General features: G+C 38.8%; 47 protein-coding genes, 1 pseudogene and 1 riboswitch (1 of these 49 only partly in view). Of the genes and pseudogenes, 14 read left to right on the forward strand and 34 right to left on the reverse strand.

What is annotated here, in order from left to right; genetic code table 11:
• On the reverse strand, positions 1-359 hold the 5' portion of the coding sequence (locus DH10bf12_RS17745) for a histidine phosphatase family protein (protein WP_471736538.1). The gene continues 226 nt to the left of window position 1, outside the view; 359 of the gene's 585 nt are visible here — the first part of the coding sequence; it begins with the start codon at positions 357-359; its stop codon lies beyond the left edge, outside the window.
• A gap of 766 nt (positions 360-1,125) precedes the next feature.
• Between DH10bf12_RS17745 and DH10bf12_RS17750 the strand changes: the two genes are divergently transcribed.
• Positions 1,126-1,632, forward strand: coding sequence for a YehS family protein (locus DH10bf12_RS17750; protein ID WP_471736539.1), 507 nt, complete (start codon positions 1,126-1,128; stop codon positions 1,630-1,632).
• A 427-nt stretch (positions 1,633-2,059) separates the two neighbouring features.
• Positions 2,060-2,153: riboswitch (cyclic di-GMP riboswitch) on the reverse strand.
• A 106-nt stretch (positions 2,154-2,259) separates the two neighbouring features.
• Here the strand turns inward: DH10bf12_RS17750 and DH10bf12_RS17755 are convergent.
• From DH10bf12_RS17755 to DH10bf12_RS17775, 5 genes are all read right to left on the reverse strand, one after another.
• On the reverse strand, positions 2,260-3,408 hold the full coding sequence (locus DH10bf12_RS17755; RefSeq protein ID WP_471736540.1) for a Gfo/Idh/MocA family protein: 1,149 nt from the start codon (positions 3,406-3,408) through the stop codon (positions 2,260-2,262).
• Positions 3,409-3,537: 129 nt separating this feature from the next.
• Entirely contained in the window at positions 3,538-4,350 is an 813-nt protein-coding gene (locus DH10bf12_RS17760; protein WP_471736541.1) for a glycosyltransferase family 2 protein, read from the reverse strand.
• Between the two features lie 71 nt (positions 4,351-4,421).
• Positions 4,422-5,606, reverse strand: coding sequence for an aminotransferase-like domain-containing protein (locus DH10bf12_RS17765; protein ID WP_471736542.1), 1,185 nt, complete (start codon positions 5,604-5,606; stop codon positions 4,422-4,424).
• A gap of 88 nt (positions 5,607-5,694) precedes the next feature.
• Positions 5,695-7,071: a YjiH family protein gene (locus DH10bf12_RS17770; protein WP_471736543.1), complete on the reverse strand. Its 1,377-nt coding sequence runs from the start codon at positions 7,069-7,071 to the stop codon at positions 5,695-5,697.
• Positions 7,072-7,246: 175 nt separating this feature from the next.
• Positions 7,247-8,446: an MFS transporter gene (locus DH10bf12_RS17775; RefSeq protein ID WP_471736544.1), complete on the reverse strand. Its 1,200-nt coding sequence runs from the start codon at positions 8,444-8,446 to the stop codon at positions 7,247-7,249.
• Between the two features lie 201 nt (positions 8,447-8,647).
• On the opposite strand from DH10bf12_RS17775, the gene DH10bf12_RS17780 reads away from it, so the two are divergent.
• The gene (locus DH10bf12_RS17780) at positions 8,648-9,826 is read left to right on the forward strand and encodes a GTP-binding protein (protein ID WP_471736545.1); all 1,179 of its coding nucleotides are present in this window, start codon (positions 8,648-8,650) and stop codon (positions 9,824-9,826) included.
• A 151-nt stretch (positions 9,827-9,977) separates the two neighbouring features.
• Here DH10bf12_RS17780 and DH10bf12_RS17785 read toward each other — a convergent pair whose 3' ends face one another.
• From DH10bf12_RS17785 to DH10bf12_RS17795, 3 genes are all read right to left on the reverse strand, one after another.
• The gene (locus tag DH10bf12_RS17785) at positions 9,978-10,772 is read right to left on the reverse strand and encodes an ABC transporter ATP-binding protein (protein ID WP_471736546.1); all 795 of its coding nucleotides are present in this window, start codon (positions 10,770-10,772) and stop codon (positions 9,978-9,980) included.
• Between the two features lie 6 nt (positions 10,773-10,778).
• Positions 10,779-11,693 carry an ABC transporter permease gene (locus DH10bf12_RS17790; protein WP_471736547.1) on the reverse strand — a complete coding sequence of 305 codons (915 nt, stop codon included), beginning with the start codon at positions 11,691-11,693 and terminating at the stop codon, positions 10,779-10,781.
• A 61-nt stretch (positions 11,694-11,754) separates the two neighbouring features.
• Complete coding sequence (locus DH10bf12_RS17795) at positions 11,755-12,738, reverse strand: ABC transporter substrate-binding protein (RefSeq protein ID WP_471736548.1); 984 nt, start codon at positions 12,736-12,738, stop codon at positions 11,755-11,757.
• 344 nt (positions 12,739-13,082) lie between these two features.
• Here DH10bf12_RS17795 and DH10bf12_RS17800 point away from each other — a divergent pair, with 344 nt between their 5' ends.
• Together DH10bf12_RS17800 and DH10bf12_RS17805 are read left to right on the forward strand one after the other, a co-directional pair.
• Complete coding sequence (locus DH10bf12_RS17800) at positions 13,083-13,499, forward strand: S-layer homology domain-containing protein (RefSeq protein WP_471736549.1); 417 nt, start codon at positions 13,083-13,085, stop codon at positions 13,497-13,499.
• 12 nt (positions 13,500-13,511) lie between these two features.
• Positions 13,512-13,832: pseudogene (locus DH10bf12_RS17805) on the forward strand (CAP domain-containing protein); the annotation flags it as partial.
• Positions 13,833-13,983: 151 nt separating this feature from the next.
• Here DH10bf12_RS17805 and DH10bf12_RS17810 read toward each other — a convergent pair.
• Together DH10bf12_RS17810 and DH10bf12_RS17815 are read right to left on the reverse strand one after the other, a co-directional pair.
• A protein-coding gene (locus tag DH10bf12_RS17810) for an IS3 family transposase (protein ID WP_471736550.1) occupies positions 13,984-15,542 on the reverse strand; the annotation gives its coding sequence in 2 pieces (ribosomal slippage) (positions 13,984-14,900 and positions 14,900-15,542; 1,560 coding nt in all).
• Between the two features lie 58 nt (positions 15,543-15,600).
• A protein-coding gene (locus tag DH10bf12_RS17815) for an IS3 family transposase (RefSeq protein ID WP_471736551.1) occupies positions 15,601-16,763 on the reverse strand; the annotation gives its coding sequence in 2 pieces (ribosomal slippage) (positions 15,601-16,487 and positions 16,487-16,763; 1,164 coding nt in all).
• 471 nt (positions 16,764-17,234) lie between these two features.
• Here DH10bf12_RS17815 and DH10bf12_RS17820 point away from each other — a divergent pair.
• The 3 genes from DH10bf12_RS17820 (at position 17,235) to DH10bf12_RS17830 (ending at position 21,789) form a co-directional block, all read left to right on the forward strand.
• Positions 17,235-19,391 carry a 5'-nucleotidase C-terminal domain-containing protein gene (locus tag DH10bf12_RS17820; RefSeq protein WP_471736552.1) on the forward strand — a complete coding sequence of 719 codons (2,157 nt, stop codon included), beginning with the start codon at positions 17,235-17,237 and terminating at the stop codon, positions 19,389-19,391.
• 278 nt (positions 19,392-19,669) lie between these two features.
• Positions 19,670-20,200, forward strand: a complete 531-nt coding sequence (locus tag DH10bf12_RS17825) for a CueP family metal-binding protein (protein ID WP_471736553.1) — start codon at positions 19,670-19,672, stop codon at positions 20,198-20,200.
• Positions 20,201-20,457: 257 nt separating this feature from the next.
• Positions 20,458-21,789, forward strand: a complete 1,332-nt coding sequence (locus tag DH10bf12_RS17830) for an alkaline phosphatase (protein ID WP_471736554.1) — start codon at positions 20,458-20,460, stop codon at positions 21,787-21,789.
• A gap of 132 nt (positions 21,790-21,921) precedes the next feature.
• On the opposite strand, the gene DH10bf12_RS17835 is transcribed toward DH10bf12_RS17830, so the two are convergent.
• Both DH10bf12_RS17835 and galU read right to left on the reverse strand, forming a co-directional pair.
• Complete coding sequence (locus tag DH10bf12_RS17835) at positions 21,922-24,015, reverse strand: LTA synthase family protein (protein ID WP_471736555.1); 2,094 nt, start codon at positions 24,013-24,015, stop codon at positions 21,922-21,924.
• Between the two features lie 499 nt (positions 24,016-24,514).
• The gene (gene galU, locus DH10bf12_RS17840; protein WP_471736556.1) at positions 24,515-25,384 is read right to left on the reverse strand and encodes a UTP--glucose-1-phosphate uridylyltransferase GalU; all 870 of its coding nucleotides are present in this window, start codon (positions 25,382-25,384) and stop codon (positions 24,515-24,517) included.
• Between the two features lie 302 nt (positions 25,385-25,686).
• On the opposite strand from galU, the gene DH10bf12_RS17845 reads away from it, so the two are divergent.
• Complete coding sequence (locus DH10bf12_RS17845; protein WP_471736557.1) at positions 25,687-26,127, forward strand: hypothetical protein; 441 nt, start codon at positions 25,687-25,689, stop codon at positions 26,125-26,127.
• Between the two features lie 46 nt (positions 26,128-26,173).
• On the opposite strand, the gene DH10bf12_RS17850 is transcribed toward DH10bf12_RS17845, so the two are convergent.
• From DH10bf12_RS17850 to DH10bf12_RS17885, 8 genes are all read right to left on the reverse strand, one after another.
• Positions 26,174-27,454 carry an AAA family ATPase gene (locus tag DH10bf12_RS17850; RefSeq protein ID WP_471736558.1) on the reverse strand — a complete coding sequence of 427 codons (1,281 nt, stop codon included), beginning with the start codon at positions 27,452-27,454 and terminating at the stop codon, positions 26,174-26,176.
• A gap of 32 nt (positions 27,455-27,486) precedes the next feature.
• Positions 27,487-28,428, reverse strand: a complete 942-nt coding sequence (locus tag DH10bf12_RS17855) for an AAA family ATPase (RefSeq protein ID WP_471736559.1) — start codon at positions 28,426-28,428, stop codon at positions 27,487-27,489.
• A 168-nt stretch (positions 28,429-28,596) separates the two neighbouring features.
• Positions 28,597-29,160: an SH3 domain-containing protein gene (locus tag DH10bf12_RS17860; RefSeq protein ID WP_471736560.1), complete on the reverse strand. Its 564-nt coding sequence runs from the start codon at positions 29,158-29,160 to the stop codon at positions 28,597-28,599.
• 128 nt (positions 29,161-29,288) lie between these two features.
• Entirely contained in the window at positions 29,289-30,245 is a 957-nt protein-coding gene (locus DH10bf12_RS17865) for a hypothetical protein (protein WP_471736561.1), read from the reverse strand.
• A gap of 14 nt (positions 30,246-30,259) precedes the next feature.
• Entirely contained in the window at positions 30,260-32,473 is a 2,214-nt protein-coding gene (locus tag DH10bf12_RS17870) for a toll/interleukin-1 receptor domain-containing protein (protein ID WP_471736562.1), read from the reverse strand.
• Positions 32,443-34,275 carry an NAD-binding protein gene (locus DH10bf12_RS17875; protein WP_471736563.1) on the reverse strand — a complete coding sequence of 611 codons (1,833 nt, stop codon included), beginning with the start codon at positions 34,273-34,275 and terminating at the stop codon, positions 32,443-32,445. The genes DH10bf12_RS17870 and DH10bf12_RS17875 overlap by 31 nt, the downstream gene beginning before the upstream one ends.
• 14 nt (positions 34,276-34,289) lie before the next feature.
• Positions 34,290-34,577 (reverse strand): RyR domain-containing protein, encoded by a 288-nt coding sequence (locus DH10bf12_RS17880; RefSeq protein ID WP_471736564.1) that lies wholly within the window; start codon positions 34,575-34,577, stop codon positions 34,290-34,292.
• A 15-nt stretch (positions 34,578-34,592) separates the two neighbouring features.
• The gene (locus tag DH10bf12_RS17885) at positions 34,593-35,324 is read right to left on the reverse strand and encodes a CBS domain-containing protein (protein WP_471736565.1); all 732 of its coding nucleotides are present in this window, start codon (positions 35,322-35,324) and stop codon (positions 34,593-34,595) included.
• Between the two features lie 406 nt (positions 35,325-35,730).
• On the opposite strand from DH10bf12_RS17885, the gene DH10bf12_RS17890 reads away from it, so the two are divergent.
• From DH10bf12_RS17890 to DH10bf12_RS17900, 3 genes are all read left to right on the forward strand, one after another.
• A complete protein-coding gene (locus DH10bf12_RS17890) occupies positions 35,731-36,750 on the forward strand; it encodes a C40 family peptidase (RefSeq protein WP_471736566.1) in 1,020 nt (339 codons plus the stop codon).
• A 210-nt stretch (positions 36,751-36,960) separates the two neighbouring features.
• Complete coding sequence (locus DH10bf12_RS17895) at positions 36,961-37,974, forward strand: processed acidic surface protein (RefSeq protein ID WP_471736567.1); 1,014 nt, start codon at positions 36,961-36,963, stop codon at positions 37,972-37,974.
• A 1-nt stretch (position 37,975) separates the two neighbouring features.
• The gene (locus tag DH10bf12_RS17900) at positions 37,976-38,647 is read left to right on the forward strand and encodes a class D sortase (RefSeq protein ID WP_471736568.1); all 672 of its coding nucleotides are present in this window, start codon (positions 37,976-37,978) and stop codon (positions 38,645-38,647) included.
• A 141-nt stretch (positions 38,648-38,788) separates the two neighbouring features.
• On the opposite strand, the gene DH10bf12_RS17905 is transcribed toward DH10bf12_RS17900, so the two are convergent.
• The 5 genes from DH10bf12_RS17905 to DH10bf12_RS17925 form a co-directional block, all read right to left on the reverse strand.
• The gene (locus DH10bf12_RS17905; RefSeq protein ID WP_471736569.1) at positions 38,789-39,544 is read right to left on the reverse strand and encodes a response regulator transcription factor; all 756 of its coding nucleotides are present in this window, start codon (positions 39,542-39,544) and stop codon (positions 38,789-38,791) included.
• The gene (locus tag DH10bf12_RS17910; protein WP_471736570.1) at positions 39,541-41,259 is read right to left on the reverse strand and encodes a sensor histidine kinase; all 1,719 of its coding nucleotides are present in this window, start codon (positions 41,257-41,259) and stop codon (positions 39,541-39,543) included. The genes DH10bf12_RS17905 and DH10bf12_RS17910 overlap by 4 nt, the downstream gene beginning before the upstream one ends.
• Positions 41,260-41,321: 62 nt before the next feature.
• Entirely contained in the window at positions 41,322-42,938 is a 1,617-nt protein-coding gene (locus DH10bf12_RS17915; protein WP_471738268.1) for an ABC transporter permease, read from the reverse strand.
• Between the two features lie 25 nt (positions 42,939-42,963).
• The gene (locus DH10bf12_RS17920; protein WP_471736571.1) at positions 42,964-44,118 is read right to left on the reverse strand and encodes an ABC transporter ATP-binding protein; all 1,155 of its coding nucleotides are present in this window, start codon (positions 44,116-44,118) and stop codon (positions 42,964-42,966) included.
• Positions 44,119-44,143: 25 nt separating this feature from the next.
• Positions 44,144-45,166, reverse strand: a complete 1,023-nt coding sequence (locus tag DH10bf12_RS17925; RefSeq protein ID WP_471736572.1) for an extracellular solute-binding protein — start codon at positions 45,164-45,166, stop codon at positions 44,144-44,146.
• A 178-nt stretch (positions 45,167-45,344) separates the two neighbouring features.
• On the opposite strand from DH10bf12_RS17925, the gene DH10bf12_RS17930 reads away from it, so the two are divergent.
• On the forward strand, positions 45,345-46,151 hold the full coding sequence (locus DH10bf12_RS17930) for a histidinol-phosphatase (RefSeq protein ID WP_471736573.1): 807 nt from the start codon (positions 45,345-45,347) through the stop codon (positions 46,149-46,151).
• A 106-nt stretch (positions 46,152-46,257) separates the two neighbouring features.
• Here DH10bf12_RS17930 and DH10bf12_RS17935 read toward each other — a convergent pair whose 3' ends face one another.
• Positions 46,258-47,235 carry a hypothetical protein gene (locus DH10bf12_RS17935; protein WP_471736574.1) on the reverse strand — a complete coding sequence of 326 codons (978 nt, stop codon included), beginning with the start codon at positions 47,233-47,235 and terminating at the stop codon, positions 46,258-46,260.
• A gap of 401 nt (positions 47,236-47,636) precedes the next feature.
• On the opposite strand from DH10bf12_RS17935, the gene DH10bf12_RS17940 reads away from it, so the two are divergent.
• Positions 47,637-47,924 (forward strand): acyltransferase family protein, encoded by a 288-nt coding sequence (locus DH10bf12_RS17940; protein ID WP_471736575.1) that lies wholly within the window; start codon positions 47,637-47,639, stop codon positions 47,922-47,924.
• A 23-nt stretch (positions 47,925-47,947) separates the two neighbouring features.
• A complete protein-coding gene (locus tag DH10bf12_RS17945; RefSeq protein WP_471736576.1) occupies positions 47,948-48,655 on the forward strand; it encodes an acyltransferase family protein in 708 nt (235 codons plus the stop codon).
• A gap of 585 nt (positions 48,656-49,240) precedes the next feature.
• On the opposite strand, the gene DH10bf12_RS17950 is transcribed toward DH10bf12_RS17945, so the two are convergent.
• The 7 genes from DH10bf12_RS17950 to DH10bf12_RS17980 all read right to left on the reverse strand — a co-directional run bounded on the left by DH10bf12_RS17950 (position 49,241) and on the right by DH10bf12_RS17980 (position 57,574).
• On the reverse strand, positions 49,241-50,128 hold the full coding sequence (locus DH10bf12_RS17950) for a hypothetical protein (protein ID WP_471736577.1): 888 nt from the start codon (positions 50,126-50,128) through the stop codon (positions 49,241-49,243).
• A 15-nt stretch (positions 50,129-50,143) separates the two neighbouring features.
• Positions 50,144-51,271, reverse strand: a complete 1,128-nt coding sequence (locus tag DH10bf12_RS17955) for an MBOAT family O-acyltransferase (RefSeq protein ID WP_471736578.1) — start codon at positions 51,269-51,271, stop codon at positions 50,144-50,146.
• A gap of 8 nt (positions 51,272-51,279) precedes the next feature.
• Entirely contained in the window at positions 51,280-51,759 is a 480-nt protein-coding gene (locus tag DH10bf12_RS17960) for a GNAT family N-acetyltransferase (protein ID WP_471736579.1), read from the reverse strand.
• Between the two features lie 14 nt (positions 51,760-51,773).
• A complete protein-coding gene (locus DH10bf12_RS17965) occupies positions 51,774-52,016 on the reverse strand; it encodes an acyl carrier protein (RefSeq protein WP_471736580.1) in 243 nt (80 codons plus the stop codon).
• Positions 52,017-52,035: 19 nt separating this feature from the next.
• Positions 52,036-53,556, reverse strand: coding sequence for an amino acid adenylation domain-containing protein (locus DH10bf12_RS17970; RefSeq protein ID WP_471738269.1), 1,521 nt, complete (start codon positions 53,554-53,556; stop codon positions 52,036-52,038).
• A gap of 8 nt (positions 53,557-53,564) precedes the next feature.
• On the reverse strand, positions 53,565-56,540 hold the full coding sequence (locus DH10bf12_RS17975) for an FG-GAP repeat domain-containing protein (RefSeq protein ID WP_471736581.1): 2,976 nt from the start codon (positions 56,538-56,540) through the stop codon (positions 53,565-53,567).
• A gap of 614 nt (positions 56,541-57,154) precedes the next feature.
• Positions 57,155-57,574 carry a VanZ family protein gene (locus DH10bf12_RS17980; RefSeq protein ID WP_471736582.1) on the reverse strand — a complete coding sequence of 140 codons (420 nt, stop codon included), beginning with the start codon at positions 57,572-57,574 and terminating at the stop codon, positions 57,155-57,157.
• Positions 57,575-57,671: the final 97 nt, after the last annotated feature.

Genomic DNA, 57,671 nt, shown 5'->3' on the forward strand with positions numbered 1-57,671 from the left:
CCACGCTCAATTACCTCATTATTCGTCTCACCTTGAGGAAATTTAAAATCAGGATCTTCAAATACCTTTTTAATCGCAGTAAGCGGATCCTCAAAATGATGATCGCGCGCTGCCAGATCCCGTTCCCTTAATCGTTCATCTATCTTTATCTCCTGTCCAAGCTCCTTTGAAAGCCCTTCCAACGTCTGTCTTGCACGTACATATGGACTGGAATAAATCACATCTATTCCCTCATCCAATAAAACCTCTGTCACCTTTTCAACTGACTTCCAACCCTGCTTAGACAACCCACGAGTCTCCTCAAACTCAAGCGAAAATACCGAATGCGCGTGCCGTACCATATACACCTCAGTGATCATGTAATCTCTCCCTATGTCTGTATTATCTTTAGTTTACTATACTTGGAAGAAGGTTACGACTTTTTGGGACAATACAGCGGGGGCGGAGGTTGACGTGTCAATACAGAATTATTACCCATTTTCATACGCTTACCTCCAGTCCTCCTGCATCAATTCTGATTATGCTTCCTCACAACATAAAACAGCCAGCCTTCTTCTCAAATACTCAGCAAGTGCTATAACGTGGTCTTTACCACACCCGGATGCCGGCCGATTTCAATAGATCCTGTGATAGTTGTCCGGTTCATGATTTCAGTTACAGTGACGCCGAACAGGTTGGCTGCTCGCTTCAGGTCATATTCTTTAGCGAGATTGAAGTTAGAGCCAGTGCCAGAGACGGGCAGTCATTCTTGGAGATTATTGATGTTTCATTTTTTTGCAACCGCTTGTGCTGATTTTAGTTCAGATTCTGTGAACGGTTTTGCCGTGGAAGATAGGTCTTCTTCATTTAACAGCAGAATTTACTATCAAGAATGAATTAATCAGTAAGGTTTCAGTTGCTTTGTTCAATGCTCTATACAATGTCTAAAAATTCAGTTTCACTATAGCACAAATAAGTAAAAATCTTGAATCCGAAATATTCCAATAAAATGTATAATATACTTATAAAATTTTATACTAAATTTTAAATCTACTTAAATGTCATTGTCAGGTATGGTACTCAAATGTACTTCCTGATACAATCAACTAACTATACAAGATGAATCAACTGAAAAGGAGCTTTTTAATGACTAACAATGATATTTTAATCAGATTAAGATATGCCCTGGACCTTAAAAACACTGAAATGGTCGAGATTTTCAAACTCGGTGACCTTGATTTAACTAAAGATGACGTCTTAAAAATTCTTTCAAAGGATCCTTACGAAGATGACGAAAGCGATGAATATTTAGAGACTGAATCTTTTATTAAATGTACAAATTCTATGCTCGAATCTTTTTTAAATGGATTTATTTCTTTCAAAAGAGGGGCCAGACCTGACCAAAAACCTGATAGATCAATTAAGAATCATGCCAGTGTAAACAATGTGTTACTAAAAAAAGTGAAAATTGCTCTGTCCTTAACAAGTGAAGAAATGCTTCATATATTTGAACTGGCAGGACTAAATGTATCAAAAGGCGAGTTGGGAGCCTTACTTAGAAAAGAAGGGCATAAAAACTATCAACCTTGTGGCGATAAATACGCCAGAAATTTTATTAAGGGTCTGACAATCAAGTACCGGGAAATCGATTGAATAGCTTATAAATAGGAACATGTAATCCATTTCTTTATCTATGATTTTAAATAAAAAACACTTGGAAGTGGGTATATTTACCTCTACATTCCAAGTGTTTTCTACTTTTCAGCATATGTCCAACGAGAATACGATCGTTGAACGCCCCTAATTTCCCCATAGTATAAAAATCAATTAGAAAGATGAAGTATATATGGGCTCTAAAACCAATGAATATAGTAACAAATTGACTTAACCCAGTGTCCCAACGACTTTTTGGCAGTTACCTTGCTCGTACAGACTTGCTTGGCTGCTTTTTGTTACAAACAATACATCTTCCATCATACAAGCTGTAACGATGCTTTCCCTTTAGCCGGCAATCTACCCAATAACGCAACTTCATCTACATTCACCCTTTCAGACGTACCTCTCGTCTATCAGAATAAATCCTGGCAGTTCAGCCATCCTGGCAGTTCATATTTAGCTGCTGTAGACCTGTAACTTTGCGTACACAGCTTTCGCTATGCTTGCCTTTTTTGAGAAGTTTTGTATAAATGATTATAACCTGAGGGGACTATTAGAACAATAAATATTATAAATTTAACATATAAATTTTTTACAATTTATGCAGTGGATTTCATTAAACATTCATAGTTGAATACTTACCCATTTTTGATCATATGAGCTCTTTAAAATCGCATCAACAATTTTCATATTATAATGCCCATCCTCAAATGTGGCAAAATAACCCGCTTCACCTGTGTGCTCGACCCCTTTATAAAAAGAAATCATCAAATTCTTCAGGCAGTCCGGCCATCCTTCCTGATGTCCCCCGGGAAAATGGGCATAGGCACCCGCTTTTTCTGATAATAGTGAGGGGTCTTTCATCAGCATTTGATTCGCTTCATCGCGCTTACCGATCCATAATCGGTTTGGCTTTTCCTGATCCCATTCAAATGAACCTTCTGATAAGGAGATGGTAAAATGCAAATTGTTCTTTTTTCCTGCAGTGACCTGTGAAACGTTAAACATCCCTTTCGTTCCACCTTCAAATTGAACAAGTACATTCCCGGCATCTTCAGACTGAATCCTGATCTGCTCATATTGACCGGCTGATTCATTTGAAAACGTGGAGCTGACTCCATTAGCAGGTTTTTTTCTTACTGAATGAAGCGTTGTGAGGTCAGCCATCACCCGCTCAATCCGTTTACCGAGAATATGCTGCATCGTATCACACCAGTGTGAACCAATGTCCGCAATTGCTCTAGACTCACCATTTAAATCTGGATCCATCCGCCAGCTGTAATCAGTATCGTACAGACACCAGTCCTGTAGATAACCGCCTGAAATTAAATGCGGATGCCCAAGTTCTCCAGCTGCAATGCGAACACGTGCCTCCTCAACCATTGGATAATGTCTATAATTAAAACAAACTCCGTGAACAAGTCCTGATTTTTTTGCAATTTGAAGTAACTCTGCTGACTGCTCACTATTAAGAGCCAGCGGTTTTTCAGACAATACATGCTTGCCTGACAAAAGAATCTTTTTATTTAATTCGTAATGCATCACATTCGGTGTACAGTTATGTACGACTTCTATTTCAGGATTAGCCAAAAGTTGATCAACATCATCATATGCAAATGCAAGCCTGTACTCAGCCGCAATCTGCTCAGCCTTTTCCATTGACCTCGACACAATCCCAGCTGCCTCAACCCCTGGCAGCCTTTTCAGCGTTTCCAGATGAGCCATTGCAGAAAAACCTGTGCCGATGACAGCAGCACGAATCAATTTTTTCATTATACAGATCTCCTTTTTATGAATATTCCGATTATTAATTTTAGCATAATTTAGGAAAATCAGCGCATCTCAGGTGTCTGGTCGTATAAATAAAAAAATGCATGTTGAATGTAAATTCAACAAGCATTTTTATTGCCCAACCTTTGATATAGCCGGCATCTTACCATTCCACACAATCTGTGAAGGGGCCTGCCTTAGAATAATATCAGGCTCTTTTAATAGAAGCTTAAAATTTTTCACCGGTAAGAATCCAAGTGAATGCTTAAAACTCAAGCGATCAAGGTAGGTTCTCATACCTTCGAGATTCGCTGACTGATTTTGCCCGCCGGGTGTAAAATCATAAATGACGCCTGCGATTGGTACCCTTTTAACCGAACCGGCCTCAGCTACTCTCAGGAAGAAGTCCCAGTCCCAATAGTTCTTTACCTCCGGATCGAAAAGACCGATCTGTTGATGTAAAATTTTTTTATAAATACAGCCCGACGGTACAAAGGTCGAGAACTTCTTCATTTCAGCCAAGTCATATTGATAAGCAAATAACATTCTTTCAACCGGGACCCTTGATCCATGTAAGAGTTGATATTCAACAATCTCCACATCAGAATAAGCAAGATCATACCCCTGAACTTCCCTGAGCATTGTTTCAATATGTGTAGGCACAATCCAGTCATCATCATCAATCAGCATAATATATTCAGAGACAGCGAGCGAAACTCCGTGATTTCTTGCATGGACATGGAGTACATTTTGCGGCAGATGTTCAATCCGGATGGGCAGAGTGGGAAACTCGTCCAGCAATTCATCTACACATTCTCCCGCATCATTTACAATGATCACTTCATCAGGCTGAACCGTTTGAGTCAGTAAAGAAGTCAATAATTCTCTCAAATACGGCTGCCGGTTATAGGTTGGAATCACGACAGAAACTGACTGAGCTTTCATAGACAGCACCCTTTTAAAATTTTATTTTATCGTATCACTTAACCGGATTACTGTGTAAAAATTTTAAACAGCTACTCTCTTATCACCTCAGCCAGCCTCTTTACCCCTTCAACAATCTCTTCTTCACCAGCAGCACTAAACGACAGCCTTAGCTGCTCAAGTCCCTCTTCCTGCTGAAGGTAAAAATATTTTCCAGGAATGTAAGATACGCCTGCCTCAGTCGCTTTTTCCAAAAGTACGGCGGTATCTGCTCCCGGAATATTGAGCCAGACGAAGTAGCCTCCTTTAGGCTGTGTCCATGTGACATCTTGAGGCATATGTTCTTTGAGCGCGTTCAGCAAAGTGTTGCATTTAGATTGATAAACCCTCTGGAGGTTTGCCAGATGTCCTGTCCAGTCAACGTCCTCAAGAAAAGCAGCCATCGTTGACTGTGCGAATGGATGATCCAGATCTTTTTTAAAACGGAACAGTGTCTGAATCCATTCAGCGTCAGCAGCGATCCATCCTACCCGCATACCTGGTGCAACCACTTTGGAAAGCGAACCGATATAAAACACTCTACCTTCATGATCCATTGATTTTAATGAGCTGACCGGCTGGTCGAAATAGAGTTCTCCGTAAGCATCATCTTCCATAATTAAAAAGTCGTAGGCTGCAGCAAGTTTAAGTAAATGTTCTCTCCGTTCAATCGACAGCGTAGTGCCTGTCGGGTTTTGAAAAGCCGGAATCGTATAAAGTACTTTAGGAAGCGGCTTATTTTCACGCTTTCTTTCAGCCAGCAGGTCTTCGAGTCTCTCTGTGTCCATACCGTTCTGATCTACTGGTACGCTGAGGATCCTGTCAGTATAATTCTGAAAAATTTCAAGCGCCTCCATGTAGGTCGGTGATTCTACAATGATATATGTTTCTTCATCAAGTAAGATACGTGCAATGAGATCAATCGCCTGGCAGGCACCGGACGTGACGAGCAGTTCTTCCTGTTTGATATGTATTTGTCTTTCATTCATGCGGTTAGCCAGCCATGTTTGAAGCTGGTCAATTTTTGGACTGCCTATATAATGAAGCGGCAGATCGCGTTCTTCATTTAGCAGACGTGTGACTGCCTGCTGTATTCCATCTACCGGCACAAGTGACGCATCCGGAAAGCCTGAGCTCAGACGCACACAGCCATCCGGTACTACCGGCATCCATGCACCTGGCGGGTCGTGCTTTACAGCAGATGTGATATCCTGCGAAAAATATTTTGTATAGTCCATACCTGTTCACTCCCTATTTCTATTATGGTCAGTATAACAATGATTCAAAAAGAAATCCGGTGAAGCCTGCAGCTCCTCCGGATACTTTTTAAAAGAATAATAGATGAGCCATTAACGCTGCGATTGGCAGGCTGATAATCGTACGCTGAAGAAATACGACAAACAGCTCCCAAATTGAAATCGGAATTTTTGATTTGACTAAAAGTACGCCGATTTCTGACATGTAGATCAGCTGTGTGAGTGATAATACGCCAATCACAAATCTTGTCAGTTCAGATTCAATACTGCTGCCGATCACTGCCGGCAGGAACATATCTGCAAAGCCCACGATCATTGCAGGTGCTGCCGCCTGTGCTTCAGGAATTCGGAGCAGCTCGAGCAGTGGCACAAACGGGTAAGACAGGTACGTAAATACCGGCGTGAATTCAGCAATGATCAGCGCAAAGGTTCCGATCGCCATCACAAGCGGGATCAGTGCAAACCAGATATCAAGTACATTTACGATTCCTTTTTTCGCTACACCGCGGTAGCTCTTCACCTGATCCGCCTTTTCAACCGCCTTCTCCACACCCCATTTAAAATTTGAAACGCCCTCCGGCACAACCTCTTCAATCTGCTTGCCGACAGGCTCATAATACGTTTCCTTTTTACGCGAAAGCGGTGGAATTCTAGGGCAAATGACAGCCACAATCACACCGGTTACAATCACGGTAAAATAGAACTGAACAAACATACCGTCAATATTTAAAAATCGTGCAATGACTAAGCTGAATGCAATTGAAGCGATCGAAAAGTTCGTCGCAACAACGGATGCTTCACGCTTTGTATAATAGCCTGACTCATACTGCTGCGTTGTAAGCAGCACGCCAACCGTCCCGCTCCCCATCCAGGATGCCAGCGCATCAATCGACGAACGGCCCGGCAATGTAAAAAGCGGCACCATCACTTTTCGCACGATCGTCCCGATAAAATCCATTAACCCAAATTCTAAAAGAAGCGGCATGAATAAACATGCAAACAAGAACCACACCATCAGTACCGGAATCAAGTCATACAGCATGACCTGTCCTGTCACCGGTGACCAGACAAGTTCCGGTCCCACTTCAAATAGCGTTGCAAGTGCAAACAGCGCACCGATGATACGCAGTGACATCCAAAAAGGTGCAACATCAAACAGCAGGGCAACTGCCGGCTGCTGTCTGACCCCACTGAGTGCCGGCAGTTTTATGAACAGACTCCCCAGTGCCGATAACACAAGCACAAACGTCATAAAACCTGGAATATAAGCTGCAATCGCACCCTGCAGACTATCTGCTAAAATGCCAAGTCCAATCGTCACTTTTCCATCAAACTTTACGGGTACAAGAAACAGTAATACCCCAATTAAAGAAGGTAACCAAAACTTCATATATTGCTTTGCAGAATAAGTATTCATTTTTTCAATCCCACTATTTATTCTTTCCATCTCTAATGACCTCACAATCCGCTACTAAGATGTTTTATATATTATCATTTTTATGTATAAAAATACAACGGTTATTTTATAAGGTACAGCGGGAACGGAGTTGAGTGCACCACTTTTAAAATCATTCCAAAAATGAATCACTCAACTCAGTCCACGATGTGTCCCGTATCCCCCCTTAAAATCCTTTCAGCCTTCTCAGCACCAACGCCAGCACCCCAGCTACACCAAGCAGCCCTGCCATCAATAACCATGCAGTCTGAAAGTCCCCGCTCATATCAATCGTCAGGCCGAAAAGTGGCGGTAAAATAATGACGCCTGCTGATCCGATTGTCAGACTGACTCCGCTTGCTGCGCCTGCCTGCTGTCTGGGGGTCAGTTCTGTAGCGATGTTCATCCAAAGTCCATTGAAGCCTGATACGGCAAATCCAAGAATGACGACAACCGCTACTAGCAGAGGAACCGGAATTCCATCTGTTAAAAACGCCATGCCGAGCGCTCCGGTCAAAGCTGTCGCAATGATAATCATTAGAACCGGGAACCTTTTTCCACCAAATAGCGAATCACTGATTGATCCCCAGATAATTCTGCCGAACGAACCACTTGCTTCAGATAATAAAAGCATCGATCCTGCAAGTGCCAGACTGAAAAAGAGTTCATCTGTCACGAAAAATAATAAATATGTATTCACACTCATTTGCGAACCGTTTAAAATCAGCGCAACTAAACTGATCAAAAGTAGTGGTTTATATGTAATAATTCCGAGCATACTCCCTTTAACTGCCGGCTCACTGGCTGTTTTTTCAGCGAGCTGCTCTTTATAAAAGCGAAACGCAATCACGCCGCTTAACATCAGCACCACACAAGCAATGGCCATCGAAACCCGCCATCCGAATGCAACTGCAAGCGGTAAAAGGGCAATCGCTGCAAGGGCTGAACCGAATGTAACGCCCATCTGCTTAATCCCCATCGCTGTTCCTCTTTTAGCCGGAAACCAATAAAGAATGCCGCGATTTGTGACTGGATGCGTCGCGCCGTATCCCATACCTCCAAGCATGATAAAAAACAGCAATATATAAAAGCCTGATGCAAATGAGCCGAGCAGAAAAGCTGTCCCAAGCACAAGACACACGATTAACAGCAATCGCCGCGTTCCGATTTTATCAGTCAGCATCCCTGCTGGAATACTGACCAGCATCTGTCCCAAAAACAAAAATGAAGGCAGCAAGCCTACCTGCGCTTTTGACAGTGTCAGATCTTCTGCAATCAACGGGCCAAGTGGGGCAAGTGACCGCCCAACAAGCGCAACAGCCACCTGCGCCAAAAGCAGCCAGCCGAGCATCTGCCATGCTGTTGAAAGTCCTCTGTGATTCGACATCGTTCTGGCTCCTTTCAGTAACTTGATAATGTTTCCATTATACATGAAGAATACACCTGGACCGGGATGGCTGTGTCACGGATAGATCAAATATCCAACTTGATACATCACACAATCGCTCCCATGCAGCACTTTACATCCTCTCCAAAATCCGTTATCCTTTAAATCGTAATAATTACGTTTTAAGAGAGGGTTATTTTCATGACGATACCAGTTACAGTTTTGAGTGGTTATTTAGGTGCGGGTAAGACGACTTTGTTAAATCATATTTTACATAGTAAGCAGGATTTGAGAGCGGCTGTAATTGTGAATGACATGAGTGAAGTGAATATTGATGGTGGGCAGCTGAAGAAGGGCTATTTTTCACGGACGGATGAGACGCTTGTGGAAATGCAGAACGGCTGTATCTGCTGTACTTTGCGTGAGGATTTGATGATCGAGGTGAAGCGGCTGGCTGAAGTTGGTGAAATTGACTATATCGTGATTGAATCAACAGGCATTTCGGAGCCGATCCCTGTTGCGCAGACATTTGTGTACGAAGATGAAGAAACCGGGATTGATTTAAGCAAATTGACGCGGCTGGATACGATGGTGACTGTTGTGGATGCACTCAGATTTGCTGATGATCTTGAGAGCGGTGAGACATTGCTTGACCGTAAGCAGACGGACGATGAGCAGGATGAGCGTGACGTGTCTGACCTGCTGATTGATCAGGTTGAATTTGCTGATGTCATTATTTTAAATAAAATAGATCTCGTTTCTGCTGAGGATGCGGATGCAATCAGGGTGCTGCTGAAGACTTTGAATCCCGAAGCAAAAATCCTGACAGCTTCCTACGGTCAGGTAGACCCGCTGGATATTCTCAATACAAAAGCTTTTGACTTTGAAAAAGCCAGTCAGGGTGCAGGATGGATCAAGGAGCTGAATGAAGAGCATATTCCTGAAACAGAAGAATACGGGATTACATCATTTCTTTATAAAAGGCAGCATCCTTTTCATCCGGCAAGATTCTATCAATTTTTGAGTGAGCTTCCTGAAGAAATTGTCCGATCTAAAGGATTTTTCTGGCTGGCTACGAAAGAAAAGTCAGCGGGTCTTGTTTCACAGGCAGGGAAATCAATTCAGCTGCAATCTGCAGGCACATGGGTGGCTGCTTTACCGGAAGAAGAACAGCAGCAGACACTGAAAGATGAGCCTGAGCTGAGCAGCCGCTGGCATCCTGAATGGGGCGACCGGCTGAACGAACTCGTCTTTATCGGTATCGGACTTGATCAGGAGGCTATTACTCAAGAGCTTGATCAATGCCTGTTGACTGAAGAAGAGTTGAAATCTGATTGGCGCAAACTGGAAGATCCGTTTCCTGATTTTTCAGGAAAGTAGTGATTGAGATATAGCTGAGGACGGAGTTTAATGATCTATTTTTAGCGCACTGCTTAAAACGAACCATTGAACTCCGTCCCTACTGTGTTTTTTAAAATAATCTTGGTCATTCCTTATCAAGGGTACTAGAAACTCCCTCCCTCAGCTTCACCTAAACCCCAAGCAGCGTCCGATCCGACAGCTCAGTCCCCTTCATCTTCCCAAACTCATTCAGCAGATCTGTTACAGTAAGATGCTTCTTACGGGAACCTTCCTCTTCAAAAATAACTTTCCCTTTATCCATCATCAGGATGCGGTTGCCTAGGTCGACGGCTTGCTGCATATTGTGTGTGATCATGATAGTGGTGAGCTGTTCGCGTTCGACGATTTCTTTGGTGAGTCGTGTGATAAGTGCCGCTCTTGATGGATCTAGAGCTGCTGTATGCTCATCAAGTAAAAGCAGGTCAGGCTTTGTAAATGTAGCCATCAGCAGTGACAGCGCCTGGCGTTCGCCCCCTGATAGCAGGCCGACTTTTGCACGAAGACGGTCTTCTAGTCCAAGGCCCAGTGTTTCAAGCTGTTCTTTGAAAAAGGCTCTTCTTTTCGCTGTCACTCCCAGGCGTAACGTACGCGGCTTAACTCTGCTGTATGCAATCGACAGGTTTTCTTCAATCGTCAGCGTTGGTGAAGTTCCTGCCATCGGGTCCTGGAAGACGCGGCCGATGCGGCGGGCACGTCTATATTCCGGGAGCCCGGTCACGTTCTGGTCACTGATCAGCACATCGCCCAGGTCAGGATACATTTTCCCTGCGATGATGTTAAAAAGCGTAGATTTTCCGGCCCCGTTACTTCCGATAATCGTAATGAAATCGCCCTTTTTCACATCAAGTGTAATATCATCAATCGCCACTTTTTCATCAGGTGTTCCTTCATTAAATACTTTGTATATATCATTCAGCTGAAGCATATGCCACTATCCTTTCTGCGCGCTGAGTCGTAATCGGCGCTGTCGTTTTCGCATGGTTTCTTTTTGTTTGGCAATCGCTTTTGGCAGGACGAGTGCAAGTATGACGATGATTGCTGTAATCAGCTTCAGATCGCCTGTTTCAAGGAATTCCACCCGCAGTGCCAGTGCGACAATAATGCGGTAAATAATCGCACCGACAATGACAGCCAGCGTTGTGCGGATAATCGTCTTTTTACCGAAGATCGCTTCCCCGATGATCACGGATGCAAGCCCGATCACGATCATCCCGATTCCTGAATTGACGTCAGCAAATCCGCTGTACTGCGCAACGAGCGCGCCTGCGATTGCGACCATTCCGTTTGACAGACCAAGGCCGAATACTTTGTAAAAGTGGATATTGCCTGAGAATGATGTGATCATCAGGTAATTATCACCAACCGCTCTCAGCGCCAGACCGAACTCTGTTTTTAAAAAGAAGTCGAGCATGACTTTCACTAAAAGGACGAAGGCAACCATGACAATCATGATGGCCCACGTGCCGCCGATGCCCTGGCGGATCCATGTAAACAGGTGATCCTGGGCAAGCAGTGAGACGTTTGGTGCGCCCATGATACGCAGGTTGATTGAGTAGAGCGCAATCATCATCAGGATCCCTGATAAAAGCGGATTAATTCCGCCGACTGTATGAAGCAGCCCTGTGATTGTGCCTGCGATAAAACCTGCCGCAAATGCCGCTGCGACCGCCATCAGCGGATTCACTCCGTTTACGAGCATAATCGCCGCAACTGCTGCGCCTGTGACAAAGCTCCCGTCCACTGTCAGGTCGGGAAAATCGAGAATTCTAAACGATAGATAGACGCCAAGCGCCATCAGTGCAAACATCAGTCCTACCTCAACTGATGTGAAAATGGACATCCACATACAACTCTTCCTCTCTCCATTTGATGAAAAAGAGCGAAGCAGCGCGCTCCGCTCATAGCGTTTACTCTGTAAATTCAGCCATCTCTTCCCACTCCGGCTTCACTTCAATACCCATTTCCTCAGCCGCATCACGATTAATCATGAGCTTCAGATTGCCAGGATACTGAACCGCCATTTCACCAGGATCAGCGCCTTCAGTCAAAATCTCAACTGCCATCTGACCCGCTTCATAGCCGATATCTCCGTATTCAAAACCATATGCAGCAAACCCGCCGCGCGCTACTGAATCAAGCTCCCCAACGAAAAGTGGAATATCCTGATCATTTGCAACGCCAATCACAGATTCAAGTGCAGAAACGACCGTGTTATCAGTAATGATGTAAAACGCATCTACTTTTCCAACAAGCGATTCAGCCGCCTGCTTTACATCAGCAGAAGTTGAAACAGCTGCTTCCTCAACCGTCACATCAGATCCGACAGCTTCTTTTACTGCATCCACCTGCACAACCGAGTTCGGCTCACCGGCGTTATACACCATGCCGATCGATTTCACATCAAGCTCGCCTGTCATAAATTCAACTGTATTTGTAATCGCATCTGGATGCATATCCGTCGTACCTGTCACATTGCCGCCTGGCGCTTCCATATCCGCAACCAGATTTGCAGAGAGCGGATCCGTTACCGATGTAAAGACAATCGGAATATCAGCCGTCGCATTCAACGAGCTCAGTGCACTCGGTGTAGAGTTGGCAAAAATCAGATCCACACCGTCCGCCACAAACTTCTGCGAAATAGACTGGCTGTTATTCTGATCACCCTGTGCCACCTGATCATCAAATGTTACCTCAAGCCCGGCCTCCTCAAATGCACGCTTAAACCCTTCAGTCGCAGCATCTAAAGACGGATGCTCCACAATCTGCGTTACCCCAATCGTATATGAATCCTCACCGCCGTCCTCAGCCGACGTCTCAGAAGTCTCATCACCACAAGCCGCTAACACCATTACTGCAGACAACGCTGCACCCGACAACCATACCTTTTTCATCTCAATTACCCCCTGATTCACTTTTACACTTCGACGCTTTTATGCTTTTATGTGTTAAAGTTATTATACATGATTTTTTGGATGGTGCAATGGGTTTTTAAGAGATTTTCAATATGATACAGAGGGACGGAGGTGACTGTATCATTTATGCATTTCATTCTAATTCAATAAGATCACACCTCCCTCCTCTTTTTATCTATCGTTATCAAGTAGTATAAAAAATCTATAATAACGATAAAAGACTACTTCTTAAATTACATACATGTATAGTTAAAAAGATTCTTTTTAAAGATTTTAACCATTATTCCTTTTTTCATTTTGCTCTTCGTTTAGAATATGAATAGTTGATTAAACTTTTAATGGGTTATGAATTTATTGCAGCTCTTACTGAAGAAGGCATTTTTGCAAAAGATACAAAATTTAACCCTTCTGCTTCACTACAGCGTGATCAGATAACAAAAATTCTTATCTTAGGATTTGGGCTGTCAGGTACTGCCAACCATACGTTAAATGACCTTCCACCCTCTCATTGGGCAGCTGATTTTATCCGGACGCTTTATGCAAATGAAATCACCACGGGACAAACAAAGAATTCCTATGCTCCGGCAGCAAGCATCACGAGAGACGAAATGGCAACCTTTCTTTACCGTGTTCTTTCATTAAATGACGCTTCTCCTTCAATTCCTGAAGAAGATCTACCTAGTGAAAATATTGAAATTATTAAAACGATGTTAAATGATATAAATGCTGAACGAAAATAAAATGGTCTTAAACCTTTAGAAATTGAACATAATGTACAGGAAGTTGCCTACTTGAAAGCAGCCGATATGAGGGATAATCAATACTTTGATCACTACTCTCCAACGTACGGCTACATTTTCCACATGCTGGATACAGAAGGCGTGTCGAGAGCTGCTGCTGGTGAAAATATTGCAGTTGGACAACAATCCGGGTCCGGAGCTGTAACTGCCTGGATGAATAGCGAAGGTCATCGCAACAATATACTTAATCGAAACTATACTCATGCTGGTATAGGATTTGCTGAGGGCAGCGACCATGGTACTTACTATGTATTAGTTTTGATCGGAAAATAAAAATTATGAAATCTGGGACACAACGATAATTTTATGAACATGAGGTGACCGGATCTTAAAGCTCTCTTGAAGCGAAGAGTAACGAATGAAAGAGATTGAGGCAAATTGAACTGCCCCCTGTCAAGTAGACAGTGGAAATAATAAAAATGATTTAAGCGGCTTTCGCTCTATATTCTATAGGGCTGAGGCCGTTTAATCGTTTTTGGTATCTTTCATGGTTATAAAAATAAATGTACTCATTTATGGCAATGTTTAGTTCTTCAAAGGTCTGATACTTATGTAAATAATACTTTTCACATTTCAACGTGCCAAAAAACGATTCCATTGGTCCGTTATCAATACAGCGTCCCACCCGTGACATACTTTGTGTCATCCCTGCCGCCTCTAGTTTACGCTTGAACTTCTTCGAAGTGTATTGGAACCCACGATCACTATGAATCATTGGGTGATCTTGATGCAATCGTACGATTGCCTGGTCAAGCGTCTCAAATATCAGTTGATTATTATTCGAGTGTCCGAGCACGTAACTAACTATGGACCCATCATACAGATCACGGATCACACTTAGATATGCCTTCTTTGATTGACCATATTTAAATTCCGTCACATCCGTTACCCATTTTTCATTCGGCTTTTCAGCTGTGAATTCACGGTTCAATACGTTATCTGCCACATGTTGAGGGGCAGAGGGTTTATATCGCTTCTTTTTGACACGAATGACAGAGCGTAAGCCAGCCAGCTTCATCAACCGATAGATTCTCTTGTGATTTAATGTCTCTTCAAATGTTCTATTCATATGAAGGGTCATCTGACGATAACCAAATATGCCCTCTACTTTTTGATAGAGCGCTTTGATCTCTTTAGTGATTTTCTGGTTCAGTCTTTCTCTGAACGAAGGGGTACGATTAAGCCATTTATAGTACGCAGATCGTGCAATACCGGCAATGTCACAAAGCAGGGAAATGCTTAACCCTTTTTCTTGGTAAAGTGATTGAATCGCAAGATACTTATCCTCAAATCGGATCTGACTTATTTTCGCCTCCTTTCGATCTCTTCTAACTTTTTTATGAATAACAACTCTGCACGTAAACGGTCATTTTCTCTTTCTAACGCTTTCATTCTAAGATTCGCTTTCTCTTCTGGCGTGAGTTGATCTTCCTCTTTCTTATGACCACGCTTATCCTTGAGTGCTTCATCTCCACCATTTTCGTACTTCTTCACCCATTGATAGACCTGTTGATAAGAAACCTGATGAGTAGAGGCTGCTTTTTGATAATCTTTCCCGTTCTTCAGGCAATCAAGTACAATTTGTACGCGTTCATCCCAAGTCGTTTTTCTTCCTTTAGTCATAGAGCTCGTCCTTCCCTTTGAAGTATCTTTTAATTCTCTATGACTAGTATAATGGTTGATCCACTTTTCGAGGACGCTTTTACTTGAGATCTCATATTTTTCAATCACCTCGGATTGAGAGAAGGTACCTGAAATAGCGTCTTTCACGGCTGCTTCTTTTAACGCTTTTGAATAGGGTTTCCATGTGGTCGAACGTTGTAAGCCCTCTGAACCGTACCTTTCATAAAGCTTTGCCCATCTCCTTAACGACTCCTCACTAATACCGAAGCGTACGCAAAGTTCTTGTACAGTAAACTCCCTCTTATCAAAAGCCAATAAAACGTCAGTTTTAAACTCTTTAGAATAACGTTTATTAGACATAGAAAAAACTCCCCCTATAGACTGACCTAGTCATATGAGACAGTAATAAAACACCCTCTTAGGCTGCCATTTCACCAAACTCTATTGGTGTATGGTAGCCTAATTTTTCCTGAATACGCTCTTCGTTATAATACTTCATAAACTGATCTATCCGTTCTTTTACGGCTTCTATAGACAACGAATTAAACTTTACATACTGGAATTCTTCTGATTTTAGATTTGAATGGAAAGACTCAATGACTGCGTTATCCCAACAGTTTCCCCTTCGGGACATACTACTGATCAAATGTTTCTCTTTCATTAAATTTTGGTACGCATAAGAAGAATAGACACTTCCTTGGTCTGAATGAATCATGACCCCTGTTGGATAACCTCTCTTTTCTAGTGCCTCATTTAATGTATCAATAACCAAAGGGATTTGCTGGTGTGTATACAACTTATAGGCGACAATTTGATTATTAAACAAGTCCATAATCGTTGATAAATATAAAGTGTCGGATCCATATTGAATGTACGTAATATCCGTTACCCACTTTTGATTCGGTCTGCTTGCGTGAAACGCTCGTTGTAATAAGTTTGGTGCGACAATGACAGACTCACCTTGAGATTTCCACTTTCTTTTCTTTTTCACTCTACATTGAAGATGATGCTTCTGCATCATCCGTTGAACCGTATTCCGATTTAGCTTGATGCGATAGTCGCGTTTTAATAACTCTTTAATTTTACGGTGTCCATATCGGTATTTTGTTTTTTCGCATAGGTAGATAATTGTCTTTTCTTCCTTAGATAATGTGACTGGTTCGGCAGATGCCCAGCGGTAATAGGTAGACCTAGGTACGTTTAAGACAGATAGGATAGCTGACACCGTATATTTCTTTCTCAATTTTTGAACTAGTTGGAGGACGATTTCTTTTTCAGCTCCTTTTCGATCTCCAAATACTTTTTTAGGATTTCATTCTCCTGAGTGAGGTGCTTCATTTTTCGATCATTTTTCTCTTCTAAACTCGTATCTTCAGGACCAAGACCATACGTATACTGTTTTCCGATAGGCTGGTCGAAGCGATGAATCTGATTTTCACGGTACCATTTCATCCACGTCTTAATTTGAGTCACATTCTTAATCCCATACTTCTCCATGATCTCGCTGTTTGTCAGTTGACCACTCATTTTATCTTTGACTACCGCCCACTTAACCTCATTTGAATACACGTTTTTGCCCATGCAAAAACACCTCCGAATTAGTACTTTGTTCAAGTGTACCATTTCGAAGGTGTTTTATTGTGTCCCATTAATCTAGGTTAGTTTACTAGGCAAACAGATTTTTGTTTTTTAATCTGTCTACCTAGAAGGGAGCATATCAAATTGTCTCAATCTCTTTTTACTATTAAAAACTAAGCTTCTATTTAAATTAATCTTGCAAAAAATTTTTACAGAAAAAATAGTTTATATTATATGAAAAGTCTTTATTTCATAAGGTTTATACAACCTAATACGATATTTACAGAAAATATCCCCTTCTATATACCAGTTAATTCTATTGTTGGATCAATTTCTGAATGCTACTATATTCTTAGGTAACAGCATTTCATATAGTGGTTTTCTTCACAATGTTTTTACATAAAAAGATAATAAGGTTAACAGAAACCACCCATAATGATGATGCTGCTATAAAAATTTTAAGGATGGTGTCGAATGAAGAAAAAAATGAGTACGGTTGTAATTGCCAGTGCCCTTACTGTAAGTATGTTTGGGGTCCCGCCCCTAGTATCAAAAGCTGATGATGGTGTTTTTGATCTGAGTATTCTACATACAAATGATACTCATGCAAGCCTGGATAATGTAGCTAAACGTGTAACACTGGTAGACCAATTAAGAGCTGAAAATCCAAATAACCTGCTATTGGATGCAGGGGATGTTTTTTCGGGCACGCTTTATTTTAATGAGTTTCAGGGAGCAGCTGACCTTGAATTCATGAACTTGATGAAGTATGATGCGATGGTTTTTGGAAACCATGAATTTGATCTCGGCTCAAGCCCTGAGGGTCATAAGGCTTTAGCTGATTTTGTAAAAGGCGCTGATTTCCCGTTTGTTGCTACAAATGTAAATTTCTCTAAAGATAACTTATTCGACGGCCTTCAAAACCTAACTTATTCAGAAGAATTTAATCCTGGTGAAATTTATAATGGGATTGTAAAAGAAGTAGATGGAGAGAAAATCGGTATCTTTGGTTTAACCACTGAAGAAACTGCAGGAATTTCAAGCCCTGAAAGCATTGAATTTAGCAATTACATTGAAGCTGCTAAAGAAGCAGTCACTGCTTTTGAAGACATGGGAATTAATAAGATTGTTGCATTAACTCATATTGGTTTTGATGATTCAGCTGCAGTTGACAATGATCAACTACTTGCTCAGGAGGTAGAGGGAATTGATGTCATCGTTGGCGGACATACTCATTCCACTTTAGAAAATGGCAGCGTATACGATGGTCATGATGAGCTTACTGTAATTGTTCAAGCAGGCTCATCTAATGAAAACCTTGGGCAACTTGATGTATCCTTTGATGAAAATGGAGCGATTGCTGCTCACACTGCAACATTGCATCCAATTGAGGAAGCTGAAGATAATGCTGAGGCACTTGAGCTTCTAAAGCCTTATGCGGATCAAATTGAAGCTGTAAAAGAACAGGCAACTGGCGCTACAGCTGAAGTATTCTTAGATGGTACACGCGGTTTGGGCGGTGTACGAACAGCGGAAACAAACCTTGGAAACTTAATTACAGATGGTATGCTTTCAAAGGCGAAATCTATTGACTCTGATACCGTGATTGCAATGCAAAACGGTGGCGGAATCCGTGCTTCTATCGATGCTGGCGAAATTACTGTGGGTGAAGTACTGACTGTATTGCCTTTTGGAAATGACCTTGCCATTATGAACCTGACAGGAGCCGAAATTATTGAGGCCCTTGAACACAGTGTACGAAGTTATCCGAATGAATCGGGTGCATTTATGCATGTATCAGGGATGAAGTTTACCTTCGACCCGAATGCATCTGCCGGATCTAAGGTAAAAGATGTTTACATTGTAAATGGCAGCGAAAGAACTAAACTTGACCCTGCTAAAAATTATAAAGTAGCAACTAATGTGTTTACTGCAAAAGGTGGAGATAACTACACTGTATTTGCAAATGCGTACGCAGATGGGCGAGTAAGTGAGCCTGGATTTATGGATTACCAAATGTTTATCGATCATATCACTTCTCTTGATCGCGTTGCACCTGCCCTTGAAAGCCGTATTATTCCATTAACACCATTTAAAGATGTTCAATTAAATTCATGGTACCGCGTTTATATTGAAGATCTGTATTTCAGCGGCTTAATTAAAGGTGTTAGTGCTGATGCTTTTGCACCAGAGAGCTCTTTAACCCGCTCACAGGCAGCATCATTAATTGTCCGCAGCCTTGGTCTTACTGCAGAATCTGAAGCACCTTTCGCTGACCTTGGAAAACTTCCGGATGCAACGAAAGCAGAAATTGCTGCAGCTTATGAAAACGGAATCGTTATTGGCTATAAAGGAAACTTCATGCCAAATGATAAGGTAACGAGAGGACAATTTGCTCTTATGGTATACCGTGCCTATAACAGCGAAAAAGGCTCTACCTATGTTCCTGAAAACACTAACTACTTTAAAGATCTTTCAAAAGTAGATGAAGAGACACTTCAGGCGATCTCAATGGCTTATGAAACAGGAATCGTTAATGGATACGGAAACGATCAGTTCCTGCCTGCTAACTCTTCAAGCCGTGCAGAAGCAGCGAAAATGACTTCTGTTTTCCGCGATGTAGTTCAGTAAGAAAATGCAAAAAGAATGCTGATGTAAAACTCGGCTGTGGAAGTAAGAAAGAGCAGAGGATTTAATCCTTCTGCTCTTTTTATTTTCAGGTGGAGAATTCAATTGATACAGCGGGACGGAGGTTGCTGTATCTTTTATGCAAAACACCCCATATCTACCCCTTACCTCCGTCCCTGCTTTATCACCTAACATTCTGTGTCAAAACTCCGTCCCCTATTTGAAATCTATTTTTATACACTATAATAGGGTATATCAATCTAAATAAGGAGTGCCATAAAATGAAATTAAAATCATTCATTATTTTATTACTATTTGCTACCGTTTTAGCGGCTTGTAGCGGAGATAGTGATCATACCTCTCAAAGCCTTGATGAATCAATTGATATTAAAGCACTTGTTAATGATTTCAGCACCCGCGAAGTACAGGCAGAACAGGCTGCCATCAATGCAAAACAGTTAATTGTGACTGAAGAAGACGGAAGCGAGTCTGTGTATGACGTTTCAAACGAAGACTTCTTTGTCTCAATTGCACCTTATGTTAATGAGACCCACCACTGCACCTATCACAGTCTAACAGGCTGTCAGGGAGAAATGGTTGAAGAAACATTTGACGTATACATCGAAGATTCTGAAGGGAATGTCATTGTCGATGAAAAAATGACAACCTTTGAAAATGGCTTTATCGACCTCTGGTTACCTCGAAACGACACTTATCAAATCAAAATCGAACATAGCGGTAAAACAGTAGAATCTGAAATATCAACTTACGAAGATGATCCTACTTGTATTACGACTATGCAGTTGAAATAGGGTATACAGTGAGCTGCCGGTGTTTTTGCCGGCAGTTTTTTTGATACAGGAGGACGTAGGTTCTTGTATGTAAATGGAATAAATTTCATATATGATATATATACCTCCACCTCTCTGTATCACTAATAAAAATCCATATAATGACATCAAAAGGACCATTAGTTCCATCTTTCTCCAAATTTACATTCCTGTTATTGTATCTTTACAATTCTCTGTTAACCTTCTAACCGTAAGCTATTTTGAAGGGAGACAGGAAAATGTTGAAAAAGACAGCTTTACTTGCACTTTCAGGAGGATTAGTTTTATCGGGGATTGCGATTGGTACTCAGGACGGAGAAACGACTGCGTCGGGTAAGCCGGATTGGGCCGGACAGGGAAATGGAAAAGTACATAATGTGATTTATATGATCCCGGACGGTTACAATGCATCTTATGCAACAAACTATCGCTGGTTTAAAGGTGAGGAGTCTTCATTTGATCCCTATGTAAAAGGGTTAATGCAGACCTACTCTGCGGATACTGAAGTGACAGACTCTGCAGCTGCGGGCACTGCGATGGCAACTGGTGAAAAAACGAATAATGGAATGGTTGGTGTGACCCCGGATGGTGAGCAGGTTGATTCGATTTTAGATGCGGCTGAGGCATCTGGTAAATCGACAGGACTTGTCGCAACCTCTACAATTACACATGCAACACCGGCCGTATTTGGATCGAGCGTTGAATCACGCGGTGATCAGGCTTTAATTGCTCCGCAGTATTTTGAAAATGGCGTTGACGTTCTCCTTGGTGGAGGTCGCGATTACTTCCTGCCTGAATCTGAAGGCGGCAAGCAGCCTGAGCTAAATTTAATTGATTCTGCAGAATCAGATGGCTATGAATATGTGACGGATCTGAACGAACTTTCTGCTGCTAAAAGTGGTAAGCTGCTCGGACTATTTGCAGACGATGCAATGGCTCCGGAACTTGAGCGCAGCGCAACTGACCAGCCAAGCCTTGCAGACATGACCGATGCAGCACTTGGAGCACTTGAACAGGATAAAGACGGATTCTTCCTGATGGTTGAAGGGTCACAAATTGACTGGGCAGGTCACGCACATGACGCAGCATGGGCAATGAATGACACAAAAGCATTTGACGAAGCCGTAGCAGCTGCAATTGAATATGCGAAAAAAGACAAAAATACGCTTGTCGTAGTTGCCGGCGACCATGAAACCGGCGGCATGTCAGTCGGATCAAACGGGGAGTATGACCTGAACATTGATGTCCTTCACGATGTAAAAGCAACCGGAGATACAATGGCTGCTGAACTGAATGAAGATCGTTCAAATGCAGGTGAAGTATTAAAAGAATATGCGAATATCGAATTGACTGAAAAAGAAGAAGCAGCAATTACAGAAGCTGATGATGCAGCAGTTGCAATCAACGAAGTCATCAGTGACCGTGCACTTGTCGGCTGGACGACTTCTGCACACACAGGTACTGATGTGCCGGTATATGCATATGGAGCGCAGGCACATAAATTTTCAGGACTGCTTGATAACACTGACTTGCCGAAGCTGATGGGCGAGGCGATGAAGATTGAGTTCTAAGGATTCCATTTAAAAGAAAAAAGCAGGGTTCCCCCCCTGCTTTTTTAATGCTATGAACAAAGGTAATGGTTACTGTATCTACTATGCAGCATCCACCACAATGATGCACCTATCTCCGTTCCTCTATACCATTCACTTCACCACAAAAACCTCGGAAGATAACAAAGCCCTCCCCCTCGAATTATAAACTACAAACTTAATTTCATCCCCTGAATTTATGATGTTTTCAGGGATTTCATAACTGGTCAGACCATTCTCAAGTCTTTGCCAGCTGAATGATTCTGTAAGTTCGCCATTAAGAAGGACCGAAGTGTACTTTGGGGCGCCCATAAGTGTCCAATGATGTTCGTCTTCATTGGTTGTATAATCCACTAATTCAATTTGATCGTACAGCCCTAAGTGATATTCACTGGAAGAATTCAGTTCACCCGCAAGTGATTCATGGTAGCGATTGCCATGCAACCAGTCATACTGGATCATCTGTAAATCCCTAATTGTATCTGAGCGCTCTTTTTCCTGACTGGTCCATTCAGAGTAAGGAATCCTTGTGTAATCTTCTTCCATGATCTTCTGATTCATATGAGTAATTGTGTTACCTGGTATTCCGGCTATATCGGTGACCATTGCTGAAACGAAGTTTGGGGAAATATCTATTTTCTCAGGCTGGTTATCTTTTGACGACCAAATAAAATAAGGTACTCTGTGTGTCGTGAGATAATCTTCATAATTTCCTCTCATATCTTCAATCATATTCGCACCTTCCGGGCCATATACCTCATTATCATTAGGAAATGCAGGTAAATGATCTCCCCAGAATACGATAATCGTCTCTTCTTCTGATTGCTCAAGCGCCTCAATTAATCTGCCAAGTTCCTGATCTACTGAATGAATTCTCTCTAGATATGAATTCAGAAATGGCCTGGTTTCTTCTGTAAGAGCATGATCTTTCAGAAAGACGTTTTCTTCTCTTTCATAGTAAGGCACATGAGCTTCAACGGATACTGCATGAATGAAATCCGGTCCCTCAGTATAATCTAGTGTTTCAAGAATTGAATCAGTCATATTTGAATCTTTCGGAAATGCGCCTCCCGGATCTAACGGAGTTTTCAAATCCATAAATTCTCCTGATATGAACTGATCAAATCCGAGTTGCTTGTAAATTGAGCTTCTTTGATAGAACCACGAAAAGTAGGCATGAACTGCTGTCGTTTCGTACCCTTCCTGTTTGAACAAATAGGGTATAGTCGGAATTGGCTGGTTAATAAATTGCTGGAATGCCACATGATCCGGCCTCATGAACTGGGTACTGAAACCTGTCAGCGCTTCAAATTCAACATTTGCAGTGCCTCCACCGAATTCTGAAGAATACATGTAGCCACTGATCGAATTGTTATATAGCTCTCTGAAATAGGGCACTGGATCTTCTTTATATAAATGTTTGCCCAGATAATAGGGATCAATGAAAGACTCACTCATTAGATAGATTACATTCGGCTTTTCATCTAATCCGCGTTCTGTTTCAGGGTACTCAGCATGTAATGATTCTATTTTTTTTCTGCTGTAACCTTCTAACGGTTCTATTTCTGATGTTTTTGCCAGGAAGATAAAGTTTGCCAGGATCCCATTGTTTTTCATACCAACATCAAGTCTCCATAGCGTTTTTTGCATGCCCGCTTCATTCATTGGTGATATCGGTTCATCAAACCACATTGTATATATGAAGAAACACGACACAGTAAAGACCACAAGTTTAATGATCCACCATTCTCTTATTTTTGGGATTGCATATAAAAACAGTGCAAAAACTAAAACAATAGCACCTGAAAGTAATCCTATCAGTAAATAATTAATGTCCACAGGAGATTCAAAACCTCTTAACTCATTAATCAATTTGAAGTCGTCAAGCGTAATAGGTGCCGCTCTGAACTCTAACGTAAAACGGTTGGCGATCGCAAATACAATCATGAGCACTGTTATAATCAGACTGCTAGCATAAAACCATTTTCGGGGCAGGATAAAAAATACATTATAAAGTGCAAGGATGAATAAATAGTTTACAATAAACTGTTTATTAAACTCCGTCACCCACTCCTCTACACTCATGAGCAACACTTCCCTGACAACCCACTCACTAACAAGCAAGGTGAGCAGAGGCACCAGAAACATCACAAGCAAAGTAAACAGCCGTACTACAATTGCGGGTAATTTCCCTTTAATTTTTTTCAATCAAATCAACTCTCTTAAATTATTACTTATGAATAAAAAGAAGCCAGGACAAGGAATCCAGGCTTCAGGTTATGTATTTACTCTTCCTGGAACTTACTCACCATTATATCATTAAAACGAATGATAGTGTCATGATGCATTGGTTAGACCATTGAAAAAAATAAATGAACAAAGAAACAGGAAGTCACACTCACTTGGAAAACACCTGTTTTTCAACATGCACATAACGTATTGAACTATACCATTTTCTAAATATGTAGAGTTTTAAAAAATCTCCCCCAATTTTAGTTATGTATACAGGGGGAGTGAGTCTATTCAACTCGAAGGGAGTTGTATTCATTAGAATATAAATACTTTATACTTATACCACTAAAACGTTATTATAAACGATTTTAATATTATTTATAGATTCAAAAGGAGACCGCTCATAATTTGAAAAAGAACCACTTATATCACAATAACTTTCTCAAGCTTTTATTCGACTTAGAAATCCATTAATTTATCGATTGATTAATTCTTTCAGATATTGTTCCAGTTCATCTCTCAGTTCAGGATTCTGCATGCCAAATTCAATGACTGTTTTTATAAATCCGATTTTTTCTCCAATATCATATCTGATTCCGTCAAACTCAAAAGCATATACCTGCTGATGCTCACTCAATCCCTGAATCGCATCAGTCAGCTGAATTTCTCCACCAGCTCCCTTTTGTTTACGATCCAGAAATGAAAATATCTGTGGCGTAAGGATGTAACGTCCCATGATTGCAAGGTTTGATGGCGCACTACCTTGCTCAGGCTTTTCAACAAGCTGATTCACTTCAAAAAGGTTTCCATCCTGCCTGTTAAAGTCCACAATGCCATAGCGATGGGTTTCATGATCAGGCACCGGCTTCACACCAATGACCGTAGATTGTGTTTCCTCATATTGTTCAATCAACTGTTTCAGACAGGGCTTATCCGCCTGAACAATATCATCCCCAAGTAAAACGGCAAACGGCTCCTGACCAATAAACTTTCTTGCACACCACACAGCATGTCCGAGCCCAAGCGGCTCCTTTTGACGGATGTAGTGAATCTCAACTTTAGAAGACTTCTTCACTTTTTCAAGCAAATCATACTTCTTCTTTTCAAGTAAATTGGCTTCAAGTTCAAAAGCATGGTCAAAATGATCTTCAATTGCACGCTTCCCTTTTCCGGTCACAATAATAATATCTTCAATCCCCGACTCCACAGCCTCCTCCACGATATACTGAATCGCCGGTTTATCCACGATGGGCAGCATTTCTTTTGGCATTGCCTTCGTAGCAGGTAAAAAACGCGTGCCCAGCCCTGCCGCAGGAATAATCGCTTTTTTAACGGTGTGGTTCAATTCGACTCCTCCTATCAAATATGATTCAGGGGGACGGAGGTAAGTGTATCACATATGTAATAATTACCATTTTGATACAATAACCTCCGTCCCCCTGTATCGCTCCAAAATAAACCCCTAAATCCCTTCCATTACATAGTATAATAGAATCACCTGATATTCAGACATCACATCACAAAAGTTTTAATAACATACCATACAAAGGAGTGAACATTATTAATCTACCATCCGTTTTTTTGAATTTAATTTTTATTTTCGGTCTCAGTTTTGTTTATGTTATTTTTGTTGAGTTGTTTCAGGGGATGGCTCCTATCGGTTTGCTGTTTCTGGTATTATTCACAACTGTATTGATATTTTTAACCAGGATGAATGATTTTAAGTTAGTTTCTAATACTTTAGAGGTGTTACTTTATATTACGCTATTGGGCCTTGGAGCAGTTCCTGTCCTTTTGGCTTTGTTAATTTTGAGAGGTGTGGCCGGTCATTACGTTATATTAGTGGTGACTGTTATTCTCTCGATTATTGGCGCTTATCATCCAGCTAGTGGTGAGATGAATTGGCTGTTTTTAATGGATGGTTACTTTTTTAAAACCATTTTTATCTTCTTACTAGCGTTAGCTCTTAAACTAACAGCATTATTTTCACGATCAAATGTTAAAAATGATGAGGAATTTTATGATGAAGACGATTCCTTTCAGTCTGATCATGACAACGAACGGGATCCAAGAGAAGCAAATTTTTAATACATATCTTTGAAATTAGATGTAAGAAGGCAGATCATACGCCTTCTTACACTTTATCAAATGTCAGCTCGATATCTTTTTTTGTAATTGAAAAATAGTCAACTGAGCCTTCTTTTACAAGCCTGTTAGCCTGAATCTTTTTCACGCGGTCCACCATGTTTCTGACCCATCTTCCATTACCATTGATTTTCCCCTGACCATAATAATATTCAATTGCTGAGTTTGCATAGTTTAATGCTTCTTTTCCGATGATAAATTTCAGACTTGTAAGATTTAAGTTGAACAGACTAAATAGCTCTTCTGCATTGTAATCAGGGAAGTGAAAGACGTTAGAAATTCTGGAATCGAAGCCAGGATTAGCGTTTATTAAATGATCCATATCTTCTTCGTAACCAGCTAAAATAACAATTAGCTCATCCCGATGATCTTCCATTTCACTGATCAATGTATCAATTGCTTCTTTTCCAAAATGGTCCCTTTCACTTTGATAGAAGCTATAGGCTTCATCTATAAAAAGTACACCGCCAAGGGACTTACGTATGACTTCTTTCGTTTTTATTGCTGTTTCTCCTTGCCACTGACCCACAAGGTCAGATCTGGTTACTTCAGTAAAATGACCTTTAGATAAAACGCCATTAGACTTTAGTAACTTCCCTATAATTCTTGCTACAGTAGTTTTCCCCGTACCAGGATTACCTGTATAAATCATGTGCATTGTTGGGTAACTGACAGAAGCACCTAATTTAACTCTCTGTCTTTCAATTTGTATATAATTTGCCCAAATAGTCATTTCTTCTTTTATGGTTTTCAGTCCAATCAAATTATCTAATTCACTTCGCGCCTGTTTATTTACTTCATCCATACCTTCTTTGTTTCTATAATCCACTTTTTTGTTTACCAGCAGAACATCCTCTGCTGATATCACTTTTGGATCCACTCTGTCTTCCATAATACTGACTTTATGGTTATCAATAATTTCCTGGACCAAGTTTCTGACGTCTCTGGCGTTACCTGACATCTTGCCTGAATTTATACGCTGTTCAATGACTTTTTTTAATTCATTTTCAACCTTTTGAATATTAAATTTGTGACTAAGCATCATTTTAGCAATTTCAACTAGTTCAAGTGGCGTAAAACTTTCAAATACAAATGTATGATTAATACGCGATCTGATACCTGGATTACCATTAACCATTTTTTCAATTTCATCTTCATAGCCTGCAAAGATAACAATTAAATCTTCACGGTGATTTTCCATCGCACTCATAATAATCTCTAGAGCGATCTTTCCATTTCGCACATTGCCTTCATTACTATCACTTGTCAAGGTATAGGCTTCATCTATAAAAAGTATACCCCCTAAAGCCTTTTGGTTTTCTTTTCAGTCTCCCCTTCATACAAGCCGACAAAATCCTCTTTAGATACTTCTGTCAGTTTATGTTCTTCTATAACATCCAGTGACCATAAAAGATCTGCCATCAAACGGGCTACTTCTGTTTTACCTGTTCCGGGGGGTCCTACAAAAAGAGAATGCATACTGTTTCTTTTCGTACTGATATTCAGACTCAAAAGCTTTTTATCCGCTGCTGCGATTTTCAGCATCTTTTCCACATAACTCTTTATATAATTCAATCCAATAAGCGAATCTAAATGTTGAGTAGATTCTACATATACCTCATATTTTTGTTCATCATCACTTCCAAAACTTAAGTAAGTAAAAGAGGCTGCAGTGAAAACATCGGGTTCGATTAATGTTTTCTCATTTTCAACTCTATCGATGGTTTGCTTTAAAAAATCATACATTTCGTTGTCACTTCTGATCATACTTAATATCTTTTCTTCATTCCATGGAACCCATTGTTTAGTAAATTCAATAAATAATACAGCTTTTTCTTCATCAGAAAAATAGTAAACGGATTCATCGGCAAAAATAATATCTAACTTATGATCCCTGTAGGCAACCCCGTAACTAAGTTCTTTACCAGTACACAGCTTATCTTTAATCCGATATTTAACAAAGCCATTTTGAGACTTTGTAGCCCTGTAATTACCATTCTTTCTAATAGGGACACCAAATTTCCTTAAATGAACAGCAACTTTTTCGTAAGCCTCACGATCTTTTTCATAAAAATCCTGAATGTCGTTTACACGTGTCCAGTCATACATTGGCTCAATTAATTTTATACATTGTTCTGCTTCCTCCAAAGAAATCGCATACAGAAACTCTGAGTTGTACAAACTGATTAAATAATAGAAGTTCTCATCTTCCTGTTCAATGGAGAAAAACTTTCCACCATTCATGTGGTATCTCATATTTTGTCTGATTCTTGATAACATTTAGTCAGTTCCTCTCTGAAGGAGTTTACAAAAAAGCGAATAATGAAAATAATTCATTATTCGCTCTCATAGTCGTTTGTTCCATTTAACTCATTTACGAGGTATATTCATTTAATAAAAACTTATTCTGTATCACTGAACCTTTTCAATAATTCCACCTGAAATCCAGCCATATTCATCATCCTGTGTTTTAACTTTGTACCATGTAATATTCCCCTGCTTTTCAGTTTCTCCTAAAAATAATAGTGTTTCATCCGGTGAAATAGATCGAATGACATTATCTGTCTCAGTTCCTTCTACAGGTTCTTCTCGCAGACTGCCCCCTTCATATGAAGGCTTCAACTTATATTTATCAGTGCTACCCTCATTTAATGAGACAGGTTCAGCATCATTACTTCCATTCAGTTTTTGGTTTAATCCCTCATCTATTGCCACTAATCGTTGTTCAAAGCCATTTTTAATAGACACATTTGAGATTGAGTTTGAATCAGGCACTAACAGCACGCTTGCTGTACCAACAATTAACAGGATCATGACACTGATTTGATACTTTTTAAAATGTCTGTTTCCTGAAAATGCAAACCCTCTCCAATTTTCATAAAATATCCAGACATTTCTTTCACTATGTTCAATGCTTGAAATTTTATGGTCATTAAATGGTAAAGTTGCAATTCCTTTAAACACCAGAATAATCAAAGATGAGAGTATCCAAACGACAGGAGTAAGAATTACTGGTATGACAAACCTGAGAAACGGGTATATAAATAGACATAAAACATATAAGAATAACAAAATAGCTGCTAACCAAAAGATGTTTACTCCCATTAATTCCATTCGTCAGATTCCTTTTGATCAACGGCGACTTTTGATTTATTGTCCGGATAAGTAGAGTTAGTTTCAACATTTAATTCTAATCTTTTCATACTTTTCCCAATGTTAATTATCTCACTATTATTTGAAGTTTCTTTAAATCTTGTCATTCGTTCATCATATTCAACTTTATCAATCATTTTATCCCTATATTGCTTGTTTAAAGATTCTAATGTTTCCTTAGCATCTCTAATATGAGAATTTAATTCCTCTTTTAAAAAATCTTTAAGTTCTTTTGAGTTATCGTATAAGACTAAGTATTGTTCATAAAATGTATCTTGAAGAATGAACTCTAACTCTTCAAACTTTTTCTGCCTATACTCTTCATCATAATCCTCTCTTACCATTTTTCTTTTATGATCATATTTCTCTTTTCTTTCTCCAATAACACTCTCTTTATTCGTATCTTTTAATTCCTTATTGATTCTAACAGTTGCATCAACTTCTACTTTTATTCCCATATCTTCAATGTCTTCAAGATCACCTAAATCTCGTCTGAGTTCATTTTCATATGCGTAATAACTCTCTTGAGTAAAATTGGAGCCTAGTCGAATGGCCTCCCTGTTTAATTTATCTGTTACGTCATCTACTATAGGGTCTATATTATATAAAATATATTTTTCAGGATCCTCAATTTTTATTGAATACATAACATTTACATCAAAATCAAGTGCATCATCATTACCCATAACTTCAAAGCTACATTCTTTTTTAACTGTTTCTTCACTAATCTTATATCTTTTAATGAACTTATTCTTTTTTCCTTTCTTGTTTGTCATTACCTGTCCCTGTCTAATAGTAGCCATGTTGTTTAAATGATTGGCATATACATAACAAAACCCGTTTTCAGGATAAGGTTCAACATTTGTTAAATTGAATCTCACATCTACTATCTCCTGAATTAATTTCATCAATTTCCCTCCGTTCAATCTATTACGCTTAAAAGATTTCTTTCTTTTAAATGTAAACCCATTCTTCTTCTTGATGTATCGGTTGCATTTTCTTTGAAGTAATTAATAAAGTCTTTTAAGGATTCTAATTTAAAGTCATCTTCATACACTTCTCCAAACAGTCTTCTAATCAACAAATCTGATGTTTGAGTGCTGTACATTTGGTCAAATAAAGGAAACCATAAATCATTCTGGTATTGTTTAACGGAACTAAAGAATAGTTTAGGATGTCTGATAATTAACTTGTCATAAAGTGATAAAAAGACTTCTAAATTGTTTCTCTGATTGGCTTCTTCAATCCATTTAATACTTTTTTCGAAAAATATTTGATTTATTTCCTCAGATTCTTTAGTGTATTCACTCAACTGTATAAGGCACTCAAGCACAAGATTTATTAATTTTGGTTCACTTTCTAATATTTTCTGAAGCAGTATAAAACTCTCTTCAAAATTAATTTTCCCTAATGGTCCTCTGATTAAGGTCAATACACTCCATTTAAGTGAATAATTGTGGGAGCCTGCCCACGATTTTGTGAGATTCCATATCCGCGTGTAGTTCCCTGTTATAACCATGTATTGATTGATAACTTCTATTGCTAAGATACGTTTACTAGAATCAGAGGAATCGAGTAAAGGGTGTAACACATTTTTTCTAACAAACGGAAAACTTTCAATTGCAAGTGTTGTAAAAATGAATAGAATATTTTTTTTCACTTTTTTATGCTCAAGACTGTTAAGTAAAAAGTCTGTTATTTTTTTCTTTTGTCCTGTGTCCAGGTGACGCCACAAATACTTCCATATAGACTTGTGATCTTCATTATATTGTAAAAACACACCTGTATGACTGTCCTGCCCATAGTCCATTACTATTTTCACTTTTTTCTCAAAAGCATGGAACCTTTGTAGATACTCTTCAATGTTTGTTTCATTTAAAAATCTGGTTTCATTATCTTGATTAATCAGATCCTCAATCGTGTTTCTTTTTTCCAAGATAAGATCTATTGGCTCCCCTTCGAAAATACTGATGGACATTAACATAGCAATTTCTCTGATGGTTTTATCGCTTTCAAACCATGCTTCCACTCTCTTTTTAGAGACTGAATCAATTGACCCAAGAAGTTGTTCTAACGGAAGCTCATTTTCTATAAATTGATTGACTCTGTTCACTAAATTCACTGCCTCTTGAGGATAGAGGGTGTCAGGCAAATGTTTATCCAATATTTCTAACTTGTCAGAAGGTAATTCTATTTTATAATTTCTTTTGTAATGTGCTTTAATCACTTCAATTGTTTTATCCGGCTTATCTAACCTTACCGCATAAGGATCCAGCTCTTTAAATTTCGGCTTGTTTGGCGTTACAATACAAAGTGCACTTCCTTGATCAATCAGCTTTTGAGCATACCTTTCCCATGCAGGCTGATTCGTCGTCCATCCGGTCATTGACAGATCCGCTTGTAAAACATAGCCTGTCTTAGGAAGAATGGGTATCTCGAACAATTCGTACATTGTTATTTCCGGACTTAACTCAAAAATAGTTTTCATTTTCTTTTCAACTAAGAGGTTGATCGCTGCTGAATACTTACCAGTGTTTAACGGGTGATGCAGAACAGCTACTCCAAATTCTTCAATAAATTTAAAAGCCTCCTGGTAACCATTCCCTGGAATGAATACATCCTGAGTTAATTTCTTCTGTTTTTCTGATACCTCATAAACAATACCTGCTGACAATTCTTTTTTTAACACAGGCTTAGGTACTATTAAGTCCAGGCTTGTTTTCCCGCTTGTATGGTTTTGGTAAGCTTCTATTACGCTAATTAATAAACCATCTGGGCCGACCTGATCCAACTCAATCCACTGAGGATCTGAAACAAAGTATTCTATATTTTTTGGTGCTGATATCTTTGTATCTACAACTGGTATAATTTTCTTTCCATAATTGTGAGCACTGGCAATTTCTTTCTTTACATTATCAGATTGCTGGATATCCTCTGTCATATACACGAGCATAATCTCGATGTCGTTTTCAATTGCATGAATAATCTGCTCGTAATAGGTCTCTCCCGCTGGAATATCCCGTGGTGCATACCAAGTAGGAATATCATTACTTTCAAAAAGATGAGCAAACTCTTTAATTTTATCTACATTTGATGAAGTATGACTTAAGAAGACTTTTCCTTTAGCTGATTGCATTTTTCAATATCCCCTTTCCTGTTTCTGATTAATTGGTATCCACTTTCAGTAACAGTTTGATAAAGTTTTTCAATATAATTTCTATCTTCTTGCTTATAATCCACTTGATGATCTGCTGAGACCTGGTCGAGTTCATCCCATTCTACAAGGCATGCGTGTAGCTTTTTTTTCTTTGCCAGTTCCTTTTTAAATGAACTTTCGCAAGGTGCCCAGCCACTTGCAAAATAAAATGCATTCCACCTGGCATGTTCAGCGATTGACAGGTCTTCCTTCATAGGATTAACAATCGAGTAAAACTCCTGCTGAGAGACTACATTTGCCGAATCTCCCTGTTTCCTCTTGATCATCCCAAGTGCATACAGTTTCGTGTCTATATGATCTGCTTGTGCAAGGTTAGAGTCTTTTAAATGTCGATGCAGTTCGTTCCACTTTATTTGATTCTCAGGTATTAATTCCTTGTTTATATACACTTGATGAATTTTCTTAGCGATCATTTCGAGTTTTTCCTGAATAATGTAGGTCTGATTTGAAACTTCACTTAAATCTCCAAAATTGATAAAGTTCGAAAATGTAATCTGATTATCATTAAGAAAATTCGCAATATTCAATGAATTAGAGAAGCGTATTGCTAATGGGATGTCTTCTAAATAATCATTTAAAATTGTTGAAACCGTATAATCTAACTCATCATTATCAAAACACGCTACTGCATAGGTAAAACTTTTACAATTCAAATTCACCAGGGTTTTAAACTCTGATGAATTTACATCACACTGAACAAATTGAATATCACATGATTTATTTACATAGGGATAATCAGCAGCAAATTCAGATTTTAATTTGTCTGCATTTCTGTCTACAACAGTAATAGAGAGTTTTTTTCCATTAGGAAAATGCGCTCTCTTAATCGCTTCAAGTGCTATGAATTTGCCACCAAGTCCAAAGCCTAAAATTAATAAGTGACCTGATTTTGCACCAGCACTGACAATATCCAAATTTCCGTATAATGGATGAGAGTTAAAAAGAAGCCGGGCTTCAAGCTCATAAATATTAAATGTAGAAATGTCCATTATAAACCTGTCTTTTTCAGATTCTGAACCATGTATTATATTAGCTTCCTCAATAATATTGTTAAACTTTTTGGAGTTTAAATGAACGTACACTTTTAGAAAATTAAGATCTGATGTGTTTTTTCCACCGTCTTCAAGTAGGTTTAGTAATATATCAACGTTTTCATGATCTTTACTTGTATAAATAACTAACCCTTTCGCTTTTGATAAAGCAACCTGATTTAAAAGCTCGGCATTACTTGCATCACCTATAACAATTACACAACCTTTTTTTCTTAGTTCATCTATGTATATATTTGCGGGGTTTTTTTCTATAATAATCACTTTTTCATTACTGTTTCTTAAATCATTTGCGAGATAATAAGCCCCTTTGCTCAGACCAGCGATTATATAATGATCTTGACTCATTGGAAGAAAAAGCAATTTTATCTCCTGTCTAAAAATTAACAATATTGTTCCTGCAATGTTTGAAACAACAACAAATGCAGCAATCCACCTGGCTAGTTCCAGTTGCCAACTGTAAGAGAGATTAACAGGTATCTCAACATTTAATGTAAAGAGTCGTATGGCTGCATAAATACTGTCAGAAAATTGATAACCAGGATATTGGTAATATGAATATGTTCCTAACGTTAATGCTATAGCAAACAAGATTGTTGTCAAAACAAGCCAACGCTTTTTAGTAAGAGCATCTTTCATCCTCTTCTTTACGAATCCAGCACTTTTAGTCAAGGAAGCACCTCCTATTACGTTTTTCTATGTATGGCATAACCTAACTTGTAAATCATTTTTAACGTCTCCATCGAAGTGATGCGGTCATAGTCCTTTTTTAATTCCGAAAGATGTTCATAAGGAATAAGGTCTGGGTGTTTCTTTTCTTTATGATCCAGTTCTTCCCCGTAACTCCAACCTTCCTTATACTTCTCCTCTGCCCATCTCTCATGTGTGTTTTTGGCAAGCTGTTCCTGCAAAGCAAAAATATCTTTAGGAAGTTTCACATCACTTGTATCAACTGGTTCAGGTCTATAAACCACTTTACATCCCTCTATTCATTCAATGTTGTAATCTATTTCAATTAAGTTCCACGAAGAAATAATTCCAAGAGGAGTTTCGTCCTTCTTACCATTTTCAGTAATCAACACCACTTCCAGTTCTTCTCCTTTTCTGTGACGTTCTGAAAAAAGATCTTCAATGGTAAAGACATCAATCGATTTATTTACAAACAAAAGCTCATCCATTTTTACTTTCGTGAGTAATGATGCAATTGTTATCTCTCTCAAATAACGCTCGTTCTGGTCAAAATGATCCATTAACCAGCACAGGACATCACCCATTTTTATTAAACCGATACACTTCCCTTCAGCATACACCGGATATTGAGAATAACGGTGAGTCGTATAGACAGCAATTACTTGACTAATAGATTCATTGACATCAAATGAAATGACGGGCTGGGTAGCAATTGAAAGTGCATAATTAGGTTTATTAAAAATACTCGCAATATCCTCAATTCGTTCTACAACCTCTTCATGTGGTTCTGCTATATATGTACCTAACTCAGTCTTATAATGAACTAATGAATTTCTAAGTTTTGCATATTGCTTTAGTTCATTAAAATACTTTTCAATTACTTTGTGACGTTCTCTTCCAGTATGTAATAGAGCTATAAACCGATTTTCACCCGACTGATCAATTCTTTGAAGCCTCAGGTGAATCTGATTAAATGCAATTTCAAATCGCTCGGATTTTGTATATCGTTGATCTTCCAGAGAATGTGTCATAGTTCACCTCGCTTATATCAATTTTTGAGTAAATTATACCATATATCAAGATGGAAAAAGGGATTTTTGTAAGTTTTTGATATCAATAAGTGTAATGGGCACTTAGGTATTCACTCTCTAAATATTTTTATATCCTGATAAAATTTATAAAGTAAAAAGTAAAGGTGACTCTCATTAAATATATGTATATGTACCTTTACTATTGATTTCGAATTAACAAAGCAGTTTAAAAAAGGTCGACTTTACCCAAAAACAAAACTTTTAAACTATTATTTGTAATACTTTGTAACACTTTTTAATATATCTGTAATACCCCTATAGCCTAATTTAAAGTAATATAAATGTTAGAAATATAAACAAAACATCAAGAGATGGTGTTAATTGTAATATAGGGAGTGTACAGATTTTGAAAAAGTGGGCACGTACGGCTGTAGCTACTACAGCGATTGCAGCGACAATTAGTGGACTTGGATCTCAGGCATTGGCGAGCACGTATAAAGTATCAAGTGGTGATTCACTTTGGAAGATTGCAATCGAACACCAAACTTCCGTTAATCATATTAAACAGCTTAATAGCTTAACATCAGATATTATTTTCCCAAATCAGGTACTAAGAGTTTCAGGAAGTTCATCAGCATCATCTTCTAACACTGGTAGCACAACTTCTGTTAGTGCATCAACATATATTGTAAAATCTGGTGATACATTATTTGGAATTGCAGCGAAAACAGGTACTTCATTATCAAGTATCAGATCTTTAAACAATATTTCATCTCATCTGATTTATCCTGGACAAACACTTAAGCTTGAAGGCACAGTACATACTAGCAGTACAACTGTTAGCAGTTCATCAAGTTCAAGCGCTACTTCATCTACATCAACTTACACAGTTAAGTCTGGTGATTCATTATCAAGAATTGCAGCTAATCACGGAATTAGTCTTTCTCAGTTAATGAACTTAAATGCCTTAAGCGGATATCTTATTTTCCCTGGACAAACACTTAAAGTGACAGGTACAGCTTCTAATGTATCTTCAGGTCCAGTTCAAACATCAACTCAAGCAACTAGTTCATCTAGTTCAACTAGTTCATCAGGTATTATTCAAAGAGCTAAAGCACAAATCGGCACACCATATGTATGGGGCGGAGCATCACCATCAGGCTTCGACTGCAGCGGCTTCATCAGCTACGTTTTTGATACGTCAAGAACAAGCGCAGCCGGCTACTACTCACGCTCTTCACATGTGAGCAGCCCACAAGTTGGAGATCTTGTATTCTTCAAAAACACATACAAAGCAGGAATCTCACACGTAGGAATTTATGTTGGCGGTAACCAGTTCATCCACGCTGGTAATAACGGCGTAGAAGTTACAAGCCTGAGCAATCCTTACTGGAGTTCTAAATTTGATAGTTATAGAAGTTTCTAATGAAAAAAGCTGCTGCGGCAGCTTTTTTTGTTACACAGGGACGGAGCTGACAGTATATTTTATGAAAATTATTCCTTTTCGTATAAAAACCACTTTCATCCTATATCTAAAAGGAAATTTTTATCTCATTTTTACAAAAAATGATATCCTTTTTCTAAATCCGGGACTATAATATTCTAGTATTAATTAAATAGTAGAGGAAGATGAAAAGTGAAGACGTTGCTGTCGGTGGTTTTTGCTATGCTATTGGTTGTTAGTAGCTTTCCTGTAAGTGGTTTGGCAGCTGTAGATCAAGTAGAACTGGATACATATCTTGCTCAGATTCAGTGGACTGAAGATGAGTTGGATACATATCTGTGGGAGTATTATGGATATAGAATTAGTGATTTTGAGTCATTTGAAGAGCTGGAATATTTTCTGGGACCGGTAATGACTGAAGAAAGCCTGCAGGAATTATTGGATGCGTATGAATTAACACGTGAAGAGCTTGATGAAATTATGGCGTTATATGGGGAAACAGTAGCGGATTATTTGTTTATTGATGATATTGAATTCTATATTATAGAAGAATTAAATGGATATGAAGAAGACTACTACTATGATGATTTATTTGCTGAATTTGGATTGACAGAGGAAGAATTGGACCGTTTATTTACTCACCTTGAAACTCTTGACTTTGAAGCAATTGAAGCAAGACTTGATGCAGTTTATGAGCGACTGATGGCTTTTGAGGAGTTCGAATCTGCAACTGAATTATCTGCTGAGCAGATTGCGGAATTATTATCAATCATGCAGGAAATGCTTGATATTTTTGAAATGGATGCTATTTTTACATTAGTAAAAAGCGGTGAAGAGAGATCAATCTCATTGTCTGAACTTATTTCAATGACAAATATTGAAGACTATAATTTAGTCATCTCACTGTTTAATAAACAGGGTAAATTTTTAGCTGATTTTATTTTAACAAATGAAATGTTTGGCTCCGAACTAATTCAGGAAACTGCAGGGGATCTTCCAGTGGTTGAAAAAGCTGTAGAGACGAAAAAAGAAGTGAAAGCTCAGGCACAGGAAACTGTCACTGGAACTGCTGCTATTACTAAAACAGTAAAAGGTGAGAAACTTCCATATACAGGTGCAAATTATCTAGCAAATGTCCTTCTTGGACTTAGCGCTTTAGTGATGGGTGTATGGGCAGTGCGACGTTATCGCCGACAGGAAGCTTAAAATGGAATCCAGAAACGCCCGCAGAACGCGGAAATTACGCCTGAAAAAGAGTATCTTCTTACTGTTTGGTGTTGGGTTAATTTCATTTGGATTCTGGTTTGCCAGTTCAAATGCTTTTCTATTGTTAAAAGGATACTATCTGTATAAAACAAGTGCAGAGTCCCATCAGGTATCAGAAATTAAAGCGGAAAATGTCGTGAAGGATGAGAAATTTTCGAATAGAAAAGCGGAAAGTCCAATTGATGAACCTTTGTATCCTTCATCACCTGATATCGGAGACCATATGGGGGAACTCATCATTCCTAAGCTTGATGTCAGTCTGCCAATTTTTCATGGGACCAATGAAGATGAATTGGAAAGAGGTGTAGGTCACTTCGCAGGGAGTGTACTACCTGGTGAACAGGATAACTCAGTTTTAGCAGGTCATCGGGATACTGTATTTCGCAGGCTTGGTGAAGTAGGAGAAAACGATCTGCTGACAGTCGTCACAGAGGCAGGGAGCTTTACCTACAAAGTAAGAAAAGTCAGGATCGTTGATGAAGATGATCGGTCCATCATCGTACCTAAGCCAAAAGCTACCCTGACACTATCCACCTGCTATCCCTTTGACGCAATCGGCTTCACAACAGAAAGATATATTTTAATCGCAGACTTAATTAAAAGTGAACGTTAAAATAGCGTGCCCTATGTGGCACGCTATTTTAATCAGTCTATCATCTTCTGGATGACAAATTTATTTTTGATACATGGAGACAGACCTATATTTTTCATATAAAATACCTCAAAAGATACCTCACCATCTGTTTTCGCTGTATCACCCCAACCCCCTGATAAATCCCGACGGCGTCTCACCCGTATACTTCTTAAAAACAGTCGTAAAGTATTTGTAGTCGCTATAGCCAACTTCCAGTGCAATAGAGTAGATATGATCATTTCCATTTTGCATAAGGAAGATGCTTTTTTGAATACGAAGTTTGTTGATGTATTGGTTGATGGTCTGGTTCATTTCTTTTTTGAACAGGTTATGCACGTAGGTTGGACTTTTTTCAATACTATCAGCAATATCCTGGACGGTTACTTTTTTTGTGTAGTGTTCTTCGATATAGACAAGGATGCGTTGAATTGGGACTGATAGAAACTCAGGTGATAGCTGACCGTGTTTTTGCCCGCTCACAGTCGGCTGCAAGACTTTCCGGGCATGATCAAGTGTGTGGACAGCCTTCTTTAGAGATTCTGCAAGTTCATTGTGATCAAGCGGCTTTAAAAGGTAATCAACTGCACCCATCCTCATTGCCTGCTTAGCGTATTCAAACTCATTGAAGCTCGATAGTATAATGGTGACAATTTCAGGGTATTGCTGGCACTCTTCTAACAGCTCCAATCCATCCATTTGGGGCATTTTGATATCTGTAATCAGGATATTCGGCTGGACTTTTTCAATCATTTCGAGTGCTTCTTTTCCATTAGACGCCTCTCCTACAATCGAGCAATGATGGGCATGCCAATCAAATGTCAGTGCCAGACCGCGACGGATAATTTCTTCATCTTCTACCAACAGGATTTTTTTCATATGATCCCTCTTTCATGAATCAGCGTTAGTGGAATGGAAAAGCTGACTTTAAAACGATCATTCTCAAGTGATAAATGAACGCCTCTATTTTCAGGGAAAAACAGTTGAATTCTTCGGTGAACGTTATATAGTCCGAGTCCCAGCTGATTGGATCCAGTGATCTCAAGCTGATTCAACAGGTTTTTCAGTTGAGTGGCATCGATGGTTTGACCATTATCCGTTACGCTGCAGATCAACTGATTATTTTTAAAAGAAAGTGAAATCAGAATATTCAGCTGCCTGCCGGTTGAATAACCGTGTTTGATCGCATTTTCAATCAGTGGCTGAAATAGTAATTTAGGTATCACAATTTGTTCAACGTGAAGTCTAACCATTGGATCCATTTTCACTTCGTATTGAATAGCCTGATTAAATCTGAGCTGATGCAGCCTCATATAGTGTTCAAGGTAATTCAACTCTTCCCGCACAGATACTTCATCTACATTCTTTTTCACGCTGTACCTCAGTAGCTTCGATAAAGCGAGAATGCTTTCTTCTGCACGTTTTGGTTCAATAATGATCAGGTATCTGATGGATTCAAGTATGTTAAATACAAAGTGCGGATTGAATTGGGCTTCAAGCTGTTTTATTTCAGTTTGTTTCTGTCTCTCAGACAGTTCTTCTTTTTCAGAAATAAGTGTATTGATCTCATCCAGCATGGCGTTAAACTGGTCAGTTAATATCTGTATTTCATAGTCTTCTGATGGCTTTAAATAATAATCGGCATTCCCTGATTTAAAATGTTTTATGGATTCAATCATGCCATTAACACTTGCCGTAAGTGAATATGACAGGCGATCTGACATCACTTTCAATAGTAAGAAAACAGATACAAACAGTACAATTAAAAACGAAATCAGCCAGATAGCAGGGCTTGTGATCGTCTGAGGCGGGTTGAGCGTATACACTGTCAGAGAAGTGCCTTCCACATGATCCTGTGACTGTACGAGCTCATTTTCTCTAATTTTCACATTTCCATTTGTTAAAGGCTGTGGTCTGTATTTATTTAAAAAATCTCCCACTGAGTTATTGCTCGTTGCGACGATTGTATCAAACTGATCTGTGATAACAGCAAGATGAATCGCCTGCTGGAATAAGAGATCTAGAAAGTCTTCTTCGTGTAACATATAAAAGATATAACCTGTCACCTCTCCATTTGCAACAACTTCAGATCCGTACAGAAAAGAAGAGGTTTTCCCGTTATGATAAGGTACGCGGTTCACGCGTGTGATATAGTCTTCTTCACTCAGTTTGATCAGCCTGATAGAGGAGGCAAAATAGTCGGCCTGCTGTAATGACAGCTGATCGTTATCCAATGCATTTGACAGAATTAGTGACTCCTTAGAATCAAATAAAAAGAAATCACTTTGAACTGTCTGACCTGTGTTAAATTCATAAAACGATTGGAACAGTGATGATTCACCGGACTGTGTACGGATATAATCGTGTACTCTTTCACTGCTTTTGGTGCGTTCAATAAAGGTTGTATAGGATTCGTGGACTAAGGCGAGTTGCGCTGTAAGCTGTGCGGCGGCATTGTCAGTTTGTCTAACTGACATCTGAGATGAATTAACGTAAAAAAATGCAGATACAGCAACTGTCACAAGTATCAAAAGAATCGACGTGTACCTGATAAAGATCTTTCTCGCCTGCTCTTTTATACTATTTGGCTGCATCTGCATTTCCTCCTTTTTCTTACTTCATCATATCACAGTAAGAAAGCTTTTCAGGATCAAATTTAGATAGCTACTTCCCGCTTACCGGATACTTTAAAGAATATGAGCAGAGAGAGAACAGTCACGACAGTCAGAATTGTTGATAAAGCTGCTGCTGTTCCATAACTTCCTCTGAGCACTTCTGTATAGATGGCAATGCTCATCGTTCTTGTAGCCCCTGTGTAAAGGATGATAGATGTACTCAGTTCACTGAAAATATTAATCCAGCTCAGAATACTTCCGGCAATAATGCCTGAAGCCATCATCGGGAGTGTAATCTTAATAAACGTTTTGATATTTGAGGCCCCCAGACTGATTGAAGCCTCTTCAACGGATTTACTGATCTGATTCAGCACAGCTGCGCTTGATCTGATCGTATAAGGAAGACGCCGGATTGCAAAAGAAATAATCATAATAAAAGCCGTGCCGCCGAGAATGATCGGTCCGCTGTTAAATGACGCAAGCAGCGCAATACCAAGAATCGATCCCGGAACGATAAATGGAAACATACTGACCGTATCGAGAGAGTCGTTGATTTTATTCGGACGCCGGACAGTGAGATATGCAATAAACACTGACATAATCACAATAATAACCATTGCGGCAATTGCGAGCATAAATGTAATTTGAATGCTGCTGCCAAGACGGTCAAATGAAATCACATAACTGTCGAGTGAGAACTGCTGTAAAAATACAGTTCCTTCTGTCTTAAGAAATGAAGTATAAATCACATATATTCTCGGCAAAAGTGCAATCGCCGTAATTCCGTATACGAAAGTATGAGCCAGAACACTTGCAAGACCTGAAGATTTCTTTGGTTCAATGGACCTCAGCGCACTCATCGTAAATGACTTTCGCTTTGAAATATACTTCTGTAGTAAAAAGACAAGTGAAGCAATGATCACAACGATTACACTGATCGCAGCAGCAAACCCTGCATCTCCTCCAACTTCACTGATAAATTCAGTGAAAATCATAACTGGAATCGTACGGTATCCTTCACCAATCAGCATTGGCGTTCCAAAATCAGAGAGCGCACGCATAAAAACAAGGAGTGAGCCTGCAAGTAACGTTGGAATAATCAGCGGGACAATAACTTTCGTCATTTTCCTGATACCTGTACACTGCATACTTTCAGCTGCTTCAATTAAAGAAGCATCAACATTTCTGAGCGCTCCAAGCGTATAAATATATACGAGCGGGAATAACTGAAGCACTAATACAAGTGTAATACCGGTAAAGCCATAAATATCAGGAATCGTGATATTCAAATAGTCCTGAAAAAAGTTCGTAATCAATCCATTTCTACCCAGTAATAAAATCCATGAATATGCACCGATAAATGGAGGTGATACAGACGAAATAATGATTAACGTAGTAATCAGAATAGCGCCTTTAATTTTGACCGTCGACATAATATAAGCGAGCGGGACAGCAACAAGTGCTGAAATCGCAGTTACAGCTGCCGTTACTTTAAAGCTGTTCCATAATGACTCCATATAATAGGCGCTTGTAAAAAAGTCTGAGAAGTAATGAAGCGAAAAGCTGCCTGATCCCGGATCCTTTACACTTGTTACCAGCAGTGAAAATAATGGATACAGTAAAAATAGCGCATAGATTGAAAATATAATAACGGTCATCACAGACCATATATCTCTTCCCTGTCTAAATGGCAATGCCGTTCACTCCTTTACGGGCTTCAGGAACAGGTTCAGCATCGTTTTGAACCCCCTCTGTAAAGTTGATCGCACCATCCTCTGAATAGATGTTCACTTTTTTTGTATTCAATTTGAGATAGACTGCCTGACCTTCAGAAATCAGTGAATCAATATTAGATTCCTGTACAACTTCAATCGTTTCTCCATTTTTCAGCTCGATAAAATAATTTGTATTCAAACCAAGGAATGAGCTTCTCTGAACAGTACCTTCAATTCCATCTCTATCGGTGGTTAAAATAAACTCTTCAGGTCTGATAGACATCTTAATTGCTGTCTTAGCAGCTGGCAGGTATTCTTTTTGAATATTGCTAAATGATGTTTTGTACGTATCAAACAAACTGACCTCAACATGATCACCCGATCTCGTCATCACGCCATTAATAATATTACTTCGTCCAATAAAGGTTGATACAAATAAATTAGCAGGACGGTGATAAATGTTTTGAGGCGTACCGGCATGCTGGATATAACCATCTTTCATAATAGCGATCCGGTCAGACACAGCCATCGCTTCTTCCTGATCATGCGTCACATAAATTGTGGTAATGCCAATCTCTTTTTGGATTTTCCTGATTGCATTCCGGAGATCAATCCTAAGCTTGGCATCAAGATTTGAAAGCGGCTCATCCATCAGCAGCACGTCAGGATTGATCACAATCGCTCTTGCCAAAGCCACACGCTGCTGCTGACCACCTGATAAATTTTCCGGCAGGCGGTCTTTATACTGTTCAATCTGAACAATCTTCAGAATGTCATTCACCCGCTTCTCGATTTCAGCTTTAGGTGTTCTGCGGTTCTCGAGTCCAAATGCAATATTCTTTTTAACACTTAAATGAGGGAATATGGCGTAGTTCTGAAAGACCATTCCGATGTTTCTTTTATCCGGCTTTACTAAATTAATCACCCTGTCATCAAATGTGATTTCTCCGCCTTCGATACTGTTAAAACCCGCGACCATTCGTAAAAGAGTTGTCTTCCCGCAGCCGGACGGTCCAAGCAGCGTAAAGAATTCTCCTTTTTCAACGTTGATCGAAAGACCAGGAATGACAGCCTGGTCTCCGAATTTTTTTATTACCTGATTAAATCCGATCTCTATACTCATCGCTAAACCCTCTCTCTAAAAGAAATTAATTGTGTGTGATGATCTCGATATAACGATCTACGATTTCTTCTTTGTTTTCTGTGATATACTCGGAATCCTCAGTCAGGATATTAATATCTTCTAGAGGTGTCATATAGTCAGCAGATTCAGTGTTTTTATGAAGCGGACGATTATTCAGGTTTTCAGCAATTGTGTTTTGTACATCTTCAGATAAAAGGAAGTCGATAAAGCGCTCGGCATTTTCAAGGTTCGGCGCATCATTAATGATTGATGAAGCAGACGCTGAGTAGACCGTACCTTCCTCAGGATGAACGACGCGAACCGGTGCTGCGTCACCACGGATATAACCAACAGCAGGATCCTCCCAAGTCAGTCCTACAACAAATTCTCCATCTGCCACACTCTTATGAACCGCTCCCGATCCACTGGCAATTTTGCCATCCAGGTTCGCTACGAACTCTTCTACAAATGCCCACCCTTCTTCACTTTCATAATCTCCATCCATCGCCTGAAGCATATTTGTTACATGGTTAAATGCAGAACTCGAGCTCGCTGCATCTGTATGGGCGATCTTTCCTTTTAATTCAGGGTTAAGCAGGTCTTCATATCCTTCAATCTCAATATCTCCTGCCAGATTTTCATTTACAAGCAGTACATTGCCATCAAGCACATAAGAAGTAATTTTACCTGTATCGTTTTGATATTCTTCAATTAAGTCAGCGTCATTTTCAGATACGTATTCATGGAACAGATCAATGTTCTCAACGTGAACAGACTTTGTACCACCAAACATCACATCACCATAAGGAGAATTCTGCTCTGTCTCTATTCTTCGCATTAACTCACCCGTTCCGGCACTGATCACTTCAACTTTTATACCAGTTTCTTCTTCAAACAGCGGAACAATTGTAGAAATTAACTCTTCACTATTAGGCGAATATAACACCAGTTCATCTGACGCTGTACCTTCCGCTTCATTTGCACTACAACCCGCCAGAATCATTAACGCCGCACTACCTGCAGCAAACATCTGAGTCATCTTTTTCATTCTCATCATTCCCCCTCGAATTTTTCTTTACAATTACAGCCTACTTGAAATTAAAGCGCTTACATATCCAAAAATCCTTTAAATATATCCACTTTTCTTCAAACTGCTAAAATTGCATTGCAGAATTGTCCCTTAAAAAGGTAGGCTGATGTTATCAAATCAATCAAAGGAGATGCCAATGGTTAAAGTAGATTATCATACACATAACAGGCGGTGCGGACATGCAAGCGGAGGAATTAAAGATTATATTCTCAGCGCAATCAATAAAGGGTTTTCAGAAGTCGGAATCTCAGATCACAGCCCATTTTTCCATCTCGAGCAGGATATCGGTCTGCCTGGTATGGTCATGGCTAAATCTGAATTCCCGTCATATATAAAAGAATGTATAAAACTTAAGGAACAATATCAATCACACATCAAAGTCAAAATCGGAATCGAAGCAGACTTTTTTGCAGGCGAATCCCACGCCTATACTAGCATTCTGAATGATCAGCCGCTCGATTATATCATCGGTTCCATTCATTACGTTAATGGCATACACATCTTTGATAAATCCAGATGGACCGATGCGTCAACTGATCCAGCAGCTGCATTTCACAGCTATTATGACCAGTTGATCAGCCTTGTTGAAAGTAACTTCTGCGACATTATTGCGCATCCGGATGCCTTCCACGCATTTGCTCCGCCTATCAAAGATCCGGATATAGCAGATAAAAAAGAACAGCTACTCTCACTAATCGGAGAAAAAAAACTGACGGTCGAAATCAATACATCCGGTATCAGAAAATACGGTCAACCTTTTCCTGAAAAAGAAACCATCAAAAAACTTCACCAGTATGGCGCAGTCTTTACCTTTGGATCAGACAGCCATAAACCCGATGAAGTTGGGTATGAATATCATCTTGTAGCGAAAATGCTGATCGGGATTGGTGTGCGTGAGTGGGCGGTTTTTGATGGGAGACAGCGGAGGTTTTTAAGGATATGATACAGTGCGACAAAGATTGCTGTATCTAATATGATGAAAACTTAACTTTGTCATGGCATCATTAAAAACGAGAATACCGCACCAGGCAGCATTCTCGTTTTTAAAATTAAGCCCCTGCTTTAACCGTCTGCTTCCAAACCCCATTCTCATCCTGCCATTTGATGATCATCGTGCCACCCGTTTCAGTCAGGTAGAATGTCTGGGAAGGATTTGCAACGAGCTCTCCGCTTTCAGTGCCTTTTACATACTCTACGTATACTGCAAAGTTATTTGAGTTTGTCACTCTCCAGACTCTGTCACCTTCTTGAATATTAAGGTCCTGGTGAGCAGCTTTAAACGTTTCAGATTGTCCATCCTGGATATAGGTTAAGTTCAGATTTTGCACGACGAGCTCTGCATCATAAACATCCGGAGAAGTCTCTGTAACAATCGCATCCAATGCTTCCTCTGTCATTGGTTCTTTATCTGCAGTTTCGGTTTCAACTTCTGCAGATACTTTAGCGAGTTCGGCTACTTTTGCATTTGCCTCTCGTACCTCATCATTAGCCCGCTCTGCTTCTTCTTTGTTACTGTTATTTTCTATTACAAGAGCATTATATTTATCTTCTAGCACTTTATATTCTTCCTCTGAAGCTTTTAATTTATCCTCAACCCTTTTAAGCTCCACTTTCAATGTCTCAATTTCAGTTTCCTTTTCATCAATCATTGTTTCAGCAGCTGCCAGATCGGTAGTTAGTTTATCTTTATCTGCTTCCAAAGCAGTGATTTCATCATTCAAGTTGTCTACTTGTCTTTCAAGGAAACTCTTACTTGCTTTCAGGTTGTTAATCTCTTCTTTTGCAGAGATGATTTTACCATTTGCATCAGTCAGTTTATTTGTTGCATCAGCTTTAATAATGCCGATTTTTTCAAATAGCGCACTTTCAGAGATTTCATATTGACTGATTTTATCACGAAGATCCAATAGTTGACCTTTCACTGCATCAACTGTTCCGCCCCCTGAAAACATCACTCCTGCTGTTGCTCCTGCACCCAATGTTACTGCCATGACTCCTGCTGCAACCTTCGTACTGATAAATCCCATTTTCCTGCCCCCGATATCATTTATTAGTGGTATGTATTTCCACATCCCCTATCTTATTTGATCTTAATAAAGAACACAATGGTTTTTTTATAAGCTCTCAAAAGTTCTTATTTTACAACATTTTATTAGTTTTTCATCCGATTTTTTAGATGAATTATGACATTTAATTCATTAAACTAGGTTTATTTTTCTTTTTAAAGAACAAAAGATTATCTTAAAAATCATTCCTTTAACAACTGGTTGTTAAGTCATTAAATTCACATTAGTAGATTTAAAACCAGCTGAAGTCCTAAACACTCTTTCGACTTCAGATTGACATACTGACAATATAACTGTTAAAAGGTCATGAGAAATTAATGAAAAGCACTAAGTCTTTTCAGTTATAATTTTGATTATGGTTGTTGGTCTGGAGGGTTTTATGGAAAAGAAACTATGCAATAGATTATTTTAAATTTTGGGCAATATTCTTTGTCGTATGTATTCATACGAGACCTTTTCAGGAAATAGAGGTATATGGCATTGGTGGAGATAGAATTGATTTTCTAATTAATATATTTGCAAGGTTTGGAGTTCCATTTTTCTTTGTGGTATCCGGCTTTTTATTCTATCAAAAGATTTCAGCATCTAATCATAGATCGAAATATTTTAGAAAATATGTCTCAAAAATTGTGAAACTATTCGCAGCGTAGTATTTTTTTATGTAGTCTATGGTATGACATTACGCATCATAGAAGCGATAGTCGGGCAGTCAAGTATTAGACAGGAAGTAACCGATTATCTTAGTTCTTTTATTGGCTTAGAAAAAATTTTATTTTTTGTGATATATGGTGAGGCTGCCAGTCCAGCATCATATCATTTATGGTATTTGCCTGCATTAATCTGGGCAATCATTGCAGTATACATTTTTATTAAGATACAGAAGTTACAATTCCTATTATTATTCAGTTTTCTGTTAAATGTAATTGGGTTGTTCGGGCAAACTTATTCAGGGGTTTTTAATTTAGAAATACTTGGTTACAGTATCAAAACACGGGACGCACTGTTCTTTGGACTTTTCTATACTACATTAGGTGCCTACACTGCCTATCATTACACATGGATAAAGCAAAAAGTCTCACAAATAAAATCATCTTCATTAATTTTCTTATTTTTAATTTTTTCGATTATATCAATAATTGAGCGCATCATTGCAAACCTTTATTGGAGCAATGAGATCAGTGCAGTAGATTATTACTTTTCTACAATTTTTGTAACATCCTGCTTATTTTTGTTTGTCTTAAAGAACGGACATATCGGTGAAAAATCCGTGTTATCTAATATAGGGCATAATGCAGTTGGAATTTATGTTTCTCATACATTTTTCATTGACATAACCTATTTCATATTAGACTTATTGGAAAAAATGTGCAACAATCAGTGACTTTTCATCTTATTTTACACCTTTTGTTTTGGTAGCAGCTTATGTTTTTTATGATTTATTACAAAAGATGAAGTCTCGGTTAATTTGATACAGGGTGTTGGAGGTGAATACATCATTTATTCAGCATATACCATGATGATATAACAACCTCCATCCCCTGCATTTTCCCTTTTCCTAATTCTTATAAATCAATAGCCGATTGCTGCTTAAAAAAGATAAAACTGTATTACATGATAAGCAATTCCTTGTAATTGATACCTATCCTTCAAGTAATGTCTCTCTCCCTCGGGAGATGATGCCACTGCAAACGCTATGGGTCAACACGACGAATTTAGCGAACCTTTAAACTGGCATTGTTTCAATTAATTTAAAACCAATTGTAATTTTTACAGAACGTTCATGTATATTCCAAAAAACGAAGACCGGGCTCTACCCCGATCTTCGCACTTTTATCTAAAATCTATATTATCGACTAACTTTCTATCCTCCGCTAAAACCCCTCATAAATAAAAGGACCTGTATTATTAAAGAACAGCAGAATTAATTCAAACATAATGACATAAACAATCACAGTGAGTAGAGTTTTTAATTTTCCATTAACCATGAATCAATCTCCTCTGTAAATTTGACAGCTCCATATTCGTAATTAAAGTGACCTAAGTCGTGAAAATACTCCCTTGGCATTGAATTGGATAGATTCAACACTTCGATTGAATGAGTATCAAATATGTCCACAGCAGCTGATTCTACTGCTTCTATATTGTCCGGTTTTTCGATTACATCATTCCAGGGGAGAATCACTCCTCTCAGTCTAATATCATTTGCTTTGCTGTATGCTATTATTTTCTCGAGGGCTTTCAGGTTGTCTGCGTAATGGTCTATTCCTTTGCCCCAATACATCTCTCTGTGAACGTTAATTCTCTCATTCAGATCTTCTTCCTCCATGACGCCCGGATATACTGTTCTGTTAAACGATTCATATCTAGTCTGGATGAATGGTTCACCTTTTAGAACACTCGTTAACCCATCAACGATGACTGGATTAACACGGTTTCGGTTAACATATAAATAGGGTTCATAGATTTCCTTATGCCATGGATAGGTTGGATTTGTGTCAAAGGAATCCATCAGAGTGAAGTAGTTCAAACCGATTACCAGTTCTGATTCCACGTTGATTAATTCCTGATCTAGCATTGCATATAAATCTTCGACTGTACCGTAATCAATTCCAATGTTTGTGTATCCACTTTTACTTTGTGAATCTATAAAACCTGAAATAACAACGGAGTTACCGTAGAATACTTTATCAAAGTCTTCTTCAGGGTATTTCGCTAAAATTTTCTCAAAATCATTTTTTAAAAACATTGTTGATTTTCCTACAGGATTCGTCTGCTGGAGAATTATTTCAGTGACTATCATGAAAATGACTAACCCGATGATAAACAAAAGTGGATGTTTGTTTTTCTTATCCATATGACCTCCACAGCTTTAAAAGCTAATTAGTCCCTTTATTACAGGCAGCACCCGGTCATGGGGTAATGTAAACACCAGAGAGTTGAGTGCGAATAAAAAGTTCGTTGTAATACATCTTACCCGAAAGTGGATAGCATTGGCTGTGCGTCTATTCAATGTTGTAATAGAGAACATATTTTCGATAAAAAGGATCAGCCCGAGATAGGATCCTGCAATGAGGTAAGGGAGATTAAATCCGTGCCACATCGCCATGATGACCATTGTCAAAAATCCAATCATTCCACCCTGCAGTTTTGTGATTTTCTTTTTTACCATTACGATATAAATATGTTCACGTATATTATCGCTTAATGACACATGCCATGAACGCCAGAATTGGGTCATTGTTGGCGCATTCCAGGGTTGCTTAAAGTTCTCCGGAACCTTTATCCCCCAGAGCGCACCAATCCCGATCGCTATATCACTGTACCCTGAGAGGTCCAGATAAATGATCAGATAGCTCAGGAAAATTAACAGGAGGCTCACATACCAGACTGGTGTTAATTCCTGCAATTGTGTAAAAGGAATTGTGACTACAGCGACTAAAACAACCTTTTTGAAAAAACCGCGAATGATTCTTTTTACCGCATACGAAACATTTCCAAGCGTTGGTTTGATTGGTGACTTCATTGTACTTGAGAATTCTCTATACCGATGTATTGGACCTGAAGTAAATACCGGGAGAAATAATATGAAGTTTACATATGTTAAGAAGTCAATTTTTTGCTCACCATAGTAAGTGTGATAGAGCGCATCGATTACTTTAAAAATTGTGTATGCCATACCGAGCACAAAAAATATGTTGTCAAACCTGCCAAATATAAAAGGTAGGATCGCTAATATGGAAAACGTGGCGAATAATAACTTTTTATATCTGTTGACCTTCAGTAACACAATATTAAATGCATAAGTAATCAGGATGTAACCAATATAATAGTATAAGAGGTTTTCATCTATCCGATATAAAATAACCAACGTTGAAATTGCAATAATATGATTTATAGGCAACTTTTTTTTGCTGTGCTGATTAAATATACGGAGAATCAGCACAGCAAATCCTGATGCAATCAGCAGGAGTAATATATTAACGTCTAAAAACCACATAAGTTCTCCTAATCCTGAATTCTTTTATACATGATATGCGCCATTTTACTGAAGCCTTTTGACTCCCAGAATCGAATGGCATCATCATTATCAACAATAACATTACATTCGATTGCAGTCGCACCAATATCTAAAAACAGGTCTTCCCCTTTTTGTAAAAAGGCATTGGCGAATCCTGCTTTTCTTTTAGCTGGAATGATATACAAATCTTTAATAAAACCAATAATATTTGTCGGCTCCAGCTTTAGTTTACGATCAATCTTAGCAATTTCAATCGTGATAAAGCCGATCATTTCTTCATCCAGTTCACCTACAAAGATTGTTGTACTTTTTGCTTTTATTAAGATCTTTAAAATATCCTCAAGGGATTCCTCGTCCATACTATAAGGCATAGAAAAATTACCCAGAAAGCTGTACATATCCAGGTAGAGTTTTTTAAGTATGAGAACATCTTTGTCTTCAGCTACTCTTAGTACTAAGTTATTCAATGCTGACACCTCTGTTAATCCAGCTTACTTTCAATAACCAGGGCGATTTCATTGACTGTGTTCATGGGATGCAAAATTAAATCCTTCTGCGTGATTTCTATATCAAATTTTTCTTCGATAAAAACAATCACTTGTGTCGCGCCAAGTGAATCCAGAAATCCCATATCAAAAAGATGTGCATCATCTGTAAAATCCGGATCGTCTTCAATTCCAAACTCTTCTATTATATAGTTTCTGAGTATTTCTTTAGTATCCATAACTACCTCCATATGTGTGTTATAAATTTTTTAATTTCTTTCGATCAATTTTATCATTCGGTGTCATTGGAAACTCAGTCATCTTCTTAAGTACATGAGGTAACATATATTTTGGCATGTACTTACTTAACTCCATATTCACTTTTCTTAAGTTTATTTGTAAATCAGTTTCTAAATACAATATGATTCGTTCCTGATCAGTATCAAATAGAGCACAGGATCTTCTTACACCATCTATGAGAGTAGCAGCCTTTTCAATCTCACCTAATTCAATTCTGTTACCTCTGTGCTTGATTTGACTGTCCATTCTTCCTTGAATCATGATGAGCCCTTCATCATTGACGTAACCTAAGTCGCCGGTTCGATACATATTTTCATGATAATTCGTATTAATGGGATTTTGAACGAACACTTTTTCAGTCTGTTCTTTGTTTCCCCAGTATCCTAGTGCTAATCCACTGCCAATGACACATATTTCGCCGGTTTCTCCAGCTTCAGCCAAATGATCATCCTCATTTAGAATCAGGACTCTCATATTTTCACAGGCTCTGCCGACCGGTAAGGGCTCCCAGTCTTCAAATTCTTTGTCCACTATGTAATAAGCACAGACGTCTGTGATTTCAGTAGGACCATATAAATTTGCATACAAACAGTGAGGATTAGATTCTCTCCACATATTTAATTGCTTGTTCGGCATGATCTCACCACAAAAAGCAACAATTTTCAGCTCTTCTAATCGGGTTGTTTCCAGAATACCTGAGTTCGCAACATTGATTAGTACTGTGGGCACCCAAAAGATTGTGTTAATGTTGTTTTCTTTTAGAAATTCCGGCAGTTTGACAGGGAATAACATCAATTGTTCAGGGATTAACACCATTTTACCACCACTTAAAAGGGCACCATAGATCTCAAATACCGAATTATCAAAGTAGAACGGTGCCTGGTTCGCCATGATGGTGTGTTCATCCAGTGAAAATGTATTGACTACCCAGCCCGCGTAATCCAGTACTCCCCGATGCGGAATGGTTACACCTTTTGGATCTCCAGTAGAACCTGATGTGTACATGATATACACAGGATCTGTATCAATTACACCTGATATCGTCTGTTGAATGAGTTTTTCATCCTGCCGGCCCTCTATAAGATCAGAATAATGATATACCTTTGCTTCTTTCAGATCGACCTGCTCTAACACTTTACTATATTCTTTTTCAGTGATGATTGCCCCCGGATTTAAGTTGTTGATAATTTTCTGCAATCTCGCACCAGGAATGTTTGCATCAAGCGGTACATATGGATTGCCGCTATAAAGTATCCCCATATAACTGATGATACATTTAACGCTTTTAGGTAATAGAACAATAACCGGTCTAATTGAGTGACGGGGTGTTTTTGGCAACACTTCTAACAGGTTCGTGCCTATTACAGCTGCCAGTTTTTTTAATTCACTGAAGGTAAGCTTTGAATGAGCATCTTCATAGCCAATACGATTACCGTACATCGAACTGGCTCTATCAAGTAATTGTACTGCTGATTTCATGACCAATCTTATTGATCCTCCTCACTGATCGTAATATTTACCGGTTCACCCCAATGAGTGATTTCATACGTATACTGAGTGGAATCTTTTTTTGTAATCTCAAGCGCTTCACCCTGGATCGTTAGAGGGCGGTCAGATTCAACTACGATTTGTTTCATCCCATAATTGTTTATCTTAATGACATCTTCTTTTACGTTCAAGGGACTATTGGAAGATAATATGTTAAAAAGCTGGTGATCATCATCTGATTTAGACAGTTCAACCGTGTCATCTAAAAATCCAATAAAAAGCTCATTGTCATTCGAATATTGTATAAGCTCTTCTGAATAAAATTCAGTGACCTTATCAGAAAACACCGCTTTTACACCATTTGTTCCTTTATACACGCCGGTTAACGCTTCCGGTACATCTGTCGTATCCCTAGTTAACACTATCTTATCAGATTGCATTGAGATCTGATAATCAGATTTCATATTGTTGATAAATGACTGGGCCATCTGATCCTCTGTTAAGAAAACATAATTAAAATTGTCCCTGATATAATTAATTTCGTTTATCATCTCTCTTAAATGAGGAACTAATTCTCTATTATATACCTTATTCTCAATGTGCTCAAAAAATATAAGAGGCATGTCATGCATTGCCAGCTCCCTGTGTATGCCTTCATAAGAAGTAATCATAGGTGAAACTGTAGACATTGCCATATCACCGCCATCATCACCTTCATACATAAAAAGGTTCGGCCAAAGATAATTTGATACAAAGCCCGGATCTCCCGGATTATTTGGTGTTCGGAATGCAAAATTATAATAGACATTTGCATCTATCTGATTATTAAATGTCTGTCTTGGATTTTCAAAATTAACTCTCCATGTATGCTGATCTGTGCCCACATACTCCCACGGAATACCTAATTCCCTGAATACCTCTCTATGTCTCGCATACTCTGCCTTCTCTAATGTATCATCTTTGTAACTGTGCGAGTACAAGTGTGGGAGGATTGGAATATAGTTACCCTGCAGATAATCAATGATCTCATTTAATTCTTTTCTATAAGGGAATTGTTCTGAACTAATATCATAAGTTGAAGAAAACGATAGTTCTCCAGTGAGAATATCCTGAACTCCGTCTTTATTAAAATCTGCGATCATCGGTACCACATTCTTACCAGTATAAATTGTGTTTTCACCATAAATATTTTTTCTTTCGGTTTCCACAACTCCTTGATACTCAAAATCATTTTCACCATCATTAATAAAGGTATGAATCTCACCATCGTGGTTTCCGACCAGAATATCTTTCTTTCCGTCAGCATTATAATCACCGATACCAGGAGCAAGATTCTGCCCTATCGCTTCAGTCACCGCTTTTTCAAATGTAAACCCAGCCTGCGTAGATAAATAAATATCCAGTTGTCCTGAATGATTTCCAACTACTAAGTCAGTAAGTCCATCCTGATTCAGGTCTCCAACTGCAGGAGCTGCCATAGAGTCTGTCCTGATCGGTTCCCCACGGTGATCGACTAAAAGTGAAGCTTCTGTAAAAATGTTTTGTTCTTTTTCGAATCCAGTGAGCTGGTAAATATCACCCTCACTATTTCCAACCAGAAACAATCCAGTTCCTATATTCAGCTCAGTCTCAAGACCAATTGAAAGCTGCGTACCCAAATCTGTATTTCCTGTATAGACGGGACCCTCAAACCTAAACTTACCGTCTTCATTCATAAGTAAGGATAGTTCTCCCGAATCTGTACCTACAACAAGATCATATTCCCCATTATCGTTCCAATCTATTAACTGGGGAAATGTCCGGTGTGAAGCTTCAAAATCTTCATAATAACTTCTATAAGTGTCAAGTTTTCCAAATTCCAAATATGTCCCATCCGGGTTTCTAAGCTTGGTCCCGAAAGAATAAAAAGAGTCCAGTTCTTCACCAACAAAAACAGGCTTCGTTTCTGTACCTGTATTTTCATGGAACGAGACAGAACCATACCATTCCCCCCAATTGTAAGAACCTCTGACTAAAGAGATCGTGGGAACCTGGTTGTCTTTTTTCAGCAATTCACCCCAAAGAATCGCCTCTTTATTCTTAATTGAATCCAATACTTCATAGTGGTTTTGCCACGCCAGACCGGGTCTGCCATAAGGTCCCTGAGTTTTAAAGAAAGCTACTCCATACTTTTCTAGAGAAATATATTCTAAAACCCCGTCAATCGTCTTTTGATTAAAGGTCGAATTGAAAAAGCTATAATATTGATTATCTTCATCTCTCTCAACAAAATCGTAACCTGTGATATAGCTGCTGTAATCCAGAAAAAGATCGGAAAAGACGAGAACCTCCCCTTCACCTATCGCTTTTCTTACAATCATTGGCTGATCTGCTATTTCTAACAACGTATCGCCTTCATTTATATTTATTGCGTTAAAAGTGAACTGTCCACTACCCCATTCAAGATTATGTTTAATAAATTGTTGTCCTAATTTAGAAATATTTTCTATATGATCGTCTTTTAATTCAATTGACAGATCATCGTCTAAATTCAAGGAAGTCCCGCTATATCCGCTGATTCCTGCCAGCTGATTCAGAGATGCATGATTCAGACCGGACCCTATCAGTACTACACCACCTGACTCTGCATACTCTTCAATGACATCTACTTTTGAAAAGTCCTTTTCAATAGAATCGTGAATATGTATAAAATCCTTATCCATAATTGCCTTTATAGTCAACGAACCCGTTTCGATGTAATCAAGATTTGCGTTGATAACCAAGGTCTGATGATAATGATCTTTAATCGGAGCGATAGCATCAACAAAATCCTCATGATAGATTAGCGCGCCATTTAACTCATAGTCATTTTTACTCAAAAATGCTTCTTCTGACTCTGAGTCAGATTGAGAACCTTTTATAAACCAGAAGTAAATGCCAGTCAGCGCAATGACTACAGTAAACCCTGCTAAAAGTAACTTTATAGATTTATTCATTACGATCCTTTCATGCTTTTAAATTTGTCATGATCTATCATATTGCAGTAATTCCTTCTATATAAATTAAAAATTTATTTCCCATATTGTCATTGAGCATATCACATTTCCAGTAGGACTTATATAAGAATAAATTGATCAAATTCACCTCTTCAAGCCCAAATTCTATGGATATTCAAGTATCAATTGCTTCAGCCATCCTCTAATGGTTTGTTACTGAATGCGACAATAAGATCAAAAGTATTTTGGAGCAGTACTTTCCAATGATTTTAAATGTGCAGTATTCCCTTTTGTATGCACTTACTTTATTGATTTCTCTGTTGACCTGCGGTTTAGCTGTGTAGCAAAAGCATTGATTTTTAACATAGCCTGAATTCGGAATCCATTGTACATAGTGATTTCAGGTTGATCCAAACTCTATGGGACTGCAGGTATATATAGACTAAGATGGTTACTATGTCATTAATTCGAGACGAGATACTCTCTTGTGACTTTTGGTACTGATAAAAAACCTTTACCAATGACTTCAATACAATAATGAATTTTATGTTTATGCACATGGAAAGCGTGATTTCCAGTAAAATAGTGCGACTTCATTTTTGGATTGATGTTTTCTAAGGGTTTTTTTTAATAAAGGAGGTACGCTCGGCCCCTCCCTCCGCTGCAACCAAAAACACCACTAAAAAGATCCCGATCATATTAGCGAGCAGATCATATAAGTCAGCACCGCGTCCGAAGAAGGGCTGTAATAGTTCTGTCGTGATCGCAAAGGTTAAAGCAATTAAAAAGGTCAGATGCAATTGACGGAAGTTAATGTAGACCAGATACGTCAGCACGGAAAACATGAGGAAGTGTCCGGTCATTTCAAAAAAGCTTGCGTTGATGAGTGGATATAATTGAAAATACATGTCCGCTGATGGAGTTGGATTGATGTTAAAGGATACTTGTCCATTCACTAATAGAGCATCTACATTTCCTGTAAATACCCCGATACAAATCAGCAGCGTCCAGATTGTTAATATTAATTTCTTCACGTTATAACCTCAATTTCTTTTATCTTTTTATCGTTTACTACTTAGTGTTGCCTGGTTACAGGGGTATTAAACTTTGTAGAGAAAGACATGCAGAACG

This window comes from Jeotgalibacillus sp. 10bf12 (genome assembly GCF_055597105.1).

What these genes read in the sequence shown, in the direction of transcription:
- DH10bf12_RS17750 (WP_471736539.1), top strand. Translation starts at nt 1,126, where the DNA reads ATGACTAACAATGATATTTTAATCAGATTAAGATATGCCCTGGACCTT.
- DH10bf12_RS17755 (WP_471736540.1), bottom strand. Translation starts at nt 3,408, where the DNA reads ATGAAAAAATTGATTCGTGCTGCTGTCATCGGCACAGGTTTTTCTGCA.
- DH10bf12_RS17760 (WP_471736541.1), bottom strand. Translation starts at nt 4,350, where the DNA reads ATGAAAGCTCAGTCAGTTTCTGTCGTGATTCCAACCTATAACCGGCAG.
- DH10bf12_RS17765 (WP_471736542.1), bottom strand. Translation starts at nt 5,606, where the DNA reads ATGGACTATACAAAATATTTTTCGCAGGATATCACATCTGCTGTAAAG.
- DH10bf12_RS17770 (WP_471736543.1), bottom strand. Translation starts at nt 7,071, where the DNA reads ATGGAAAGAATAAATAGTGGGATTGAAAAAATGAATACTTATTCTGCA.
- DH10bf12_RS17775 (WP_471736544.1), bottom strand. Translation starts at nt 8,446, where the DNA reads ATGTCGAATCACAGAGGACTTTCAACAGCATGGCAGATGCTCGGCTGG.
- DH10bf12_RS17780 (WP_471736545.1), top strand. Translation starts at nt 8,648, where the DNA reads ATGACGATACCAGTTACAGTTTTGAGTGGTTATTTAGGTGCGGGTAAG.
- DH10bf12_RS17785 (WP_471736546.1), bottom strand. Translation starts at nt 10,772, where the DNA reads ATGCTTCAGCTGAATGATATATACAAAGTATTTAATGAAGGAACACCT.
- DH10bf12_RS17790 (WP_471736547.1), bottom strand. Translation starts at nt 11,693, where the DNA reads ATGTGGATGTCCATTTTCACATCAGTTGAGGTAGGACTGATGTTTGCA.
- DH10bf12_RS17795 (WP_471736548.1), bottom strand. Translation starts at nt 12,738, where the DNA reads ATGAAAAAGGTATGGTTGTCGGGTGCAGCGTTGTCTGCAGTAATGGTG.
- DH10bf12_RS17820 (WP_471736552.1), top strand. Translation starts at nt 17,235, where the DNA reads ATGAAGAAAAAAATGAGTACGGTTGTAATTGCCAGTGCCCTTACTGTA.
- DH10bf12_RS17825 (WP_471736553.1), top strand. Translation starts at nt 19,670, where the DNA reads ATGAAATTAAAATCATTCATTATTTTATTACTATTTGCTACCGTTTTA.
- DH10bf12_RS17830 (WP_471736554.1), top strand. Translation starts at nt 20,458, where the DNA reads ATGTTGAAAAAGACAGCTTTACTTGCACTTTCAGGAGGATTAGTTTTA.
- DH10bf12_RS17845 (WP_471736557.1), top strand. Translation starts at nt 25,687, where the DNA reads ATGGCTCCTATCGGTTTGCTGTTTCTGGTATTATTCACAACTGTATTG.
- DH10bf12_RS17855 (WP_471736559.1), bottom strand. Translation starts at nt 28,428, where the DNA reads ATGAATGGTGGAAAGTTTTTCTCCATTGAACAGGAAGATGAGAACTTC.
- DH10bf12_RS17865 (WP_471736561.1), bottom strand. Translation starts at nt 30,245, where the DNA reads ATGAAATTAATTCAGGAGATAGTAGATGTGAGATTCAATTTAACAAAT.
- DH10bf12_RS17870 (WP_471736562.1), bottom strand. Translation starts at nt 32,473, where the DNA reads ATGCAATCAGCTAAAGGAAAAGTCTTCTTAAGTCATACTTCATCAAAT.
- DH10bf12_RS17885 (WP_471736565.1), bottom strand. Translation starts at nt 35,324, where the DNA reads ATGACACATTCTCTGGAAGATCAACGATATACAAAATCCGAGCGATTT.
- DH10bf12_RS17900 (WP_471736568.1), top strand. Translation starts at nt 37,976, where the DNA reads ATGGAATCCAGAAACGCCCGCAGAACGCGGAAATTACGCCTGAAAAAG.
- DH10bf12_RS17905 (WP_471736569.1), bottom strand. Translation starts at nt 39,544, where the DNA reads ATGAAAAAAATCCTGTTGGTAGAAGATGAAGAAATTATCCGTCGCGGT.
- DH10bf12_RS17910 (WP_471736570.1), bottom strand. Translation starts at nt 41,259, where the DNA reads ATGCAGCCAAATAGTATAAAAGAGCAGGCGAGAAAGATCTTTATCAGG.
- DH10bf12_RS17915 (WP_471738268.1), bottom strand. Translation starts at nt 42,938, where the DNA reads ATGACCGTTATTATATTTTCAATCTATGCGCTATTTTTACTGTATCCA.
- DH10bf12_RS17920 (WP_471736571.1), bottom strand. Translation starts at nt 44,118, where the DNA reads ATGAGTATAGAGATCGGATTTAATCAGGTAATAAAAAAATTCGGAGAC.
- DH10bf12_RS17925 (WP_471736572.1), bottom strand. Translation starts at nt 45,166, where the DNA reads ATGAAAAAGATGACTCAGATGTTTGCTGCAGGTAGTGCGGCGTTAATG.
- DH10bf12_RS17930 (WP_471736573.1), top strand. Translation starts at nt 45,345, where the DNA reads ATGGTTAAAGTAGATTATCATACACATAACAGGCGGTGCGGACATGCA.
- DH10bf12_RS17935 (WP_471736574.1), bottom strand. Translation starts at nt 47,235, where the DNA reads ATGGGATTTATCAGTACGAAGGTTGCAGCAGGAGTCATGGCAGTAACA.
- DH10bf12_RS17945 (WP_471736576.1), top strand. Translation starts at nt 47,948, where the DNA reads ATGACATTACGCATCATAGAAGCGATAGTCGGGCAGTCAAGTATTAGA.
- DH10bf12_RS17950 (WP_471736577.1), bottom strand. Translation starts at nt 50,128, where the DNA reads ATGGATAAGAAAAACAAACATCCACTTTTGTTTATCATCGGGTTAGTC.
- DH10bf12_RS17955 (WP_471736578.1), bottom strand. Translation starts at nt 51,271, where the DNA reads ATGTGGTTTTTAGACGTTAATATATTACTCCTGCTGATTGCATCAGGA.
- DH10bf12_RS17965 (WP_471736580.1), bottom strand. Translation starts at nt 52,016, where the DNA reads ATGGATACTAAAGAAATACTCAGAAACTATATAATAGAAGAGTTTGGA.
- DH10bf12_RS17970 (WP_471738269.1), bottom strand. Translation starts at nt 53,556, where the DNA reads ATGAAATCAGCAGTACAATTACTTGATAGAGCCAGTTCGATGTACGGT.
- DH10bf12_RS17975 (WP_471736581.1), bottom strand. Translation starts at nt 56,540, where the DNA reads ATGAATAAATCTATAAAGTTACTTTTAGCAGGGTTTACTGTAGTCATT.